At 64.6% G+C, this 57,671-nt stretch carries 42 protein-coding genes (1 of these 42 running past the window's edge); 23 read left to right on the top strand and 19 right to left on the bottom strand.

The window, feature by feature from the left end:
- The 4 genes from phhA to ACQKPE_RS02125 form a co-directional block, all read left to right on the top strand.
- Positions 1–773, top strand: partial view of a phenylalanine 4-monooxygenase gene (gene phhA / locus ACQKPE_RS02140; RefSeq protein WP_427663115.1) — the 3' portion only. It extends 13 nt beyond the left edge of the window; only the last 773 of its 786 coding nucleotides appear in the window; its start codon lies off the left edge, out of view; its stop codon occupies positions 771–773.
- Positions 774–812: 39 nt separating this feature from the next.
- The gene (locus ACQKPE_RS02135; RefSeq protein ID WP_427663114.1) at positions 813–1,169 is read left to right on the top strand and encodes a 4a-hydroxytetrahydrobiopterin dehydratase; all 357 of its coding nucleotides are present in this window, start codon (positions 813–815) and stop codon (positions 1,167–1,169) included.
- A 271-nt stretch (positions 1,170–1,440) separates the two neighbouring features.
- Positions 1,441–1,569: a hypothetical protein gene (locus ACQKPE_RS02130; RefSeq protein WP_427663113.1), complete on the top strand. Its 129-nt coding sequence runs from the start codon at positions 1,441–1,443 to the stop codon at positions 1,567–1,569.
- A gap of 153 nt (positions 1,570–1,722) precedes the next feature.
- Positions 1,723–5,901 (top strand): deaminase domain-containing protein, encoded by a 4,179-nt coding sequence (locus ACQKPE_RS02125; protein WP_427663112.1) that lies wholly within the window; start codon positions 1,723–1,725, stop codon positions 5,899–5,901.
- A 45-nt stretch (positions 5,902–5,946) separates the two neighbouring features.
- On the opposite strand, the gene ydiJ is transcribed toward ACQKPE_RS02125, so the two are convergent.
- Positions 5,947–8,967, bottom strand: coding sequence for a D-2-hydroxyglutarate dehydrogenase YdiJ (gene ydiJ / locus ACQKPE_RS02120; protein ID WP_427663111.1), 3,021 nt, complete (start codon positions 8,965–8,967; stop codon positions 5,947–5,949).
- Between the two features lie 151 nt (positions 8,968–9,118).
- On the opposite strand from ydiJ, the gene ACQKPE_RS02115 reads away from it, so the two are divergent.
- Positions 9,119–10,003, top strand: coding sequence for a LysR substrate-binding domain-containing protein (locus tag ACQKPE_RS02115; RefSeq protein WP_427663110.1), 885 nt, complete (start codon positions 9,119–9,121; stop codon positions 10,001–10,003).
- Between the two features lie 65 nt (positions 10,004–10,068).
- Here ACQKPE_RS02115 and ACQKPE_RS02110 read toward each other — a convergent pair whose 3' ends face one another.
- The 6 genes from ACQKPE_RS02110 to ACQKPE_RS02085 all read right to left on the bottom strand — a co-directional run bounded on the left by ACQKPE_RS02110 (position 10,069) and on the right by ACQKPE_RS02085 (position 16,457).
- Positions 10,069–11,490, bottom strand: coding sequence for an amino acid permease (locus ACQKPE_RS02110; RefSeq protein ID WP_427663109.1), 1,422 nt, complete (start codon positions 11,488–11,490; stop codon positions 10,069–10,071).
- A gap of 656 nt (positions 11,491–12,146) precedes the next feature.
- Complete coding sequence (gene rluB / locus ACQKPE_RS02105; protein WP_427663108.1) at positions 12,147–13,214, bottom strand: 23S rRNA pseudouridine(2605) synthase RluB; 1,068 nt, start codon at positions 13,212–13,214, stop codon at positions 12,147–12,149.
- A 121-nt stretch (positions 13,215–13,335) separates the two neighbouring features.
- Entirely contained in the window at positions 13,336–14,106 is a 771-nt protein-coding gene (gene scpB / locus ACQKPE_RS02100; RefSeq protein ID WP_427663107.1) for an SMC-Scp complex subunit ScpB, read from the bottom strand.
- A 23-nt stretch (positions 14,107–14,129) separates the two neighbouring features.
- Positions 14,130–14,828, bottom strand: a complete 699-nt coding sequence (locus ACQKPE_RS02095; RefSeq protein ID WP_427663153.1) for a segregation and condensation protein A — start codon at positions 14,826–14,828, stop codon at positions 14,130–14,132.
- A gap of 125 nt (positions 14,829–14,953) precedes the next feature.
- Positions 14,954–15,583, bottom strand: a complete 630-nt coding sequence (locus ACQKPE_RS02090; RefSeq protein ID WP_427663106.1) for an L-threonylcarbamoyladenylate synthase — start codon at positions 15,581–15,583, stop codon at positions 14,954–14,956.
- 13 nt (positions 15,584–15,596) lie between these two features.
- Positions 15,597–16,457, bottom strand: a complete 861-nt coding sequence (locus ACQKPE_RS02085) for a PHP domain-containing protein (protein WP_427663105.1) — start codon at positions 16,455–16,457, stop codon at positions 15,597–15,599.
- 68 nt (positions 16,458–16,525) lie between these two features.
- Here ACQKPE_RS02085 and ACQKPE_RS02080 point away from each other — a divergent pair, with 68 nt between their 5' ends.
- The 6 genes from ACQKPE_RS02080 to ACQKPE_RS02055 all read left to right on the top strand — a co-directional run bounded on the left by ACQKPE_RS02080 (position 16,526) and on the right by ACQKPE_RS02055 (position 20,550).
- Positions 16,526–17,122, top strand: coding sequence for a septation protein A (locus ACQKPE_RS02080; protein ID WP_427663104.1), 597 nt, complete (start codon positions 16,526–16,528; stop codon positions 17,120–17,122).
- A gap of 1 nt (position 17,123) precedes the next feature.
- A complete protein-coding gene (locus ACQKPE_RS02075; RefSeq protein WP_427663103.1) occupies positions 17,124–17,423 on the top strand; it encodes a YciI family protein in 300 nt (99 codons plus the stop codon).
- 126 nt (positions 17,424–17,549) lie between these two features.
- Positions 17,550–17,921 carry a translation initiation factor 2 gene (locus ACQKPE_RS02070; RefSeq protein ID WP_427663152.1) on the top strand — a complete coding sequence of 124 codons (372 nt, stop codon included), beginning with the start codon at positions 17,550–17,552 and terminating at the stop codon, positions 17,919–17,921.
- Positions 17,922–17,928: 7 nt separating this feature from the next.
- Positions 17,929–18,606 (top strand): response regulator transcription factor, encoded by a 678-nt coding sequence (locus ACQKPE_RS02065; RefSeq protein ID WP_427663102.1) that lies wholly within the window; start codon positions 17,929–17,931, stop codon positions 18,604–18,606.
- 126 nt (positions 18,607–18,732) lie between these two features.
- Positions 18,733–19,149 carry a Spy/CpxP family protein refolding chaperone gene (locus ACQKPE_RS02060; protein WP_427663101.1) on the top strand — a complete coding sequence of 139 codons (417 nt, stop codon included), beginning with the start codon at positions 18,733–18,735 and terminating at the stop codon, positions 19,147–19,149.
- A gap of 54 nt (positions 19,150–19,203) precedes the next feature.
- Positions 19,204–20,550, top strand: a complete 1,347-nt coding sequence (locus tag ACQKPE_RS02055; protein WP_427663100.1) for an ATP-binding protein — start codon at positions 19,204–19,206, stop codon at positions 20,548–20,550.
- A 12-nt stretch (positions 20,551–20,562) separates the two neighbouring features.
- On the opposite strand, the gene ACQKPE_RS02050 is transcribed toward ACQKPE_RS02055, so the two are convergent.
- Positions 20,563–21,120: a nitroreductase family protein gene (locus ACQKPE_RS02050; RefSeq protein WP_427663099.1), complete on the bottom strand. Its 558-nt coding sequence runs from the start codon at positions 21,118–21,120 to the stop codon at positions 20,563–20,565.
- Positions 21,121–21,264: 144 nt separating this feature from the next.
- On the opposite strand from ACQKPE_RS02050, the gene ACQKPE_RS02045 reads away from it, so the two are divergent.
- Complete coding sequence (locus tag ACQKPE_RS02045; protein ID WP_427663098.1) at positions 21,265–22,719, top strand: TrkH family potassium uptake protein; 1,455 nt, start codon at positions 21,265–21,267, stop codon at positions 22,717–22,719.
- Here the strand turns inward: ACQKPE_RS02045 and ACQKPE_RS02040 are convergent.
- Complete coding sequence (locus ACQKPE_RS02040) at positions 22,676–23,731, bottom strand: AraC family transcriptional regulator (protein ID WP_427663097.1); 1,056 nt, start codon at positions 23,729–23,731, stop codon at positions 22,676–22,678. The two genes, ACQKPE_RS02045 and ACQKPE_RS02040, sit on opposite strands and share 44 nt — an antisense overlap.
- A 154-nt stretch (positions 23,732–23,885) precedes the next feature.
- On the opposite strand from ACQKPE_RS02040, the gene ACQKPE_RS02035 reads away from it, so the two are divergent.
- Complete coding sequence (locus ACQKPE_RS02035; RefSeq protein ID WP_427663096.1) at positions 23,886–24,197, top strand: Mpo1-like protein; 312 nt, start codon at positions 23,886–23,888, stop codon at positions 24,195–24,197.
- A 34-nt stretch (positions 24,198–24,231) separates the two neighbouring features.
- Here the strand turns inward: ACQKPE_RS02035 and ACQKPE_RS02030 are convergent, their stop codons facing one another.
- A complete protein-coding gene (locus tag ACQKPE_RS02030) occupies positions 24,232–25,044 on the bottom strand; it encodes a UDP-2,3-diacylglucosamine diphosphatase (RefSeq protein WP_427663095.1) in 813 nt (270 codons plus the stop codon).
- A gap of 125 nt (positions 25,045–25,169) precedes the next feature.
- On the opposite strand from ACQKPE_RS02030, the gene ACQKPE_RS02025 reads away from it, so the two are divergent.
- Both ACQKPE_RS02025 and ACQKPE_RS02020 read left to right on the top strand, forming a co-directional pair.
- Complete coding sequence (locus ACQKPE_RS02025; RefSeq protein WP_427663151.1) at positions 25,170–25,934, top strand: AraC family transcriptional regulator; 765 nt, start codon at positions 25,170–25,172, stop codon at positions 25,932–25,934.
- Between the two features lie 132 nt (positions 25,935–26,066).
- Positions 26,067–26,918, top strand: coding sequence for a DMT family transporter (locus ACQKPE_RS02020; RefSeq protein ID WP_427663150.1), 852 nt, complete (start codon positions 26,067–26,069; stop codon positions 26,916–26,918).
- A 15-nt stretch (positions 26,919–26,933) separates the two neighbouring features.
- Here ACQKPE_RS02020 and ACQKPE_RS02015 read toward each other — a convergent pair whose 3' ends face one another.
- Complete coding sequence (locus tag ACQKPE_RS02015; protein ID WP_427663094.1) at positions 26,934–27,215, bottom strand: SelT/SelW/SelH family protein; 282 nt, start codon at positions 27,213–27,215, stop codon at positions 26,934–26,936.
- A gap of 69 nt (positions 27,216–27,284) precedes the next feature.
- Between ACQKPE_RS02015 and ACQKPE_RS02010 the strand changes: the two genes are divergently transcribed.
- Positions 27,285–29,471, top strand: a complete 2,187-nt coding sequence (locus ACQKPE_RS02010) for a patatin-like phospholipase family protein (RefSeq protein WP_427663093.1) — start codon at positions 27,285–27,287, stop codon at positions 29,469–29,471.
- A 66-nt stretch (positions 29,472–29,537) separates the two neighbouring features.
- On the opposite strand, the gene ACQKPE_RS02005 is transcribed toward ACQKPE_RS02010, so the two are convergent.
- Together ACQKPE_RS02005 and recQ are read right to left on the bottom strand one after the other, a co-directional pair.
- Positions 29,538–29,975: a MarR family transcriptional regulator gene (locus tag ACQKPE_RS02005; RefSeq protein WP_427663092.1), complete on the bottom strand. Its 438-nt coding sequence runs from the start codon at positions 29,973–29,975 to the stop codon at positions 29,538–29,540.
- A gap of 112 nt (positions 29,976–30,087) precedes the next feature.
- Complete coding sequence (recQ, locus tag ACQKPE_RS02000; RefSeq protein ID WP_427663091.1) at positions 30,088–32,235, bottom strand: DNA helicase RecQ; 2,148 nt, start codon at positions 32,233–32,235, stop codon at positions 30,088–30,090.
- Positions 32,236–32,481: 246 nt separating this feature from the next.
- Between recQ and ACQKPE_RS01995 the strand changes: the two genes are divergently transcribed.
- Together ACQKPE_RS01995 and ACQKPE_RS01990 are read left to right on the top strand one after the other, a co-directional pair.
- The gene (locus ACQKPE_RS01995) at positions 32,482–33,069 is read left to right on the top strand and encodes a YecA family protein (protein ID WP_427663090.1); all 588 of its coding nucleotides are present in this window, start codon (positions 32,482–32,484) and stop codon (positions 33,067–33,069) included.
- Positions 33,070–33,077: 8 nt separating this feature from the next.
- Positions 33,078–33,440 (top strand): YbaN family protein, encoded by a 363-nt coding sequence (locus ACQKPE_RS01990; protein ID WP_427663089.1) that lies wholly within the window; start codon positions 33,078–33,080, stop codon positions 33,438–33,440.
- A gap of 57 nt (positions 33,441–33,497) precedes the next feature.
- Here the strand turns inward: ACQKPE_RS01990 and ACQKPE_RS01985 are convergent, their stop codons facing one another.
- Positions 33,498–41,348: a retention module-containing protein gene (locus ACQKPE_RS01985; RefSeq protein WP_427663088.1), complete on the bottom strand. Its 7,851-nt coding sequence runs from the start codon at positions 41,346–41,348 to the stop codon at positions 33,498–33,500.
- Positions 41,349–41,770: 422 nt separating this feature from the next.
- On the opposite strand from ACQKPE_RS01985, the gene ACQKPE_RS01980 reads away from it, so the two are divergent.
- From ACQKPE_RS01980 to ACQKPE_RS01970, 3 genes are all read left to right on the top strand, one after another.
- Positions 41,771–43,144: a TolC family outer membrane protein gene (locus tag ACQKPE_RS01980; protein WP_427663087.1), complete on the top strand. Its 1,374-nt coding sequence runs from the start codon at positions 41,771–41,773 to the stop codon at positions 43,142–43,144.
- Positions 43,145–43,369: 225 nt separating this feature from the next.
- The gene (locus ACQKPE_RS01975) at positions 43,370–45,514 is read left to right on the top strand and encodes a type I secretion system permease/ATPase (RefSeq protein WP_427663086.1); all 2,145 of its coding nucleotides are present in this window, start codon (positions 43,370–43,372) and stop codon (positions 45,512–45,514) included.
- A gap of 121 nt (positions 45,515–45,635) precedes the next feature.
- On the top strand, positions 45,636–46,991 hold the full coding sequence (locus tag ACQKPE_RS01970; RefSeq protein ID WP_427663085.1) for an HlyD family type I secretion periplasmic adaptor subunit: 1,356 nt from the start codon (positions 45,636–45,638) through the stop codon (positions 46,989–46,991).
- Between the two features lie 43 nt (positions 46,992–47,034).
- Here the strand turns inward: ACQKPE_RS01970 and ACQKPE_RS01965 are convergent, their stop codons facing one another.
- From ACQKPE_RS01965 to ACQKPE_RS01950, 4 genes are all read right to left on the bottom strand, one after another.
- Complete coding sequence (locus ACQKPE_RS01965) at positions 47,035–51,366, bottom strand: NEL-type E3 ubiquitin ligase domain-containing protein (RefSeq protein WP_427663084.1); 4,332 nt, start codon at positions 51,364–51,366, stop codon at positions 47,035–47,037.
- A gap of 64 nt (positions 51,367–51,430) precedes the next feature.
- Positions 51,431–52,036 (bottom strand): tRNA-uridine aminocarboxypropyltransferase, encoded by a 606-nt coding sequence (locus ACQKPE_RS01960; RefSeq protein ID WP_427663083.1) that lies wholly within the window; start codon positions 52,034–52,036, stop codon positions 51,431–51,433.
- Positions 52,037–52,112: 76 nt separating this feature from the next.
- Positions 52,113–53,678: a methyl-accepting chemotaxis protein gene (locus ACQKPE_RS01955; RefSeq protein WP_427663082.1), complete on the bottom strand. Its 1,566-nt coding sequence runs from the start codon at positions 53,676–53,678 to the stop codon at positions 52,113–52,115.
- Between the two features lie 169 nt (positions 53,679–53,847).
- On the bottom strand, positions 53,848–54,741 hold the full coding sequence (locus tag ACQKPE_RS01950) for a LysR family transcriptional regulator (protein WP_427663081.1): 894 nt from the start codon (positions 54,739–54,741) through the stop codon (positions 53,848–53,850).
- Between the two features lie 212 nt (positions 54,742–54,953).
- Here ACQKPE_RS01950 and speB point away from each other — a divergent pair, with 212 nt between their 5' ends.
- On the top strand, positions 54,954–55,904 hold the full coding sequence (gene speB, locus ACQKPE_RS01945) for an agmatinase (RefSeq protein WP_427663080.1): 951 nt from the start codon (positions 54,954–54,956) through the stop codon (positions 55,902–55,904).
- A gap of 144 nt (positions 55,905–56,048) precedes the next feature.
- Positions 56,049–57,428: a sodium:solute symporter gene (locus ACQKPE_RS01940; protein ID WP_427663079.1), complete on the top strand. Its 1,380-nt coding sequence runs from the start codon at positions 56,049–56,051 to the stop codon at positions 57,426–57,428.
- Between the two features lie 62 nt (positions 57,429–57,490).
- Here ACQKPE_RS01940 and ACQKPE_RS01935 read toward each other — a convergent pair whose 3' ends face one another.
- Positions 57,491–57,619, bottom strand: coding sequence for a PA1414 family protein (locus ACQKPE_RS01935; protein ID WP_256815133.1), 129 nt, complete (start codon positions 57,617–57,619; stop codon positions 57,491–57,493).
- Positions 57,620–57,671 lie beyond the last annotated feature (52 nt).

Here is a 57,671-nt window from a genome sequence, read left to right as displayed (position 1 = left end):
ACTACGTGGCCCGTGAGCCCGATGCGCAAGGTTTTATCGACTACCCGCAGCAAGAGCATGCGGTGTGGAACACCCTGATCACCCGTCAGCTGAAAGTGATCGAAGGCCGGGCCTGCCAGGAGTATCTCGACGGTATCGAGCAGCTCAAGCTGCCCCACGACCGCATCCCGCAACTGGGCGAGATCAACAAGGTGCTGGGCGCCACCACCGGCTGGCAAGTTGCTCGCGTGCCGGCACTGATCCCCTTCCAGACCTTCTTCGAACTGCTGGCCAGCAAGCGCTTCCCGGTCGCCACTTTCATCCGCACCCCGGAGGAACTGGACTACCTGCAAGAGCCCGATATCTTTCACGAGATCTTCGGCCACTGCCCGCTGCTGACCAACCCATGGTTCGCCGAATTCACCCACACCTATGGCAAGCTGGGCCTGGCGGCGACCAAGGAAGAACGCGTGTACCTGGCGCGCCTGTACTGGATGACCATCGAGTTCGGCCTGATGGACACCCCACAGGGGCAGCGGATCTACGGCGGCGGCATCCTCTCTTCGCCGAAGGAAACCGTCTATTGCCTGTCCGGCGAACCTGAGCACCAGGCCTTCGACCCGATCGAGGCCATGCGCACGCCGTACCGCATCGACATCTTGCAGCCGTTGTATTTCGTACTGCCTGACCTCAAGCGTCTGTTCGATCTGGCCCATGAGGACATCATGGCCATGGTCCGCCAGGCCACGCAGTTGGGCCTGCACGCCCCGAAATTTCCACCCAAGGCGGCCTGAGCCGCCTTGCCGACAACAACTCGAACCGGAAAAACCCCCATGAATGCCTTGAACCAAGCCCATTGCGAAGCGTGCCGCGCCGACGCGCCGAAGGTGACCGACGAAGAACTGGCCGAGCTGATTCGCGAAATCCCCGATTGGGGCATCGAAGTACGCGACGGCCACATGGAGCTGGAGCGCGTATTCCTGTTCAAGAACTTCAAGCACGCCCTGGCCTTCACCAATGCCGTGGGCGAGATCGCCGAAGCCGAAGGCCATCACCCGGGCTTGCTGACCGAGTGGGGCAAGGTCACCGTGACCTGGTGGAGCCACTCGATCAAGGGCCTGCACCGCAACGATTTCATCATGTGCGCACGCACCGACGAGGTGGCCAAGACGGCCGACGGGCGTAAGTAATCCACTGACACGTCGCGTCGCCTTTTTCGCGGGCAAGCCCGCTCCTACAGATTATGCGCTGCCCTTGAGAACGGCGCGGTCCCTGTAGAAGCGGGCTTGCCCGCGAAGCATTCACCGCTGCTGCCTGTTCGATATCCGCCCGCAAAAACCGACAAACGCGGCGGAAAAATCACAAACTGTCATCCAGACTGCTGTATCCTGCCCCAGCTTTTCGAAGCCACCGAATGCGCCTAGCGCTGCCCTTTTACTCTCACTTGCGAGGAACGACGAGATGCATGAAATCCCGAATCTTCCCTTCCCAAGCCTGAAACCCGAAGAGCAAACCGTTGCCGCCCACGCCGCCGAGCCGGCACCTGCCCAGCAGGATGGTGACGATCAAACCAGCGCCGACCAGGAATAACCGCGCACACCAATGACAGTGTGAAAACGGCTGACCTGCGGGCTACCCCCGTCATCACGTTTTCACACCGCCCTGCCCCAGGTCGTATCACGCTACCCCCATTACCACGCTGCCTGCGCCCATCGTGCGACTCCCTTCAGAGGAGTACGCGCCATGCCATCACTTGCCCCCCTCATCGAAGCCATCACTTGGCAAGACATCGTGCTGGAAAGTGACGTTTCCGGCCCCCACGACCTGCCGACCTCGCTCAGCCTGCACTTCGACCGGGCCTTCGACCTGGACGACCGATTTCCCCAGCAGCTTCAGGACCACCAACTGCGCCAGAGGGTGCAACAGGCGCTGCAGAGCGAGAAAGCGACACGCTACCTGAATACCTTTCTAAAACGCCCAGCAGACGCCGCGATCAGCCCCCATGAGTGCGCCTTGTTCTTCAGGACCCTGGTGACACAGGCAACCCCGCGAGAATTGCCCGCCCCTCCCACCGCCACCGGCTACCAAGCCTGCAGCCTGGCCCAGACGCTCTGGGCAGGACGCCACAGCCTCAAGCACCGCGACGCATTCCTCATGGCCAGCCTGCTGCTGTACAACGAACTGCCCAGTGAAGCGGCACCTGCCCTTGCCCCGGCAACAGCGTTGCAGCTTGAGGGCTACCTCGACCTCGACGCCCTGTTGACCCACCTGCTGCCCCTACCCGCAGGCACCAGTCGCACCGAACACCTGTTCGCAACGCTCGATGCACACCTTTACTTCCATGGGTTGCGCTACCGAGCGCCGACACCCCGCGAACGCAAGGCCGGCCACCAGCCCAACGAATACGGCAAGGTCGCCCTGCCCGGCACCGCATTGAACGCCCCAGCCGCACAAGTACTGGATGCCTTGCTGCAATCGCAGTCGTTCATTGAGTGGGCCGAACGCCTGGCAAACGCCGCCCAACTGCCCGCGCAGGTCAACCGCCGCGACCTGGCCGAGCAGGCCATGGTTGATCGGCTGTATCCACTGCACACGCGACGCGCAGGTTTTGTGCTGGACTTCCAACTGTTCAGCGAGGAAAACCGCGATCTGCCCTTTGCCGACATTCGTCGGGACCTGGTCAATAGCCTGCAGGCCAGCCTGGATTGCCGCCCAGCCCCGGCCGAGCTGGCCGCTGAACTGCTGCTGCGCCGGTTCGCCCCCGAGCTGTTGCTGGACGACGTGCCCGGCGACATCCCTTACCAACCAGACCTGAACTGGGCCAACCTGCGCCAGGGCGTCCTGCTGCTGCGCGTTGCGCAACGCCCCCTGGAATATGAACAGGCCGACCAGGTGTGCGCCGTGGCACAGCCGGATGCCAGCAGCGCCAGCGAAGCCCTGTGCGACACGCTGACCCAATGGGGCCCCTTGCTGGGCCACATCGACAGCCTACCGCCCTGGTCGGCGAAGCAATGGCAAAGCATCTACGATCACTACCTCAACGCCTGGGACCTGGAGCAACTGCAACAGCGTCCCGACCGCATGGCCGAGGCATACCGTTTGCTGGAAGCCGCCAATATCGACCCCGGCGGGCGCAACGTCGATGGTCAGCTGCATCTGGAGGCCTACATCGATGAAGCTGCGGCCTATGCGAACAAGGGCCTGCCGAATGTCACGCAGTGGTTCGACGACGCTTTCGAGCAATGGCTGGAGTCGGCGGCAACGCTGCACGAACAGATGCTGCAACGGCTATTGTCGCAACTGCCCGCAACCTGCCTGGAGGCACTGGGCAAAGGCCCCTGGACATGCCAGGCCGCCACCTGGCCGCGCTATCGACTGGCAGGCCCGGTGCCACCTTACGACGACAGCCCCGAAGCCCACTGGCAGTGGGAGGTCGGCACCGCAGGAATGCGCGTGATACTGCCGGGCGAGCAGCACACGACACTGTTGGAACTGTTCCCGCAGACCCTGCAATGGCGCGAATGGGACATTCCCGCGAGCGCGCTCAAGCACCCCGACCTGGCGTTGGAGCCCCGCTACGAGGACTACAACGCAGGTGCACCCGCCTGGGAGGTCGAGCGCTTCGGCTGCCGTCTGGTCGAGATTGGCCGGTCACCCACACAGCAACTGCTGCAAGCCTTGAAGCGTACCTACGCCCAATCCGTGGCCCTGGCCAACCGTGCAACCCTGCGTGCGCTGTGCAAGGGCTCTACGCGCTACGAAGCGTTCCTGGCCGAGAAACGCAATACCAGCAACTGGAGCTACGCCTGGAACCTGATCAAGAACACCGTGCCCGGCGCAGCGTGCATCGCCCCTCAAGGCGCACAGGATGCCGCTTCGTGCCTCCTCGACGCACTGCTGGGTGTGGGCAAGGCCGCCTCCGCCCTTCGCCGCGCCACCAGCCCGCTGGCTCGCCTGTACGGCACCAACCGAAACGCCGCCCACAGCGCACGCCTGGGCCTGGTGACCGCAGCCAAGCGCTGGTCCGAACTGCCAACACTGCCCAGCGCGGTCTATGCCCGTCAAATTGGCCCCAGGCGCTGGCGCAGCCTGCCCGAGCTACCGGGCCAGGCGTCCTGGCCGCAAACCTTCAAAATCGACCAGCCACCGCCGCCCGGCCTGACACCTGGCCAGTTCACCCGCGACCCCGCCACGCCAGCGCTACGCCCCCTGACATGGGAGGGGCATCCACCCCCCATCGTGATTGCTCGAAATGACGACGCCATCGACACACTGATCAACGGTGAAGCCTACCGCTATCACACCAACGAGCCCGGCAACCTGCTGCGGCGTATCGATACCGAAGCACTGCTGTCTGCACCCGCCCCGACCCTGCAGAACGCGCCCTATCGCAACGAGGGCGGGCACTACATTGCATTGAACTTCGCACCCGCAGCCAACGAAACGCACACGCCGCTGTTCGGCCAGCAGATCAGCCATGCCTTCCAGACCCTGCGAATCGAACCGGCGCCCATGCGCCTGCATGACAGCCTGCACCCCAGCGACCGCTGGACGCAGGTCATGGTGCTTCAGGGTAAAGTGGCCAGGCACACAGGGCAGCCCAGCAAACCACTGCTGGCGCTCAAACCGCAGGAAGCACAGGTTCAGCTGGGCGTCATCACCCCTGCGGTATACCACCGAAGCATCACGGCAGACCCCCTGGCAGAGTTCTGGTTCGGCTTGCCCGAATCGCTAACCCCCTCGCAAGTACAGCTGATCGCACGTGTCTGTCCCCCCATACGCCTCGGCGGGCTGGCCAGGACCGTGCCTGACCGGCGCACCCTGCGCGCGGCGATCATCGACTGGCAGGGCCATGACTGGATAGTCGTCGAGGCGGACACAGGCGTGTTCTATGCCGCGCAATGGACACTTTCGAGCTGGCAGGTCCACCAATTGAAAGCGCTAAGCGCCGGTACGCTGAGGCCGGGCGACTCGCCCGTGCCCCCAGCGGGTAACCGCCTGATCTTGTCGCGAGTGCGCGAAGACAAGGTGATCGCGCGCTACCTCGATGTCAGCGAAACCTACCGCATCGTCGCGACCCGGCCAAACCTGCAACGTGATATCGACAACCTGACCGCACTGCTGCGCGACTGGCTGGACCATGGCCGTACCACAGCCGCGCGGGAACCCGACCTGTTCAAGACGCTACTTGACGCCGCCGAGGCGCGCATGCTGCCCGAATACGCCAGGAACATCCTGACCAACCCGAGCGCCCAGGACGCACTGACCGGCGTTGCCAGAATCAGCCTGGCGGGCCTGAACCGGGAGATCATTCCCGCCTCCCGTCCGCTCAGGCAGGCTGCGGCGAGCGAGCAGCAACACGTGGCCGAGATGCTCAACCGCTTGCTGCCCGCCACCGGCAGCCCAGCACCGTTCACACCGATGAGTGCCGCCCAATTGCTCAGCGAAACGGGCGCCCGGCAACTGCGCCAGCACCTCCCCGGCGCCAACCTGGCATTCGCCACGGCCACCCTGGACGATGACAGTCGCCGGGTCTATTTCTCGCTGTCCGGCGGCGGCAAACACCGTCGGTTGGTGATCGACACACCCTCGCCGACCTCACACCCAAACACGTCCTACATCGATGCGCGCCAGCGCATGGAAGGCCAGGACCCATCACCGCGTTTTACCGAACTGCCTACCCTGCGACGTCCCGACAACCTGAACATCACCGAGCACCATCGCCACCTGGACGCCGAGCGCCTGATCGCCACCGTGCTCAACGACGACTTGCTGGCCGAGCGCGACCGCGTGCGCAGCATCGAGGTGTTCACTCTGTTCAGCGCCTGTCGGTCCTGCGGCGGCTATGTGCTGCCACGCCTACGCCTGGACTATGGCAAGTCGTCCTTCAGCGTCAGTTGGCTGCTGGACTACAAGGAGTAAGTAACTGGCTGTGGGCGGGGTCGCCGAGGCGAACCCCGCTCGCAATCAACGCTGGGCGTACTGCAACACCACTTCCAGCGGGTGGCGCATCTGTCGCTCGGTCATGCGCTTGACCTGGCTGCGGCACGAATAACCTGTCGCCAACGGCTCCCCTTCCTTATCCAGCTGGGTCGCCCAGGACTGCTCGAAAATGGTTTTCGACGTCGCCTGGTTACGCGCCTCGTGGCCATAGGTGCCCGACATCCCACAGCACCCCGTGGCCTCGGTGACCAGCTTCAGACCCAGGCGCGCGAACACCTGCTCCCACTGCTTGGTACTGGCCGGTACGTTGGTCTTCTCGGTGCAGTGGGCCATCAGGCGGAAGCTGCTGGCCTGGGCGGCGTTCTGCTCGGGCAGTACGTCCATCAGCCATTCCTGCGGCAGCAGCACCTTCGGGCAACCTTCCAGCCCCTCGACCTTCGGGTATTCCTGGCGGTACACCAGGGTCATGGCCGGGTCCAGCCCCACCAACGGCACGCCGCAGTCGGCCAGGGCCTTGAGCTGGGTGGCGTTGCGGATCGCCGCCTTGGCGAAGGCGCCGAGGAAGCCCTGCACGTGCAGCGGCTTGCCATTGGCGCTGTACGGCGCCAGGAACACCCGGTGGCCGAGGCGGTGCGCCAGCTCGATGAACGACGCCAGCAGCGGCGTCTCGAAGTAACGGGTGAAGGCGTCCTGCACCAGCACGATACTGCGCTCGCGCTGGGCTGGGGTCAGTTCACGCAGGGCCGGCACGCTGGCCACGGACACCCGGCAGCGGGTCAGGGTGGACTGGAAGTTGAAGCGGCTGATCAGCGGGCTGTCGACCATGCCGACCTTGTCCGCCAGCAGCCGGCTCACCCACTTCGAGCCCATCACCGCGTTGTACAAGCCCGGCGCATGGGCCAGGTAGGGGATGCTGAATTCCAGCGAGCCGATCAGGTAGTCGCGCAGCGGACGCTGGTAGCGGCCGTGGTACAGCTCGAGGAAGCGCGAACGGAAGTCCGGCACATTGACCTTGATCGGGCATTGCCCGGCGCACGACTTGCACGCCAGGCAACCGGCCATGGCGTCGTACACCTCATGGGAGAAATCAGCCTGACCTTGCTCGCGTGCGCGGTTGTTGCGCAGGCGCGCCGGCAGGCCCTTGAGCCACGACACCCGGTTGCGCGCCGCCGCCAGCACGTCGATGTCCGCCGCGCCTTGCAGGCGCAACCACTCGCGAATCAGCGAGGCGCGGCCCTTGGGCGAATGCTGGCGTTCGCGGGTGGCTTTCCACGAGGGGCACATGGCGTCGTTGGGGTCGTAGTTGTAGCAGGCACCATTGCCGTTGCAGTGCACGGCACTGGCGAAGCTCTGCCACACCCGCTCGTCGATACTGCGGTCGAGGTCGCCACGCAGGGTCACGCCATCGACCGGGGTCAGGCCCTCGGCGCTGTCCGGCGGGGTGCAGATCTTGCCGGGGTTGAGCTGGTTGTGCGGGTCGAACGCGCCCTTCAGGCGTTGCAGTGCCGGGTACAGCTCGCCGAAGTACTCGGGCACGTACTCCGAACGCAGGCCCTTGCCGTGCTCGCCCCACAACAGGCCGCCGTAGCGCTGGGTCAGCGCCGCCACGGCGTCGGAAATCGGCTTGACCAGCGCGGCCTGGGCCGGGTCTTTCATGTCCAGCGCCGGGCGTACGTGCAGCACGCCGGCATCGACATGGCCGAACATGCCATAGGCCAGGCCATGGCTGTCGAGCAACGCGCGGAACTCGGCGATGTAGTCGGCCAGTCGCTCCGGCGGCACGGCGGTGTCTTCGACGAACGGCTGCGGCCGCACTTCGCCCTCGACGTTACCCAGCAGGCCCACCGAACGTTTACGCATGGTATAGACGCGGGTCACCGCCTCAGCGCCCTCGGCCAGGGTGTGGCCCAGGCGCTCGACGCTGGCGTCGCGTTGCAGGTGGGCGATGAACGCCTCGACCCGGGCATTGACCTCGGTCGGCTCGTCGCCGCAGAACTCCACCAGGTTGATACCCAGGGTCGGGCGCTCGGGGTCGGCGGGGAAGTATTCGGCCACGCTGTGCCAGACGATGTCTTTCATCGCCAGCATCAGCACCTTGGAGTCGACGGTCTCGATCGACAGCGGCTTGAGCGCCATCAGCGCATTGGCATCGCGCAGGGCGTCCATGAAGCTTGCGTAGCGTACGTTCACCAGTACCGCGTACTTCGGAATAGGCAGCACGTTGAGCTTGGCTTCCACCACATAGCCCAGCGAGCCCTCGGCACCGCACAGCACGCTGTTGAGGTTGAAACGGCCCTGCTCGTCGCGCAGGTGCGCCAGGTCGTAGCCGGTCAGGCAGCGGTTGAGCCTGGGGAAGGTACTTTCGATCAGCTCGGCCTGGGTTTCCTGGATCTGCCGGGCGGTGCGGTACACCTCGCCGACACGGCCAGGCGCCGCGCAGGCCTGCTCCAGCGTGGCATCGTCGATCGACAGGCTGTGCAGGCGCTCGCCGCCCAACAGCACGCTGTGCAGTTCGAGCACGTGGTCGCGGGTCTTGCCATAGGTGCAGCTGCCCTGGCCGCTGGCATCGGTGTTGATCATGCCGCCGACCGTGGCGCGGTTGGAGGTGGACAGCTCGGGGGCGAAGAACAGCCCATGGCGCTTGAGCGCGGCGTTGAGCTGGTCCTTGACCACGCCGGCCTGAACCCGCACCCAGCGCTGCTCGACGTTGATCTCGAGGATGTTGTTCATGTGCCGCGACAGGTCGACGACGATGCCATCGGTCAGCGACTGGCCGTTGGTGCCGGTGCCGCCGCCACGGGGTGTCAGGCGCACCTGGCGAAAGCGTTCCTCGCCCATCAGGGTAGCGACCCGCGCCACATCGTCGGCGTCCAACGGGAACACCGCGGCCTGGGGCAGGCACTGGTAGATCGAGTTGTCGGTGGCCAGCACCGTGCGGGTGCCGTAGTCGGCGCTGATCTGGCCACGAAAGCCGCTAGTGCGCAGGGCTTCGAGGAATTGCGGGTAGTCGGCGGCGAGCGCGTCGGTTTGCAGCTGGGCGATCATCGAAGGATGGCCTCTTGGTATGGGGCTGATCACGGAAAACCTGTCTGGCTGGCATGAGTCTGCTCAGGCCAGATGACGAATATGCCAATGTTCCTGTAGTTTCCAGCCCAGGGCAAACGGATAATCCTGCCGCTATCGATGACTTTTATGAATGAATTACCGCCATCTGACTCCCTCTATGTCGTTGCTGCTGGCCTTCGAGGCCGCCGCCCGGCATGAAAGCTACACCCGCGCCGCCGCCGAGCTGTCACTGACCCAGAGCGCGGTGAGCCGCCAAGTGCAGGCGCTGGAGCAACAGCTGGGGCTGACGCTGTTCCGCCGCGAGGGCCGGCAGGTGCAGTTGACCGATGTCGGGCGCCTGTACCAGCGTGAGCTCAGCGAAGCGCTCGGGCGCATCCGCAGCGCCACCTTGCAAGCGCTGGCCTATCAATCCGGGGTCGGCACCTTGCGCCTGGCGACCTTGCCGACTTTCGGCTCGAAATGGCTGCTACCGCGCCTGCACGCGTTCTACGGCGCACACCCAGGCATGCTGGTGCACATTCATTCGCGTATCGAAGCGATAAACTTCGACACCAGCGAGATCGATGCGGCCATCGGCGTTGCCAGCCATGACCTGCCAGGGCTGATCTGCCACCGGCTGCATGCCGAGGAGCTGGTGGTGATCCTGCCACCACAGGCGAGCGCCGAGGCACACGGCTGGAGCCCGGCACATATCAGCGAGCAGGTGCTGCTCAACGTGGCCAACAACCCCCATGCCTGGGGCGAATGGTTTTCCCACCATGCCCTGCCCCACCGGGCCATGCGCCTGGGACCGAGCTTCGAGCTGACTTCGCACTTGATCCAGGCGGTGCGCGCCGGCATCGGCATCGGCCTGGTGCCGCGCATTCTGGTGGAGGAAGAGTTGGCCAAGGGCGAACTGTTCAGCCCTGGAGCGCCGTTCGCCAGCCAGCGTAGCTACTACCTTATCTACCCGCCGCGCAACGAGGCGCTGCCTTCGTTGCGGGCCTTTCGTGGGTGGTTGCTGGAACAGATCTGATTGCAGGCAATAAAAAACCCGATGCCAGTCACCCGGCACCGGGTTTCACATTTCCAGCCAAAGGCCTACTTGGCCACGGACTGCGCCACCGCGCCAGTCTGCGCCTGGCGCTTGGTCTTGATGACATAGAACAGGTACATCACCACCAACCACACCGGAATCGCATAGACCGAAACCTGAATGCCCGGAATCTGCAACATGATGCCCAGAATCAGCACCACGAAGGCCATGCACAGGTAGTTGCCGTAGGGGTACCACAGGGCCTTGAACAGGGGCTTCTGGCCCGTGCGGTCAAGGTGTTGGCGGAACTTCAGGTGCGAATAGCTGATCATCGCCCAGTTGATCACCAGCGCGGCCACCACCAGCGACATCAGCAGTTCCAGCGCATGCTGCGGCATGAAGTAGTTCAGCAGCACGGCCACCAGGGTGAACGCTGCCGAAGCCAGGATCGCCCGCACCGGCACGCCACGCTTGTCGATCTTGCCCAGGCCCGCCGGGGCATCACCCTGCTCGGCCATGCCGTAGAGCATGCGTGCGTTGCAGTAGGTGCCGCTGTTGTACACAGACAGCGCAGCGGTCAGCACCACGAAGTTCAGCAGGTGGGCGGCCACATCGCTGCCCAGCAGGGAGAACACCTGGACGAACGGGCTGCTGCCATAGCTACCGCCAGAGGCATCGATGCTGGCGACCAGGTTGTCCCATGGGGTCAGCGACAACAGCACCACCAGCGCACCGATGTAGAAGATCAGGATGCGGTAGATGACCTGGTTGATCGCCTTGGGAATCACCGTCTTGGGCTTGTCGGCCTCGGCTGCGGTAAAACCGAGCATCTCCAGGCCGCCGAACGAGAACATGATGATCGCCAGGGCCATCACCAGGCCGCCCACGCCATTGGGGAAGAAGCCGCCGTGCTCCCACAGGTTGGTCACCGAAGCGTCGGGGCCGCCACTGCCGCTGGTCAGCAGGTAGGCGCCCAGGGCGATCATGCCGACGATGGCGGCCACCTTGATGATCGCGAACCAGAACTCAGCCTCGCCGAACACTTTCACGTTCATCAGGTTGATGCCGTTGATGAGCAGGAAGAACGCCGCAGCGGTCACCCAGGTCGGGATCTCCGGCCACCAGTAGTGGACATACTTGCCGACCGCCGAAAGCTCCGACATGCCCACCAGGATATACAGCACCCAGCAGTTCCAGCCCGACAGAAAGCCTGCAAAACCGCCCCAGTACTTGTGGGCGAAGTGGCTGAAGGAACCGGCCACCGGCTCTTCGACGATCATTTCGCCGAGCTGGCGCATGATCATGAAGGCGATGAAGCCGCAAATGGCGTAGCCGAGGATCATCGACGGGCCAGCGGACTTCATCACGCCGGCCGAGCCCAGGAACAGCCCGGTACCGATGGCACCACCCAGCGCAATCAACTGGATATGGCGGTTTTTCAGGCCACGCTTGAGTTCGCCCGACTGCTGCGAATTGTGTCCACTCATGAACGAAGTCACCTGTTTGTTTTTATCTGCGACGGAATCGGACCCACCGCGCTCGTGGCGCAGCGGAATGGGCAAGGTGGTTACCTTGGTTTCTCGGGCCGGGGTGTTGCGCCAGGCTCAGGTGCCGGGCAAAACCGCAAGGCGTTGGCGAGAGTGCGTTGTACGCAAGGGGGTCACAGATAAAACGCGGCGCATTGTATACCCCTGCAAGCGCGCAGGGGTCAACGCGCGCGTCATTTTCTGATGAAAAAACGCAGCGGTCCCGAGGAAAAGGCCTTCAAGGGCAAGGTGATCGGCGTGCATGGCGCCTCCATTTGTTGTTGTGATGCCTGGCTCTCCGGCCTGGCTGTTTGCACACGGCAATGGCGCTATCTCAGCGCTTGGCGAAGCGCCGGGCAAGGCAGTGAACGGCCCGGGAAGAGACGCGGCACGCCGACATTGGCAAGTTTTGTTTACAAATGGACGAAAAACCGAAGACAACAGGGAAAACAGGCCAAAGCCGTAAAGAAATACTTACGCAGTGGTTCGAGAGGTTTCCAGTGTCATGGAAAATTTCTTTCAGATCATTCACTTGAAATGGTTTTCCAACGCCCGGCTGTACTGCGGCCACAAAAAAGCCAGCCCGAAGGCTGGCTCTTTCATTACAGCTGTGCCGATCAGCCGCGCGGCTTCCCGCGACCACGACCCGCCGGCTTGTCAGCACCCGGCTTGGCAGGACGCTTGCGCATCTCGCTCGGACGCTCGGCAACCGCACTGCCGCGGCTCCCCTTGCGCGCTGGCGCATCCTCACGGGCAGGCCGCGCTGGACGCTCGGCAGCCGCTTCCGGGCCCGCTGGGCGCAGGGTGCGAACGCGCTCGCCACGGCCCAGCGGACGCGTCGACTTGCGCTGCATGCGCTCGAGCTTGTCCTTGGCCTTGAGGTTCATCTCCGGCAGCGCCACCGGCTGCAAGCCGACTTCAGCCGAGAGAATGTCGATCTCACCCTGGCTCATTTCGCGCCAGCGGCCCATGGGCAAGTCGGAATTGAGGAACACCGGGCCAAAGCGCACGCGCTTCAGACGGCTGACCACCACCCCCTGGGACTCCCACAGGCGACGGACTTCGCGGTTGCGACCTTCCATCACCACGCAGTGGTACCAGTGGTTGAAGCCTTCGCCGCCTGGTGCCTTCTGGATGTCGGTGAACTTGGCCGGGCCGTCTTCGAGCATCACGCCCGCCTTCAGGCGCTCGATCATCTCGTCGTCGACCTCACCACGCACACGCACCGCATATTCGCGGTCCATCTCGTAGGACGGGTGCATCAGGCGGTTGGCCAGCTCACCATCGGTGGTGAACAGCAACAGGCCGGTGGTGTTGATGTCCAGGCGGCCAATGTTGATCCAGCGGCCTTCCTTAGGACGTGGCAGGCGGTCGAACACGGTCGGGCGCCCTTCCGGGTCGTCACGGGTGCAGATCTCGCCATCGGGCTTGTTGTACATGATCACGCGGCGGGTCGCCTCGGCGGCTTCCACGCGCTTGATCAGCTTGCCGTCGACAGCGATGGCATCGTGCAGGTCGACGCGCTGGCCCAAAGTGGCCTCGACGCCGTTGACCTTGATACGGCCCTGGCTGATCCAGGCCTCGACATCGCGGCGCGAACCTACGCCGATGCGGGCGAGCACCTTTTGCAGCTTTTCGCCGGACGGCGGGGTTGGCTGGGTTTCTTGCAGGTCTTTGTCACTCATCTGGGCACCTCCCGGTGTAGTAGCAGTGAAAGCGGTTTGGCGAGCGAATGCGCCAAGGGGCGCGAATCATACGTGGTTTGCCAACACAGTGCACGGCTTTGCGCCAGGCGGTCGGAATGTTTCAAGGTTCCAGCTTGCTCTCGGCCTCCTGCGCTTGAACCTCCTCGCGCAGGTCGTCGAAATCGGTCTTGAGCCCTTCTTCCATGGCATCCAACTCCACCAGCAGGCTGCGAAAGCTGGTTTCCTCCTTCGGTGCCGCGTCTGCACCCTCGTCTTCGTCCAGCAAGCTGGCATCGGCCAGGGCCTGCAAGTGCGCGGGCACCGGCGCGTCGTCCGGGTCGAGCAGCGGTGCGGGTTCCAGTTCGCGCAATTCGGCCAGCGGCGGCAGCGCGTCGAGGCTCTTGAGGTTGAAATGGTCGAGAAAGGCCTTGGTGGTGGCGAACATCGCGGGTTTGCCGGGCACCTCGCGGTAGCCGACGACGCGGATCCACTCACGCTCCATCAGGGTCTTGATGATGTTGCTGTTCACCGCCACGCCGCGCACATCCTCGATCTCGCCACGGGTGATGGGCTGGCGGTAGGCGATCAGCGCCATGGTTTCCAGCAACGCGCGGGAATAGCGCTGCGGCCGCTCCTCCCACAGGCGTCCGACCCAGGGCGCGTAGGTTTCGCGAATCTGCAGGCGGTAGCCGCTGGCAACTTCCTTGAGCTCGAAGGCCCGGCCATTGCAGGACTTGGCCAGCACCTCGAGCGCTTTCTTGAACACCGTCGGCGCAGGGCGCTCGGCTTCCTCGAACAGCTCGTAGAGACGCTCGAGCGACTGCGGCTTGCCCGAGGCGAGCAGGAAGGCTTCGATCAGCGACGCCAGGTCGCGGGGTTCATTGAGGTTCATGGCGGAAGGCTTGTGCTCTTGCTTCATTCTGCCCGGGCGCGGACATGGATCGGGGCGAAAGGCTCATTCTGCACCAGTTCGATGAGCGATTCCTTCACCAGTTCGAGAATCGCCATAAAGGTGACCACGACGCCAAGCTTGCCCTCATCAACGGTGAACAGCTCGACAAAGGGCACGAAGGCCCCGCCCTTGAGGCGTTCCAGCACCTCGCTCATGCGCTCGCGGGTCGACAAGGCCTCGCGGGTGACCTGGTGGCTCTCGAACAGGTCGTTACGCCGCATCACCTCGGCCATCGACACCAGCAGCTCTTCCAGGCTGACCTCGGGCAGCAGCTTGCGCACTTTGGCCTGCGGAGCCTCCAGGCGCGGCACCACGACGTCGCGGCCCACCCGTGGCAGCTCGTCGATGCCCTCGGCGGCGGCTTTGAAGCGTTCGTACTCCTGCAAGCGGCGAATCAGCTCGGCACGCGGGTCGCCTTCTTCTTCCTCGATTTCACTGGCGCGCGGCAGCAGCATGCGCGACTTGATCTCGGCCAGCATCGCGGCCATCACCAGGTATTCGGCGGCCAATTCAAGGCGTACCGACTTCATCAGTTCGACGTAGCTCATGTACTGGCGGGTGATCTCTGCCACCGGGATGTCGAGAATGTCGACGTTCTGCTTGCGGATCAGGTACAGCAGCAGGTCAAGCGGGCCTTCGAAGGCTTCGAGGAAGACTTCCAGGGCGTCCGGCGGGATGTACAGGTCTACCGGCAGCTCGGTCACGGCCTCGCCATAGACCAGCGCCAGTTGCAGTTGCTGGGGCGTCTCGAGCAGGTCGACTGGCGCTTGGGCCACTTCCACCTGGCTCACGCGTTGGCCAGGAACGGCGTCGGGTCGCCGCAGCCTTCGCGGATAAGCTCCGGCTCGTCGCCCGCCAGGCTGATGACGGTCGAGGCCTTCAGGTTGCCGAAGCCGCCGTCGATGATCAGGTCGACGTGGTGTTCCAGGCGCTGGCGGATCTCGTAGGGGTCGGTCATTGGCTCGTCATCGCCCGGCAGAATCAGGCTCACGCTCATCAACGGCTCGCCCAGCTCTTCCAGCAGGGCCTGGGCGATGGGGTTGGACGGTACGCGCAGGCCAATGGTACGGCGCTTTTCGTGCATCAGCAGGCGCGGCACCTCGCGGGTGGCGTTGAGGATGAAGGTGTAGGGGCCGGGAATGTGCGCCTTGAGCAGGCGGAAGGTCGCCGTGTCGATCTTGGCGAACAGGCCCATCTGCGACAAGTCGCAACACAACAGGGTGAAGTTGTGGTTCTTGTCCAACTGGCGCAAGCGGCGCACCCGCTCGACCGCGCCCTTGTCACCGATCTGGCAGCCCATCGCATAGGCCGAGTCGGTCGGGTAGACCACCACCCCACCCTTGCGGATGATCTCCACGGCTTGCTTGATCAGGCGCGCCTGCGGGTTTTCCGCATGAATCTGGAAAAATTGGCTCACGTAGTCTTCCTGTTCATACCGCCATAGGCTGTTCATGCTTGAATCGATGCCACAGGGGTGGCAGGTCCTCGGGCAATGGCCGATAGGCACCGATCTCGCCCCAGGTGCCGGGGCCGTGGAAGTCACTGCCAGCGCTTGCCAGCAGGCCGAACTCACGGGTGAGGATGGACATGGTGCCCACCTGCTCGGGCGGCATCATGCCGTTGACCACTTCAAGCGCCTGCCCACCTGCCTGAATATAGTCGGCGATCAGCCTTCTGCGCTTGCTGCGCGTCAGTTCGTAGTGCATCGGGTGGGCAAGGCTGACCCAAGCATTGGAGTCGCGCAACGTCGCTACAGTTTCCTCGAGGCTCGGCCAATGCAGCTTGACGTCGCCCAGCTTGCCGGCGCCTAGCCACTTGCGAAACGCCTCGCCGCGGTCCTTGACGTAACCTGCGCGCACCAGGAACTCGGCAAAATGCGGCCGCGCCGGAGCGTTGCCGCTGTCGCCCAGCTCCTGTTGCACTGCCCGCGCGCCTTCCAGGGCGCCGGGCATGCCCTTGGTCGCCAGGCGCTTGGCGATGTCCTCGGCACGCAGCCAGCGCCCGCGGTGCAGGGCCTCGATGGCGGCGAGCAGCGGCGGCGCATCCAGCGGGAAATTGTAGCCCAGCACATGGATGGTCGCGCCGCCCCAGGTGCACGACAATTCCACCCCGCTGACCCAGCGCATGCCCAGCTGCGCGCAGGCCTGACGGGCCTCGGGCAGGCCTTCGAGGGTGTCGTGGTCGGTCAGCGCCAGGGTCTGCACGCCATGCTCGTGGGCCCGGGCGACCAGTACAGAGGGCGCCAGGGCGCCGTCGGAGGCCGTGCTGTGGCAGTGCAGGTCAACATTCATGGGAGCAGCGCTTTCGCAGGATTAGATGTTTGTTATTATGCCGCCACATCCCGCTTCTGGCTGCCACCGTGAAACAATTCATCGATTTCATTCCGCTGCTGTTGTTCTTCATCGTCTACAAACTCGACCCACGCCCGGTCGAAATTGCTGGCCACGGCTTCGAATTCGGCGGCATCTACAGCGCCACGGCCATGCTGATCATCAGCTCGCTGGTGGTGTATGGGCTGCTGTTCCTGCGCCATCGCCGCCTGGAAAAGGGCCAGTTGCTGACCCTGGTGGCCTGCCTGGTGTTCGGTGGCCTGACCCTGGCCTTCCACAGCGAAACCTTCCTCAAGTGGAAGGCACCGGTGGTCAACTGGCTGTTCGCCCTGGGCTTCGCTGCCAGCCACTTCATCGGTGACCGGGTGCTGGTCAAGCGCATCATGGGCCACGCCCTGACCCTGCCCGACGCCATCTGGACCCGCCTGAACCTGGCGTGGATCGTGTTCTTCCTGGTGTGCGGCGCGGCCAACCTGTTCGTCGCCTTCACCTTCCAGGACTTCTGGGTCGACTTCAAAGTGTTCGGCAGCCTCGGCATGACCGTGGTGTTCCTGGTCGCCCAGGGCCTGTACCTGTCGCGCCACCTGCACGACGCCGATTCCACCACCCCCGAGACCAAGGACTGACATGCTCTACGCCATCATCGCCAGCGACGTCGAAAACTCCCTGGAAAAACGTCTGGCCGCCCGCCCGGCCCACATCGAGCGCCTGCAACAGCTCAAGGCCGAAGGCCGCGTGGTGCTGGCCGGCCCGCACCCGGCCATCGACAGCAACGACCCAGGCGCTGCGGGCTTTACCGGCAGCCTGATCGTCGCCGAGTTCGACTCGCTGGCAGCCGCCCAAGCCTGGGCCGAGGCTGACCCGTACATCGCGGCAGGCGTGTACGCCAATGTCGTGGTCAAGCCGTTCAAGCAAGTCCTGCCCTGATACCGACATAACCTCTTCGCAGGCCAGGCCTGCGAAGAGGTTATGCACGCCCCTCATCAATTCCGACCAATGGCCGACAACCTTCTGAATCGATAAGAATCAGGAGTTCCAATGCGTCAAGGTCCGATGTCCCTGCTGCTTTGCCTACTGTTGCTGGCCCCACAGGCCTTCGCCGAACAGCCGTTGTCGCTGGAGGCCGGAGCACGTATCACCGAATTGCAGCAACGCCTGGAGGAAAGCGAGAAGCAGCGCAGCGTTCTGACCCAACAGCTGCAAAATGCCGACAGCGAACGGGAAAGCGCCCAGCTCACCCGCCTGCGCCAGGAAAACCAGCGCCTGAAGCTTTCGCTCAAGGAAATGCAGGCCAGCGCCCCGCAACCGCTGCTGACCGAGCAGCAGCTGTGGTTCGTGATTGGCTCGGCGGTTGCACTGTTTTGCGTAGTCTGCGGTATCTTAGCCAGCGGTGGACACAGAAGACGCCGGCAATGGTTGAATTGAGTGAGACATGAGCGAGCTGTTACTGATTGATGATGACCAGGAGTTGTGTGAGCTGCTGGGCAGTTGGCTGACCCAAGAGGGCTTTTCGGTACGCGCCTGCCACGATGGCCAGAGCGCGCGCCATGCCCTCGAGAGCCACGCCCCGGCCGCCGTGGTGCTGGACGTGATGCTGCCCGACGGCAGCGGCCTGGAACTGCTCAAGCAACTGCGCAACGACCACGCGGAGCTGCCGGTGCTGATGCTGTCGGCCCGTGGCGAGCCGCTGGACCGCATCCTCGGCCTGGAACTGGGTGCCGACGACTACCTGGCCAAGCCCTGCGACCCCCGCGAACTCACCGCCCGCCTGCGCGCGGTGCTGCGCCGCAGCCACCCGGCGGCCACCAGCACCCAGGTCGAGATCGGCGACCTCACCTTCAGCCCGGTGCGCGGGGTGGTCAACATCGACCAGCGCGAAATGACCCTGACCCTTTCCGAAAGCCGTATCCTCGAAGCCTTGCTACGCCAACCGGGCGAGCCCCTGGACAAGCAGGAGCTGGCCCAGGCCAGCCTGGGCCGCAAGCTGACCCTGTACGACCGCAGCCTGGACATGCACGTCAGCAACCTGCGCAAGAAGATCGGCCCGCACCCGGACGGCCGCCCACGCATCGTCGCGCTGCGTAGCCGGGGCTACTACTACAGCCTCTGAATGCTGCAAGCTTCGCGCTTGCAGCTGGCCTTTACCGAGCCTTTACCCTCCCCTGACCGCCCTTGACCTTGATCTCCCTAGACTGGGCTCATCCGGTAACCACCGGCCCATGAAAGGAGAGACACCATGCGCAAGACCCTTATCGCCCTGATGTTCGCCGCCGCCCTGCCGACCGTGGCCCTGGCCATGCCCGAAGGCGGCCCGCGCCACGACGGCCCACATCATCGCGGTGGCGCGCCTTACGCCCAGCTGGACCTGACCCGCGACCAGCGCCAGCAGATCGGCAAGCTGATGGGCGAGCAGATGAAACAGCGCCGCGACATCACCGAGCGCTACATGGCCAAGCTGCCAGCGGCCGAGCAGAAGGCCATGCAGGACGAGATCAAGGCCGGCCACGACAAGACCCAAGGTCAGATCCGCGCGCTGCTCAAGCCTGAGCAACAGAAGCAGTTCGACGAGCTGCAAAAGGAACGCGCCGCTCGCAAGGCCGAGTGGAAGGAGTTCCAGGCCTGGAAAGCTGAAAAAGCCAGCAAGGCCCAGTAAGCTGTCACACTGATGCCCGGCCCGCGCCCCAACGCGGGCCGGGCTTTATCGTTCATGGAGGTACTCCCCTTGCGTTCACTGTTCTGGCGTATCCTGGCCAGTTTCTGGCTGGCCATCGCCTTGGTCGCCGGCCTGTCGGTATTGCTGGGCCACGCGCTGAATCAAGACGCCTGGATCCTCAGTCGCCACCCCGGCCTCAACACCTTGGCCAGCCGCTGGGTACAGCACTACGAACAACAAGGCCAGGAGGCGGCGCAGCAGTTCCTGGAGCGGCGCAAGCAGCGCTACAAGGTCGACGTGCAGGTGCTCGACGACAGCGGCGATGCCGTGGTGCCGGGCACCTTCCCGCGTCGCGCCGCCGCCTTCGAGGCGCGCCAGCACAACGACGAGCGCCGCCTGCCCTGGCGTCGCCTGACCGAGGAATACACCAGCCCCGCCAGCGGCGAAACCTACCTGTTGATCTACCGCATCCCCCGCCCGGAGCTGGCAGCCTGGCACCGCGACAGCCTGCTGTGGCCACTGAGCGCCATCGGCATCGCGCTGGTGGTGCTGACCCTGTTCAGCCTGCTGGTGACCTTGTCCATCACCCGCCCGCTCAGCCGCCTGCGCGGTGCGGTGTACGACCTGGGCCAGACCAGCTACCAGCAGAACAGCCTGGCGCAACTGGCGGCCCGGCGCGACGAATTCGGCGTGCTGGCCAACGACTTCAACAAGATGGGCGCACGCCTGCAAAGCCTGATCGGCAGCCAGCGCCAGTTGCTGCGCGATGTCTCCCACGAACTGCGCTCGCCACTGGCGCGCCTGCGCATCGCCCTGGCCCTGGCCGAACGCGCCGAACCCGAGCAACGCCAGGCCCTGTGGCCACGCCTGACCCGCGAATGCGACCGCCTGGAAGACCTGATCAGCGAGATTCTCACCCTGGCGCGGGTAGACGCCGAGCAGGCCCACACCGAGCCGGTAGACCTCAACGCCTTGCTGGGCAGCGTGCGCAAGGACGCCCAGCTCAGTGCGCCGGAGCAGGAAATTCGCCTGGAGGCCGAGCCGGGCCTCACCCTGCAAGGCTGGCCGACACTGCTGGAGCGCGCCGTCGACAACCTGCTGCGCAATGCCCTGCGCTTCAGCCCCAGCGGAAAACCGATCGAAATCCACGCACAGCGCGACGAGGCAAATATCGTGTTGAGCGTGCGTGATCACGGCCCTGGCGTGGCGGCAGAGCATCTGGCGCAACTGGGCGAGCCATTCTTCCGCGCCCCTGGGCAGGAAGCGCCGGGGCATGGCCTGGGCCTGGCCATTGCACGCAAGGCTGCGGAGCGTCACGGCGGCAGCCTGGTGCTGGAGAATCATCCACAAGGCGGCTTCGTGGCCCGGCTGGAACTGCCGCTGGCCGAGCCCGCCGCCTGAGGCAATGGGGCGTTATGCGCCCCAGGCGCTGACGTAGTCTTCAGTCGCCAACACCGGCGCCTGGCGCGGCTCGCTGATGGGCGTGCCGACATACAGGTAGCCGATCAACTCTTCGTTCTCGGCCAGTCCCAAGCCCTTGTGCACATGGGCATCAAAGGCCATGTCGCCAGTGCGCCACACCGCGCCCACACCCTGGGCGTGGGCGGCGATGAGAATGCCGTGGGCCGCGCAGCCTGCGGCCAGGCGCTGTTCGGACTTCGGCACCTTGAAGTGGTCCTGCAGGCAGGCGATCACCACGATCAGCAACGGCGCCCGCAGCGGCATGGCGCGGGCCTTGTCCAGGGCGGCCTGGCTGGCATCGCCCTTGGCCTGCACGGCTTCGGCGAACAGCTCACCCAGTTGCTCGCGCCCCTGGCCTTCGATGGTCAGGAAGCGCCATGGCCGCAGCTGGCCGTGGTCCGGCGCGCGCAACGCAGCCTGGAACAGCGCCTCACGCTGGGCGGCATTGGGCGCGGGGTCGGTCAGGCGTGCCACGGAAACACGGTTGAGCAATGCGTCGAGAGCCTCCATCGGCTACCCTCCTGGCAGAAGAAATGTGGCGCCATTCTCAAGCCGCACTCGGCAAGCTGCAAGCGACAAGGCGCGCTTATCACTTGCAGCTTGCCGGCCGCGCCTTAAAATGGCGCCCTTCCATTGCGAGTCAGAGCAGATCACATGGCGTTGCCGACCTTAAGGATCCTGGGTTTCATCATCGGCATCTTCCTGATTACCCTGGCGGTGAGCATGGCCGTGCCCATGGCCACCCTGGTGATCTTCGAACGCACCGCAGACCTGCCGTCATTCCTCTGGTCGAGCCTCATCACCTTCCTCGCCGGCCTGGCCCTGGTCATCCCCGGCCGCCCCGAGCACGTGCACCTGCGCCCACGGGACATGTACCTGCTGACCGTCAGCAGCTGGGTGATCGTCTGCGTGTTCGCCGCCCTGCCCTTCCTGCTGACCCAGCACATCAGCTACACCGACGCCTTCTTCGAAAGCATGTCGGGCATCACCGCCACCGGCGCCACGGTGCTCAGCGGGCTGGACAACATGTCGCCGGGCATCCTCATGTGGCGCTCGATGCTGCACTGGCTGGGTGGTATCGGCTTCATCGGCATGGCCGTGGCGATCCTGCCGCTGCTGCGCATCGGTGGCATGCGCCTGTTCCAGACCGAGTCCTCGGACCGCTCCGAGAAAGTGATGCCGCGCTCGCACATGGTCGCCAAGTTCATCGTGCTGGTGTACGTGGGTATCACCGTGCTGGGCAGCCTGGCCTTCTGGTGGGCGGGCATGGGGCCGTTCGATGCGATCAACCACGCCATGTCGGCCATCTCGACTGGCGGCTTCTCGACCTCCGACCTGTCGCTGGCCAAGTGGGACATCCCGGCCGTGCACTGGGTGGCGGTGGTGGTGATGATTCTTGGCAGCCTGCCGTTCACCCTGTACGTGGCGACCCTGCGTGGCCATCGCCGGGCGTTGATCAAAGACCAGCAGGTGCAGGGGCTGCTGATTCTTCTGGTGAGCACCTGGGTAGTGCTGGGCACGTGGTACTGGGCGACCACTGAGCTGCACTGGCTCGACGCCCTGCGCCACGTGGCACTGAACGTCACCTCGATCGTCACCACCACCGGTTTCGCCCTGGGCGACTACAGCTTGTGGGGCAACTTCTCGCTGATGCTGTTCTTCTACCTGGGCTTCATCGGCGGCTGCTCGGGCTCGACGGCCGGCGGCATCAAGATCTTCCGCTTCCAGGTGGCGTATATCCTGCTCAAGGCCAACCTCAACCAGCTCATCCACCCACGCGCGGTGATCAAGCAGAAATACAACGGCCACCGCCTCGATGAAGAGATCGTGCGCTCGATTCTGACCTTCTCGTTCCTGTTCGCCGCCACCATCTGCGTCATCGCCTTGCTGCTGTCACTGCTGGGCGTCGACTGGATGACCGCGCTGACCGGCGCTGCCGGCACGGTTTCCGGGGTTGGCCCCGGGCTGGGCGAGGTGATCGGCCCGGCAGGTAACTACGCCACCCTGCCGGACGCGGCCAAGTGGATTCTCTCCGTCGGCATGCTGCTCGGGCGCCTGGAGATCGTCACGGTGCTGGTGTTGTGCATGCCTGCGTTCTGGCGTCACTGAGCGCCGTGCTTTCGAGCCGCGCGCGGTACTCGCTGGGCGTTGCATCGAACCAGCGGCGAAACGCCCGGTAGAAGTTGCTCGGGTCGGCAAAGCCCAGCAAGTACGCGGTTTCCAGCAGGGTCATGCCGGGTTGTGCCAGGTACTGCTCGGCCAACTCCCGGCGGGTGTCGTCCAACAGCGCCTGGAAGCTGGTGCCTTCTTCTTGCAGGCGGCGCTGCAAAGTGCGCTGGGACAGGTGCAGGGCCTGGGCGACCGCTTCGCGCTTGGGCTCGCCCTGGGGCAGGATGCGGCACAGCGTCTGGCGCACCCGGTGGGTGACACGGCTTTCCGAGAAGCGCGCCAGATATTCCCCGGCGAAACGGTCGTGCAGCAACGCCATGGCCTCGTTGGCGGTGGGCAGCGGCGCTTCCATGTCGGCGCGTTCGAGAATCAGCGAATCGTGTTGGGCGCCGAATACCAGGGGCGCACGGAATGCGCTCTTGTAGGGCTCGATATCCTTGGGTTGCGGGCCTTGGATCAGCACACGCCGTGGCTGCAACGGCCGCCCACTGAGCCAACTGCACAATGCCAGGGCGCACGCCAGGGATGCCTCGGCACTGTGCCGGGTGGGGGTCAGGTGGTCACCTAGCACCGTCAGCGTCAAGGCATAGCCTTCCGCGCCCAGGCGGAAACTCAGGTCGGAACTCTCGGCAATGATGCGCTGGTAGCGCACCAGGCGCTCGAAGCCTTCGGCCAGGGTGCGGCTAGACATCAGCGCATACCCCACCACATGGAAGGAGGCTGGGCGCACGACGCGCGCCATGTTCAAGCCAATGGCCTCGTTGCCCGACAGCTCTACCGCCAACTGCCAGAGCCGGGTCATGGAATCCTGGGTGAAGCGTGCGTCGGGGTCGTCGAGGGCGGAAAAATCCAGCCCTAGCTGCCTGAACATGGCCCGGCAATCGAGCCCTTCCAGCTCGAGCGCCTTCACGATCCCTGATGCCCAGCTGGCTGACGTGGTTCTTTCACTCATGACAGGCTTCTTGTGCAGACCGCTCCAGCGGTGAACCCCAAGGATACTCAATTGGCGCTTATTGTCACTGGTCGGCTTTCCCTCTGACTCTAGACTCGAAACAGGCTCCACGCCGTGTATCCTGAACAAAAACGCACCTACGGGAGCACAGCCTATGAACAGTACCGTGCAGTTTCGCAGTTTTGCCGAGTTCTACCCCTATTACCTGGGCGAGCACGCCAACCCGACCTGCAGACGCCTGCACTTCGTCGGCACCGCCCTGGTGATCGCCCTGCTGGCATACACCATCGCCAGTGGCAAGTGGTTGCTGCTGCTGCTGGTACCGCTCTTCGGGTATGGTTTTGCCTGGGTCGGGCATTTCTTCTTCGAGAAGAACCGGCCGGCCACCTTCAGCCACCCGCTCTATAGCCTGATCGGCGATTTCGCGATGTTCCGCGACATTTTGCTGGGCAGGGTCAGCCTCTGACACTTGCGGGGCCGTGGAAACGGCCCCGTTCGTCTTATGCCAGCTCGCCCGGCGCCGCCACCTTGGCGCTCTCCCTGGCTTGCGCATCGGCCAGGCGGTACAGCTCGATGCTGCCGTCCCAGTGCTCGATCAGCGCGGTGCAGGATTCTACCCAGTCGCCACAGTTGAGGTAGTCCACCTCCCCCACCTTGCGAATCTCGGCATGGTGGATATGCCCGCAGACCACGCCGTGGAAGCCGCGCCGCGTGCATTCATGGGCGATGGCGTTCTCGAAGTCGCTGATGAAATTCACGGCCCCCTTGACCTTGTGCTTGAGGTACGCCGACAGCGACCAGTAGCCGTAGCCATAGCGGGCCCGCCAATGGTTCAACCAGCGGTTGAGCACCAGGGTGAACTCGTAGGCGCGATCGCCGAGGAACGCCAACCAGCGGTGGTAGCGGGTGATCACGTCGAACTGATCGCCATGCACCACCAGCAAGCGCCTGCCGTCGGCGGTCAGGTGCTCGGCCTCATCCACCAGGTGGATGTTACCCAGGATCAGCTTCGAGTAACGACGCAGGAACTCATCATGGTTGCCGGTGACGTAGACCACTTCGGTGCCGCGCTTGCTCATGGTCAGCAGGCGGCGGATCACGTTGGTATGCGCCTGGGGCCAATAGATACCGCTGCGCAGCTTCCAGCCGTCGATGATATCGCCGACCAGGTACACCCGGTCGGCCTGGTAGCCCTTGAGGAACTGCGACAGGTGCTCGGCCTGGCAATCCCGGGTGCCCAGGTGCACATCGGAGATCCACAAGGTACGCACGCGTTGCTTGCGTGACGGGCGGGCGAGTTCGGCGTGGGTCATGGGCAGGCTCCGGCGCTGTTTGCTGGAGACTGGCAGTTACACATTACAAGTTGGTGGCAGGTTCGTGACGAGTGATCTGTAGCCCGCGGGTGTACACTGCCGCCCTGCCCTTCGAGGACGCCAGCATGAGCGCCGGCCCGATGCTCTCCGTACGCCGCTACCACGACGAACTGCTCGCCCACAGCCACGACTACCCGCAGTTGGTATTCGGCCTGAACGGCCGCCTGGAGTTCGAGGTGCAGGGCCACAGCGGGTGCATCGCCCGTCAGGCGGTGATGGTGGTGCCGGCGGGCAATCACCACCTGTGCGCCAGCCAGGCCGGCAGCGACTGCCTGGTGCTGGATGTGCCCGACCTGCCCTGGCTGTACCAGCAATTGGGCGAGCACACCGACGCCAGCCGACGCTTGCTCGAGCGCCCCGGCGCACTGGCCCTCGGGCAGCACCATCAGCAACTGGTCGACTGGCTGGCCGCCAGCCCCACCCACGACCCACTGGTCGCGCGCCAGGGTGCCCTTCTGCTGCTGGCCAGCCTCAGCAGCGCTGGCGCGCCGGTGGTGGCGAGCAGGCGCCTGCCCTATGCAGCGTTCGATGCACATATCGAGCGTCATGCCGCACACCCGTTGCAGGTGGCCGACCTGGCGCGCCTGGCAGGGCTATCGGTAGCCCGCCTGCATGCGCGTTTCGTCGAAGAAAGTGGGATCACGCCCATGGACTACATTCGCCAGCAGCGGATGCTCAAGGCCCGTCAGTTGCTGCGCGAAACAGTACTGCCGATTGGCGAGGTGGCGGAGCGGGTGGGCTATGGTTCGCAAAGTGCGTTCGCGGCGGCGGTGTCAAGGGCGTTCGGCTGTTCGCCACGGGCGTTGCGGCGAGAGGCTGGCGACAATTGAGGCGAGGCTGGCGACAGAACCCACGCGACTGACCTCGTACACTGGGCGCAATGCTTCCTCGTCAGAGCCAGCCTCCATGATCGTTTAACAAGGACCACCACGAACCACCGCACCGCCCTCGGCGCCCTGCACATCGGCGCGTTGTTCTTCGGCCTCACCGGGGTCTTCGGCAAACTCGCCGCCAGCGCAACGCCCTCGGTCATCGTCTTCGGCCGGGCGATCTTCGCCGTGCTCGCCCTGGCCCTCTTCGCCAGCCTCGCGCGCCAAGGCTGGCAGGCGCTTCAAGGCCAGGACCTACGCCGCCTGCTGCTCGGCGGGGTGCTGCTGGCCGGGCACTGGGTGAGCTTCTTCATTGCGGTCAAGGTCGGGGGCGTGGCCATCGCTACCCTGGGTTTCGCCAGCTTCCCGGCGTTCACCGTGATCCTCGAGGGCCTACTGTTCCGCGAACGCATCCGCCGCAACGAAGCCCTGCTGGTGCTGCTGGTCAGCATCGGCCTGGTGCTGGTCACGCCCTCGTTCGACCTGGCCAGCGAGGCCACCGGCGGGCTGCTCTGGGCGTTACTGTCGGGGCTGCTGTTCTCGCTTCTGTCGCTGACCAACCGCGCAGGTTCCGGGCGCGTCGGCGCCGTGCAGGCCGCGTTGTGCCAGAACCTGGTGGTCGCCGTTTGCCTGCTGCCCTTCGCCCTGCCGGGCCTCGGCCAGGTGACACCCCTGGATTGGCTGTGGATCGCCCTGCTCGGGGTGTTCTGCACGGGCGTGGCGCACAGCCTGTTCGTCGCCAGCCTGGCGGTGATCAAGGCGCGCACGGCGGCGGTGGTGTTTGGCATGGAACCGGTCTATGGCATCGCCATGGCCTGGGTGGTGTTCGCCGAAACGCCGACCCTGCGCATGCTGGTCGGGGGTGCATTGATCATCTTTGCCATCGTGCTGTCCAGCCGACTGAGCGCAGGCCAAGCGCCCAAGGCCGTGGCGCAGAGCGCCTGACGCAGCGGCGCCGACTCAACGATCGTTGTGGCCAAGGTCGCGCTGCGGGTCGATCTGGTCGCGTACCCGCTGCTTGAGCACCTTGGCTTCAGGGAAGCCTCCGTCGGCCTTGCGCTCCCAGATTTGCACGCCATTGCAGGTGATGCGGAACACCCCACCGGTGCCTGGCTCCAGTGCGACCCGCCCCAGGTCGTCGGCAAAGGTGCTGAGCAGCTCCTGGGCCAGCCAGGCGGCGCGCAGCAGCCATTGGCACTGGGTGCAATAGTTGATGACGATTTCGGGCTTGGCATTGGCCATGGGCGAACCTCTCTTGTGTGGATGAGCCGCTTATACTAGCGGCCTTTGCCCACCGCTTTGAGACTCACGATGCATCGTCTGCTGTTACTCCTGTTGCTGGCGCTCACCTCGATCACCACCCTCGCCACCGAGGCAGCGCGCCCCAAGGTAGGCCTGGTGCTGTCTGGCGGCGCGGCCAGGGGCCTGGCACATATCGGCGTGCTCAAGGCCCTGGAGGAACAGGGCGTGCGCATCGATGCCATCGCCGGCACCAGCATGGGCGCGGTGGTCGGTGGGCTGTATGCCTCTGGCTACAGTATCGAGGAGCTGGAAAAGCTGGCCCTGACCCTCGACTGGCAACAGGCGCTGTCCGATGCACCACCACGCAAGGACGTGCCCTTCCGGCGCAAGCAAGACGACCGTGACTTTCTGGTGAAACAGAAGCTGAGCTTTCGCGACGACGGCAGCCTCGGCCTGCCACTGGGGGTGATCCAGGGCCAGAACCTGGCGCTGCTGCTGGAAAGCACCCTGGCCCACACCGCCGATACCCGCGACTTCGACAAGCTGCCCATCCCCTTCCGGGCCGTGGCCACCGACATCGCCAGTGGCGAGAAGGTGGTGTTCCGTCGCGGCCACCTGCCCCAGGTGATTCGCGCCAGCATGTCTATTCCTGCGGTGTTCGCCCCGGTTGAGCTGGATGGCCGCCTACTGGTGGACGGCGGCATGGTCGACAACATTCCCCTGGACGTAGTACGCGAAATGGGCGTGGACCTTGCGATCGTCGTCGACATCGGCACCCCGCTGCGCGGCCGCAAGGACATGGCCACGGTGGTGGACGTGCTCAACCAGTCGATCACCCTGATGACCCGGCGCAATTCCGAGGAACAACTGGCCAGCCTGCGCCGCGAGGACATCCTGGTGCAGCCCGCCCTGGCAGCCTTCGGCGTTACCGACTTCGGCCGCGCCCAGGACATGATCGACGCTGGCTACCGCGCCGCCCGCGCCCTCGATGGCCGCCTGGCGCTGCTGCGCCAGCCCGAGGGCGACAGCAGCCTGGCGGTCGCCCGCTCGCCGACGCAACGCACGCCGGTGATCACCGCGATCAAGGTGGAGAACGACTCCAAGGTCAGCGACGACGTCATCCGCTACTACATCCGCCAGCCGATCGGCGCGCCCCTGGAGCTCGACCGCCTGCAGACCGACATGGGCACGCTGTACGGCCTGGACTACTTCGACCGGGTGCAGTACCGCGTGGTGCACAAGGGTGACGACAACACCCTGGTCATCAACGCCCGCGGCAAGCGCGGCGGCACCGACTACCTGCGCCTGGGCCTGAACCTATCTGACGATTTGCGCGGCGACAGCGCTTTCAACCTCGGCGCCAGCTACCGGGTCAATGGCATCAACCGCCTGGGCGGCGAATGGCTGACCCGCGCGCAAATCGGCGACGAACAGCGGCTCTACAGCGAGTTCTATCAACCGCTCGACGTAGGCTCGCGCTACTTCGTCGCGCCCTACCTGGACCTCGGTTCGCAAAACATCGAGGCCACCCTGGACAACGACCCGATCGCCGAATACCGCCTGGAACGCTACGGTTTCGGCCTCAATCTGGGCCGGCAGATCGGCACCTACGGCGAGGTACGCCTGGGCGTCGGCAAGGCCTGGGGCGAAGCCGAGGTGCGCATCGGCGACCAGGACCTGCCCAAGGTCAGTTTCAATGAAGGCTTCTACGAGCTGAAGTACTCGTTCGACACCTTCGACAACGTGTACTTCCCCCACAGCGGCGAAGACATCGGCCTGACCCTGCGTAAATACGACCGCTCGCTGGACTCGGACACCGACTACCGGCAATGGCAGTTCCACTTGGACAAGGCCCTGAGCAGCGGGCCGAACACCTGGGTACTGGGCGGGCGCTACGGGCGCACGCTGGATGAGACCGAAGTGGTCACCTCAAGCTTCGTGCTGGGCGGCGCACGGCAGCTTTCGGGCTTCCGGCAAGACTCGCTGTCGGGCCAGAACATGAGCCTGCTGCGCATGGTCTACTACCGCCGCCTCACGCCCCGGGCCTACATGCCACTGGACTTCCCACTGTACCTGGGCGCTTCGCTGGAGCGTGGGCGGGCATGGAACAACGACAATGAATTCGACAGCGGCTACATCAATGCGGCGAGTATTTTCCTGGGAATGGATACGCCGCTGGGGCCGTTGAACATCAGCTATGGCTTCAACAGCGAAGACCAGAAGGCGGTGTACCTGAACCTGGGCAATACGTTCTGAGGAACATGAAAAAAGCGGATCGCCAATGACGGCAGATCCGCTTTTCCTCATGGTTTGAAGCTGCTGTCAGGACTTCTCGAGGTTGGCGAGAATCCTCGCATGCACCCGCATGCACACTTCCATGTCGGCTTCGTCGATACCGCTGAACAGCTCGGCGCGCAGGGCGTTGGCGATGGTTTCGATCTGGTCGATCAGAGGCTTTGCCGGTGGGCAGAGGAGGATCTTCTTGGCCCGGCGGTCTTCCAGCACCGCCTGGCGGCGTACGAGCCCCTGGCCTTCCAGGCTGTCTAGCAAGCGTGCCAGGGTCGGCCCCTCGACGCCCACGCTCTGCGCCAATTCGCGCTGGGTTGGCGCTTCTTCGAAGCGGGCCAGGTGCAACAACACCAGCCAGCGGGCCTGGGACAGGTTGAGCCCAGCCAGGCGCCGGTCCAGTTCAGCACGCCAGCCGCGAGACATCTGGGCCAACTGCATGCCGAAACGGTGTTGGTTGTCGGTAAGGGGCATAAGCAACTCGATCGATAGAACTAATTATTAGTCAGCTAATCATGCCCCGGACGATCAGGCAAGGTTCGGGCACTCGAGAGTGTTCGATAATCGTCAAAAAGAATGACAAAGATCAGAGCTCGAACTCCGCTGCCAGCGCCGCACGCACGCAGTACAGCACGCCTTCTGGTACCCGCGACCCAAACTGTGGCGCGATGGCCGACACCGGCGGCAGCTCGCCTTCGCCATCGAGGAAGGCATCCTGAATTTCCATCATCAGCGCTTCGGGCAAGTCCAGCGCCTGGTCCAGGCTCAGCTCTTGGCGGCCAATGGCTTCGGCCAGCAGGCTATAGACATTCTTCTCGCTGCACGCCAGCTGCCCGGCGATCTGCACCGGGGTCATGCCCGCACGAGCCAGGCTGACCAGCTCGTGGCGCAGGTCGAGCACCACCTTCGGCGCCTCTTCGGTACCGCCTGCGCCGTTGAGCACTTCGAGGAAGGCCTGGCCGTAGCGCTCCAGCTTGCGCGCCCCCACACCACTGACCTGGGCCATGTCACTAAGGCTGGTGGGCTGGCTGCGCAGCATTTCCAGCAAGGTGGAATCGGGGAAGATGACGTAGGGCGGCACGCTGTGCTCCTCTGCCAACTTGCGTCTGAGGGTACGCAGCGCCTCCCACAGTTCGCGCTCCTCGGCACGCACCAGCTGGCTCGCCGGGCTGCCGCCACTGCTGCTGGAGGCTTTGGCGGTGGTCTGCGGCTTGAGGTCGCGGCGCAACTGCAAGGTCACCTCGCCACGCAGCAAGGGCCGGCAGCTGTCCGACAGGCGCAGGCCGCCGTAGCCTTCCAGGTCGATGTCCACCAAACCGCGTGCCACCAACTGGCGGAACAGCGAACGCCACTCATGTTCGCCCAGGGTCTTGCCGACCCCGAACACCGAAAGCTTCTCGTGGCCGAAGCTGCGTACTTTCTCGTTGTCCTTGCCTACCAGCACGTCTACCAAGTGGCCAACGCCGTAGCGCTGGCCGGTGCGGAACACTGCCGACAACGCTTGGCGCGCAGGTTCGGTGGCATCCCAGGTCTGCACCTTGTCGATGCAGTTGTCGCAGTGCCCACAGGGTTGCTCCAGCACCTCGTCGAAATACGCCAGCAGCGACTGGCGGCGGCAGCGGGTTTCCTCGCACTGGGCCAGCATGGCATCGAGCTTGTGCTGCTCGACGCGCTTGTGGCTCTCGTCGCCTTCGGAGTTCTGCAACATCTGCTTGAGCATCACCATATCCTGCAGGCCGTAGGCCATCCAGGCATCCGACGGCAGGCCGTCACGGCCGGCGCGGCCGGTTTCCTGGTAATAGGCCTCCATCGACTTGGGCAGGTCGAGGTGGGCGACGAAGCGCACGTTGGGCTTGTCGATGCCCATGCCGAAGGCGATGGTCGCGACCATGATCAGCCCTTCCTCGTTGAGGAAGCGGTGCTGGTTGGCCGAGCGGGTCTCGGCAGCCAGGCCGGCATGGTAAGGCAGCGCCGGGAAGCCTTGTTCGCAGAGAAAGGCTGCGGTTTCGTCGACTTTCTTGCGTGACAGGCAATAAACGATACCGGCGTTGCCACGCCGCTCGCCGAGGAACGCCATCAACTGCTTGCGCGGCGACTCCTTGGGCACGATGCGGTAGAAGATGTTCGGCCGGTCGAAGCTCGACAGGAAGCGCTCGGCGCCTTGCAGGTGCAGGCGCTGGACGATTTCCTCGCGGGTACGCATGTCGGCAGTGGCGGTCAGGGCAATGCGCGGCACCTGGGGGAACAGCTCGGCCAACTGGCCCAGTTGCAGGTATTCGGGGCGGAAGTCGTGGCCCCATTGCGACACGCAGTGGGCCTCGTCGATGGCGAACAGGGCGATGTCGAGGGTGCGCAGGAAGTCCAGCATGCGCGGCTGCACCAGGCGTTCCGGCGCCAGGTAGAGCATCTTCACCTCACCCCTGCGCAGGCGCCCGGCCAGCTCGCGCTGCTGCTCGGCGCTCAGGGTGGAGTTCAGCGCAGCGGCCGCCACACCCAACTCGTCGAGGGTGGCGACCTGGTCGTCCATCAGCGCGATCAGCGGCGAAACCACCACCGTCAGGCCTGGGCGCAACAGCCCGGGCACCTGGAAGCACAGCGACTTGCCTCCACCGGTGGGCATCAATACCAGCGCATCGCCCCCGTTGGCCACGCATTCGATGATCGCCGCCTGGCGTCCCCGGAAGCTGTCGTAGCCAAAAATGTCCTTGAGGACGCGCTGAGCCTGTTCGAGCATGTGCCACTCCAAAATCGCCGTTCCATCCTGGATACAGGCTGGACGATAAATCCGCCGCTCACACCGCGAATGCGTAAGCGGTTTTTGCCGGGCAGGCAAACGCCGCTGCCGGGGCATGAAAAGTCGCGGAGTATACCCCACTGCCCAGGGCTGCGGCAGGCTGCGGTGACAGACGTTCCCTTTGCCCCGCCAGGGCTGCAAGGTGCTAGAATCCACTATCGTTTATTCCCCCAAGGTAGCCCTGTAATGTCCTTCGCCGAGCAACTGACCCGCCTGCAAGCCTTCCTCGACGCCGACGAGCTGCACGAAGAAGCGCTGGACTATGTCGCCGCCCACGGCTACCTGACTGCACTGTCGATCAGCGCCGAGGACATTCCCGAGCGCGAATGGATCGACGCGCTGTTCGCGGAAGAGCCCCACTACGCCAGCGAGGCCCAGCGCACCGAGATCGAAGCGACCCTGGTGGCGCTCAAGGCGCACATTGGCCGCCAGCTGGCCAGCGACGACGAATTCGAGCTGCCCTGCGACCTGGACCTGACCGACGAGCCGGACGATTCCGACCTGCGCGGCTGGTGCATCGGCTTCATGGAAGGGGTATTCCTGCGTGAAGAGGCGTGGTTCGAGAACGCCGAGGAAGAGGTCAGCGAGATGCTGCTGCCGATCATGGTCGGCTCGGGCCTGTTCGACGAGCAGCCAGAGTTCGCCGACATCGCCAGCAACGCCAACCTGCAGGACGACATGGTCGTGCAGATCCCTGAAGCGCTGACGGCCCTGTTCCTGCTGCTGCACGCCCCGGACGAGAAACCTGCCCTGCTCAAGCCACGCCACCACTGAGTGCCGTGGTGCGCTACCTGCTGCTGGCCGCTGGCTGGCTCAGCGTTGCGCTGGGGGTGCTGGGGATCTTCCTGCCGGTTCTGCCGACCACCCCATTCCTGCTGCTAGCCGCGGCGTGCTTCGCCCGAAGCTCGCCGCGTTTTCATGCCTGGCTGGTCAACCACCCCAGGCTCGGACCCTGGATTCGTGACTACCTCGATGGCGAAGGGATACCGCTCAAGGCCAAGGTCTACGCCATCGGCCTGATGTGGGTGAGCATCAGCGTGTCGTGCTACCTGGTGCCGCTGTTCTGGGCACGGGTGTTCATGCTCACCAGTGCGGTGCTGGTGACGCTGTATATCCTCAAGCAGAAGACGTTGCAGCGGCCTTAAGCTGACGCGGTGTATGGCACCGGCGCAGCCCGTGCCATCCGCCGCAGTGATGCCCCCTTACACCGTATCCACCTTCAACGAATGGTCATTGAGCATGCCGTTGATGATGGTCGCGGTGTCCTGCCCCGCCGCGATCAACCCGCCCGCCCCCGCTGTGACGCCGTAGTGCTGGGCCAGGTCGATGCCGGCCAGGTCGATGGTCTGGGTAGGCGCGGCACCGGCGACGCTGCTGACTTCGATGGTCGAAACCACATTCACCCCGGAACCACTGACCTTGAAGTGCAGGTAGTCATCCAGCGAGCTGGCACTGGCCGTCTCACCCTGCAACAGTTGCGACAGATCGAGGCGGTCGCTACCTGGCTGGAAATCGGTGACCGTGTCATGCCCAACATCGCCTTTCTGCCATACGAAGGTGTCGTTGCCCGCACCTCCGGTCAGGGTGTCGTTGCCCAGCCCACCGATCAGCGTGTCGTTGCCACCGCCCCCCTTGAGGATGTCGTTACCCAGGCCGCCGTTGAGGACATTGTCGCCGCCATCGCCGATCAGCGTGTCGTTGTAGTCCGAGCCGATCAGGTTCTCGATGCCGGTCAGGGTGTCGACGCCAGCCCCTACGGTATTCTGCGCCCCGACATGACTCAGGTCGACGATGACCCCGGCCGTTGCCCCGGCGTAGCTGGCCGTGTCGATACCCGCCCCGCCATCGAGCAGGTCGTCGCCCGGCCCTCCGATCAACAGGTCGTCACCATTGCCACCGTACAGCTTGTCGTTGCCCTCCCCACCCACCAGCACATCGTTGCCATCGCCCGCCACCAAGGTGTCGTTGCCGGCACCGGCCAGCAGTACATCATCGCCCGAGGTGCCATTGAGCGTGCTGCCGGCCTGGTAGGTGATATCCACCGCACCGGTGGCGCTGCCGCCGTGGTTGTCGCTGACCGTGTAGCTGCTGTGGTAGACCTCGTTCTGCGCGTTGCTGTAGTCGATGACCATGCTCAGCTTGTAGTTTTCGGCTGCCTTGCTGTTGCCGATGGCGTTCTCGCTGTTGACCACATGGATGCTGTACACCCCGTCACGGCTGGCGGTGAAGCTGCCGCCATCGGCGATCGGCTGGTAGCCGCCGTCTGCACCTTTCCACTCCAGCATCAGGTTGCCGGCCGGGCGGTCGTGGTCCAGGGTCAGGGTCTCGCCTTTGCGTAGCGTGACGGTCAGGGTGTCCGCATCGTTGGCGTTACCATTGGTGATCGACCCGAGGTAACCGGCGATCACCAGGGCAGCCGTCATCGACCCCGACAACGCCGTGAAGTCGCCACGTGCCAGGTCCTTGAGCTGGTTCTCGGGCTTGTTGGCGGTGCCTTCGAATTTGAGGGTCTGCGCCTGGGTACCAGGGGTGAAGCCTGCGCCTTTGTCGGCGAAGCCGGTGTTGAAGGTGATTGGCGCCGCGATCAGGCGGTCATGGTCCGGGTCGCTGTCGTTGGCCAGCAAGGCCTCGGCCGGCACGGTCAGGCTGGCGCCGCTGATATTGGTGATGATGTGGTCGGCCCCGGCAACCGGTGCGCTGTTGGTATTGACCTTCACCACCAGGCTGGCGCTGCTGGTATCGCCGTCGTTGTCGCTGACGGTGAAGCCGAATTTCTCCACCTGCTGGCTGCCGTTGTCCTTTGGCGGCGTGTAGGTGAACTCGCCGTTGTCCATGTCCACCAGCAACGTGCCACCCAAAGCGGTCTTCACCGACAAGGTGTTGCCAGTGGTGTCGAAGGTGGCCTTGTCCGGGCCACCGGCTACCGAGTAGCCACCCTGCCCGCCATTGGCTTTCGGGTCGAAGGTGTAGGTAGTGCCATCGACCAGCAGCGCCTTGATGAAGCCGCCATCGGCGCCGAAGTGGCCGCCATCCATCAGGCTGCCGGTGATCGGCGCGCCCTGCACGGTGCCCGAGAGCACGGCGTTGAGCTGGCTGAGGTCAGTGACCACCACCGCGTTGGTGTCGGTATGGCTGCTGCCATCGTAGGCCAGTGGGTTGAGGTTAGGCTGGTTGACCCCAGTGCCCAGGCCGATCGCGTAGGACTTGATGCCATTGTTGTCGAGGAAAGTTTCCCAGGCCGCTTCGCGGGTCGCCGTCATCGAGTGGCCACTGGTGGGCGCGCCATCGGAGAAGAAGTAGCTGACGTTCTGCGCGCCGTCGAGCTTGCCGCTGGTGCTGAACGCCTCCTGCGCCTTGGTGGCCGCCGAGTCGTAGTAGGTGGAGCCGCCCGCACTCAAGCCGGCAACGATGGCCTTGGCATCGACGATCGACACCCACTGCGCGCTCTTGACCGTGGCACCGGTGGCGAAGGTAACGATCTGCACCTTGATGTCGCCCATCTCGTCGTACTTGTCCAGCAGTGCGCCGATGGCCTGCTTGGCTAGGTCCAGGCGACTCAGGCCAGACACGCCGGAGGCATCGTTCATGCTGCCGGACACGTCGATCACCAACAGGATGTTGGAGTCCACCTGGCCTGGGGTGATGCTGCGCTCGGCGCACACCGCCTTGGGCACGTCGTCGACGATATTGATGGCGATGGTGCTGGTGACGCTGTTGCCCAGTGTGTCGGTGGCCTTGTAGGTGAAGTACTCGACCACGGTGTTGGCGCCATCGTTGGCACCGCCCGGCGTTTTCGGCGCCGAGGTGAGCGTGTAGGTGTAGGAGCCGTCGGCGTTGACCTGGATCTGCCCGAACTGACCTACAGCGTTGCCCACTAGGCTGTAGGTCAGCGCACCGGTGCCGCCGCTGACCGAGCCGACCAGGCTGCCAGATGCAGTCTCGGCGGGCGAGCTAGGGTCGCTGCCGATGACCGTGCCTGCTGCCAGGTCATTGCCATCCTTGCTCAGGTCCAGGGCTTTTTCGTAGACCTTCACGTCGCTGTCTTCACAGGCGACCAGCTTGCTGTCCTGCACGTTGATGGTGAGGGTGGTGGTGCTCTGGTCGCCATCGGCATCGCGAATGGTGTAGACGAACACGTCTTGCGCACCCGCCGACGCCACGCTGTTGGGGTTGGCGTGATAGGTCGCGTTGCCCTGGGCGTCGAGGGTCAGGTAGCCATACTGACCTGCCACCTGGGTGCCGAGCTGGCCGCTTGCGGACGTAGAGGTGTCGGAACCTGCGCGCACGCCCACCACGTACTTGCCATCGGCGATTACATCGGCACCGACCACGTCGTTGAGCAGTACGTTGCCGCTTACCGAGCCGCCTTCAGTCACGTTGGCTACGTCGCAATGGGCCTTGGGCACATCGTCGACGATGCTGATGACGATGGTGCTGGTAGTGGTGTTGCCCAGCGAATCCTTCACTTGGTAGGTGAACGATTCAGTCAGGGTGTTCGGCCCGTCGTTGGCCGGGGTCGGAGACTTCGGCGCGGAGGTGAGCGTGTAAGTGTAGGAGCCATCGGCATTGAGCTGAATCTGCCCGTACTGGCCAGCGGTGCTGCCCACCAGGCTGTAGGTCAGCGCCCCTACCCCACCGGTGACCGATCCGACCAGGCTGCCGGACGCAGTTTCCTTGGTCGAGCTTGGGTCGCTACCCGTCACCGTCCCTGCCGCAAGGTCGTTGCCGTCCTTGTTCAGGTCCAGGGCTTTTTCGTACACCTTCACGTCATCGTCTTCACAAGCGACCAGCTTGCTGTCCTGCACATTGATGGTGATGGTGGTGGTGCTTTCGTCACCGTCGGCATCGCGGATGGTGTAGACGAACACGTCGCTGGCCCCAGCCGGCGCCACGCTGTTGGGGTTCGCGTGGTAGGTGGCATTGCCTTGGGCGTCGAGGGTCAGGTAGCCGTACTGGCCCATCACCTGGCTGCCGAGCTGGCCGCTCGCGGAGGTGGAGGTGTCAGAACCTGCGCGCACACCGACCACATACTTGCCGTCGGCAGGCACATCGGCGCCGATCACATCGTTAAGCAGCACGTTGCCGCTCACCGCCCCACCTTCGGTCACGTTGGCCTCGTCGCAGTGCGCCTTGGGCACATCGTCGACGATGGTGATGGTGATCGTGCTGGTCGTGGAGTTACCCAGCGAGTCCTTCACCTGGTAGGTAAAGGTTTCGGTCATGGTGTTCGGCCCGTCGTTGGCCGGGGTCGACGATTGCGGCGGGGAGGTCAGCGTGTAGGTGTAGGAACCGTCGGCATTGAGCTGGATCTGCCCATACTGCCCAGTTGCAGTGCCTACCAAGGTGAAGGTGAGCGCACCGATACCGCCACTGACGCCGCCTGCCAGCGAACCGCTGGCGGTTTCGCCGGTGGAGCCCGGCTGGCTGCCATTGACCGTGCCCGGCGCCAGGTCGTTGCCGTCCTGCACCAGGTCCAGGGCTTTCTCATACACCGTTACCCCAGCGCCCGGCGCCACGACCAACGAGCAGTCGTGGATATCGATGGTGATGGTGGTGGTGCTTTCGTCGCCATCGGCATCGCGAATGGTATAGACGAACACATCGGTGGCCCCGGCCGGTGCCACGCTGTTGGGGTTGGAATGGTAGGTGGCGTTGCCTTGGGCATCGAGGGTCAGGTAGCCGTACTGGCCTGTCACCTGGGCTCCAAGCTGGCCGCTCGCCGAAGTCGAGGTGTCGGAGCCTGCACGCACGCCCACCACGTACTTGCCATCGGCCGGCACGTCGGCGCCGATCACATCGTTGACCAGCACGTTGCCACTGACTGTGCCGCCCTCGAAGACATTGGCGAAGTCACTGTAGGCCTTGGGCACATCGTCGACGATGGTGATGGTGATGGTGCTGGTGGTCGAATTGCCGAGCGAATCCTTCACCTCGTAGGTGAAGGTTTCGGTGACGGTGTTCGGGCCATCGTTGGCCGGGTTCGGCGACTGCGGTGGTGTGGTCAGGGTATAGGTGTAGGTCCCGTCGGCATTGACCTGAATTTGCCCGTACTGGCCGTTGGCATTGCCGACCAGGCTGTAGGTCAATGCACCGACACCACCACTGGCGGAACCGACCAGCGAGCCGGAGGCAGTTTCACCGGTCGAGCCTGGCTGGCTGCCGTTGACCGTGCCGGGGGCCAGGTCGTTGCCATCCTTGACCAGGTCCAGGGCCTTTTCGTACACCGTGACCTCGCTGTCGGGGCCGGCGATCAGCGAGCAGTCCCTGACGTCGATGGTGATGGTGGTGGTGCTTTCGTCGCCATCGGTATCGCGGATGGTATAGACGAACACATCGGTGGCACCCGCAGGCGCCACGGCGTTCGGGTTGGCTTGGTAGACAGCATTGCCTGCTGCATCGATGGTCAGGGTGCCGTACTGGCCGACGATCGCCGTGTTGAGGTTGCCGATGGCCGAGGTGGAGGTATCGGAGCCTGCCCGCGCGCCCACCACCACGTTACTGGTACCGGCCTGATCGGCGCCAAGCTGGTCGTTGCCCAGCACGTTGCCGCTGACGGTGCCGCCTTCGACCACGCTGGCCGAGTCGGCCTCGGCCTTGGGCACGTCATCGACGATATTCACGTCCAGGCTGCCGCTGGCGCTGCTGCCGTCGGTGTCCTGGGCGACCACCGTGAAGCTTTCGGTCAGGCCATTGGTACCGTTGCCATTGGGGTGGGTCTCGTTATCGAGCAAGGTGTAGCTGTAGCTCACCACACCGGTTGCCGGGTTGTAGCCGGTGATGGTCAGGGTATTGCCCAGCGCAGTGGTAACCGACTGTGGGAAGCCCACCGCCACACCGCCGTTGACCACGGTGATGCCGCCCACGGTCAGGGTTTGCAGGCCATCTGGCGCAGTGACGGTGAAGGTGCCGCTCTGGGTCAGCGCAGCGCTATTGGGGGCACTGCCATCGCTGAGGTTTTTTTCATAGACGGTCAGCTCACCGCCGTTCACGTCCAGGCCACCGAGGGTGACCGGGTCGTTCAGGTTGGTGATGTTCAGGGTCAGGGTCGCGGTACTGCTGTCGCCATCGGCATCGTTCAGGGTGTAGGTAAAGTTCTCCACCCCATTGCCACCGCCCTTAAGACCGATGAAGTCCGGGTCGCTGGTGTTGAGCGTGTAGGTGTAGGAGCCGTCGGCGGCCAGCACCAGGGTGCCGTAGGTACCGACGAAGGTGCCGGCCACCACCGGGCCGCTGGGAATACGGTCGGCGCCCTGCACGTCGTTGGTCAGTACGTTACCGGTCAGTTCGGTGTGCTGCTCGGTGGCGGTAGTGGCGTTGCTATCGTCGATGGCCTGGGGCACATCATCGACGATATTCACATCCAGGCTGCCCGTCGCGCTGCTGCCGTCGGTGTCCTGGGCAACCACCGTGAAGCTTTCGGACACGCTGTTATTGCCGTTGCCGGTCGGGTGGCCTTCGTTGTCGAGCAAGCTGTAGCTGTAGCTCACCACGCCGGTTGCCGGGTTGTAGCCGGTGATGGTCAGGGTGTTGCCCAACAGGGTGGTGGTCGATTGCGGGAAGCCCACGGCCACGCCACCGCTGACCACGGTGATGCCACCAACGCTCAGGGTTTGCAGGCCATCTGGCGCGGTAACGGTGAAGGTGCCGCTCTGGGTCAGCGCAGCGCTATCGGGGGCACTGCCATCGCTGAGGTTTTTTTCATAGACGGTCAGCTCACCGCCGTTCACGTCCAGGCCGCCAAGGGTGACCGGGTCGTTCAGGTTGGTGATGTTCAGGGTCAGGGTCGCGGTACTGCTGTCGCCATCGGCATCGTTCAGGGTGTAGGTAAAGTTCTCCAACCCATTGCCACCGCCCTTAAGGCCGATGAAGTCCGGGTCGTTGGTGTTGAGCGTGTAGGTGTAGGAGCCGTCGGCGGCCAGCACCAGGGTGCCGTAGGTGCCGACGAAGGTGCCGGCCACCACCGGGCCGCTGGGAATACGGTCGGCGCCCTGCACGTCGTTGGTCAGCACGTTGCCGGTCAGGACGGTTTGCTGTTCGGTGGCGACACTGGCGTTGCTGTCGTCGATGGCCCTGGGCACGTCATCGCGGATGATCACATCCAGCGTACCGCTGGCCACATCGCCATCGGTATCGCTGACCAGCACCGGGAACTGCTCGCCGAGTTCGTTGGTACCCGCGCCATTGGGGTGCTGCTCTGCACCGGTGAGGGTATAGCTGTAGCTGACCACACCGGTCGCCGAGTTGTAGCCGGTGATGGTCAGGGTGTTGCCCAGCGCGGTGGTGATGGACTGACCGACGCCGGTCACTACGCCTGCGGTCACCACATTGATGCCGCCAACGCTAAGGTTGAACACGCCATCCGGCGCAACCACGGTGAAACTGCCCTGTTGGGTCAATGCCGCGGGGTTGCTGGCCGAACCCTGGGGCAGGTTGGCTTCATCGAGGGTCAGTTCGGATGGGCTGAGGTCCAGGCCCAACAGGCTGACGGGGTTGTCTGGCGGCGGCGTGACCGGCGGCAGGCCAACCGGGTCGGCATTGTTGTCGGCATCCAGGGTGCCGATGTATTCATTGGCCAGTTCCGGAATGCCATTGAAGCCGGCGGTAGGGAAACCAACGGTGGGGTCGACCCGCGCTGCCACCTCGCTCAGCATCACGAAGCTATGGCCACCGCCCAACGCGCCCGGCGCGCCTGTGCCGTTCGGGCCGGCAGCGGGTGCCTCGGCCTCTTCGGTCGGGTCGGCACCTGCGGCAATGGCTTGTTGCAAGCGCTCTACGTCACTCAGTTGCGCATCGCTGGGCACGTTGTCGGTGGTGTGCACCTCGGGCGCCTGGTTGGCTAGCAGGCCCTCGGTCATCTCCAGGCTGCTGCCGCGCCCAAGGGTGAGCTCGGCACCATTTTGCAAGCGCACCGCGACCGCGCCCGTGGCGCCGGTTTCCAGTTGCTCGCCTGCGAACAGGCGGTCGCCCTCCACGAGCAAGCGACGTTGACCGTCGTCACCCACCGCGAATACCTGGCCAACCACCTTGCTGACCACACCGACCAATTTAGCCATGAGCGTACGCCTCCCCTGCCGATTAGGCTTTCGCAGTCGTGGACGGGTGGGGAATGCAAGGAACAACTTCGATACGAGCGGTAATGGGAGTTGGCCACCATCTTAATGCCAATTTTTTGTCGCCATTTTTCGCCGTTATCGTCCTCTCCTGTGTCCTTAGCTGCAAAAAATCTTGAACTTTATGCGATGCCCGGAACTCGCGTACTACAGCTTGATTACCGGGCCACCTGATAAGAACAATGTCCCGGAATTCTTAGACCGCATAAGTTTTTTTTCGCATAGATATTATGAAAAAATCTTCTTAGCTCGGCCGTTAAATGTTCTTAGCTCTGTTGTTACAAACCTGAAACGGTTTGAACCTCATTTTTCGTCACTTTTTTGACGATAGCAGGATAAATTTCGAGACCAGGGAGATGTACCCCATGCGCGTTCTAACCCCCATTACCAGTGCGATTTTGTTGGCCATGGCCTTCGGGCAGGCCCAGGCGATGTCGATCAATGAGGCCGTCCAGAACGCCGTGGACCAACACCCTGAAATCAGCGCCAGCCGAAACAGCAGGCTGTCCGCCGATGAAGACGTGAAGTTCGCCCGTGGCGGCTACTACCCCACGGTCGACCTGATCGCCGGCTACGGCCGCCAGCGTTCGGATAACCTCAACACCCGGGGCTTCAACGCCGACGGCACGCGCAACCACAACAAGGAAACCTTGAGCTACACCACGTCCGAGCTGCGTCTGCGGCAGATGCTGTTCGACGGCTTCAACACCCCCAATGAAGTAGGCCGCACCCAGGCCGTGGCCACCTCGCGCGCCTACTACACCCAGGCCACCGCCGAAACCGTGGCCCTGCGGGCTATCGAGGTGTACCTGGAAGTGCTCAAGCGCCGCGAGCTGGTGACCCTGGCCCGCAACAACCTGCAAGCGCACTTGCGGGTCAACGACCAGATCGGCCTGCGCAGCGAGCGCGGCGTGGGCAGTACCGCCGACCTCGACCAGTCCCGCGCACGTCGGGCCCTGGCGGAAAACAACATGGACACCGCCGAGGTCGACCTGGCCGACGCCGAGGCCAACTTCTACAGCGTGATCGGGCGCATGCCCGACGAGCTGGAAACCCCGGTGAGCATCAAGGCCGAAGTGCCCGCCAACCTGCAGGACGCCCGCCAGGGCCTGCTGGAGAACAACCCCTATTTGAAATCGGCCCAGGCCGACATCCAGGCCGCCGAGCAGCAGTACGAAGTGGCCAAGTCGCCGTTCTACCCACGCCTGGACGCGGTGCTGGCCACCGGTGCCAACAACAACCTCGGCGGCGAGCGCGGGCACAGTAACAACGACTGGCAAGCCGGTGTCGAGCTCAGCTACAACCTGTTCCGCGGCGGCAGCGACAAGGCCCGCCTGCAATCGGATGCGCACAAGATCAACCAGGCCATGGACATCCGCAACAACGCCCTGCGCGAGCTGAACGAAAACCTCAGCCTGGCCTGGAACGCCATGAACAACGCCCGCAAGCAGACCCCGACCGCGCGTGAATACGCCGAAACCACCCAGCGCGTACGCGGCGCCTACCAGGACCAGTTCGGCCTGGGCCAACGTACCCTGCTCGACGTGCTCGACAGCGAGAACGAGCTGTACAATGCCAACCGCCGCTACACCGAGGTGCGCTACACCGAGGAGTACTCGATGTACCGCGTGCTGGCGACCATGGGCGAGCTGCTGAGCAAGCAGCGCATCTCGCTGCCACCGGAAGCCATTGCGAAAACCGAAGTACGCAACGAAGCCCGGTTGCCCGACATGCGCTAGGGTTTGTACGAAAAGTCGCCGAGCGGCGATTCTGCAAGGCGAAAACAGGCGAGGAACGGCCGGGGTCGCGCCCGACTTGACTGGTTGTCAATGAGCATTCCGACCGGGCTGGCGCACCAGCCTGTTTTCAACGCAGCAGAATCGTCGCGCAGGCACTTTTCGTACAAAGCCCAGCGCAAGACTGGCAGTACCAGTTCCCGTCCACTGCGACAGGAGTAGGCCATCGTGACCAACCTGCAAAGCGCGTCGCCGCGCCTGGAAGTCGATGATCCGTTGCTCGATGGCCTGTTGATCCTGTGCAAGGTGCACGGCTGCCCCGCCAGCCGTGCCAGCCTGTGCAGCGGCCTGCCCCTGGCCGAGCAACGCCTGGGCCTGAACCTGCTGCCGCGGGCCGCGGCCCGGGCCGGGTTGCAGGCGCGGGTGCTGCAACGCCCGCTGGCAGATATTTCCCCGCTGAACCTGCCGGTGCTGCTGATTCTCAACGACGGCCGCAGCGCCGTGCTGCAACGCTGGAGCGAAGATGGCCGGGCGCTGATATTGCCCTGCGAGGCTGAAGGTGGCGAGCAATGGGTAGAACGCCCGGCGCTGGAGCAGGCCTACAGCGGCCAGGCCCTGTTCGCTCGCCCTCGGCACACGCTCGAAGACCTGCGCACACCTCTGCTACCCCGGGTCGAGGCGTGGTTCCGCGACACCCTGCGCCACTCGCGCAAGCTGTACGGCGATGCCTTGCTGGCCAGCCTGCTGATCAACCTGCTGGGCCTGATGGTGCCGCTGTTCGTCATGCAGACCTACGACCGGGTGGTGCCCAACCAGGCGCTGTCGACCTTGTGGGTGCTGGTGATCGGCCTGTTCATCGGCACCGCGTTCGAGATGATCTTGCGCATGGTGCGCGCCCACTTGCTGGACCAGGCCGGCAAGAAGACCGACCTGATCCTTTCCGCCACCCTGTTCGAGCGCATCACCGGCATGGCCATGAAAGCCCGCCCGGCCAGCGTCGGCGGCTTCGCCCAGAGCATCCACGACTTCCAGGGCCTGCGTGAATTCCTCACCGCCGTGACGCTGACCAGCATCATCGACCTGCCCTTCGTGGCCCTGATGCTGCTGGTGATCGGCCTGCTCGGCGGCTGGCTGGTGGTGATCCCGCTGGTGGCCTTCCCGCTGGCAGTGGGCGTGGCGCTGTTCATCCAGGTGCGCCTGCGCGACACCGTGCAGAAAAGCCTCAGCCTGGGCGCAGTGCGCCAGGCGCTGCTGATCGAGACCCTCGGCGGGCTGGAAACCCTCAAGGCCTGCAACGCCGAGAGCGAACGCCAGTACCAGTGGGAGCACACCAACGGCGCCATCGCCCGCCTCGACGCCCACGCCCGCAACCTCTCGGCCCTGGCCAGCAACGGCACATTGTTCATCCAGCAGTTCTGCGGCATGGCCACTATCGTCGCCGGGGTGTATTCGATCATCGCCGGCAGCCTCAGCGTGGGCGCCCTGGTGGCCTGCTACATGCTCGGCAGCCGGGTGCTGGCGCCGCTCGGGCAGATCGCCGGGCTGATCACCCGCTACCAGCAGGCGCAGCTGACCATGCGCAGCACCGATGCACTGATGTCACTGCCCCAGGAGCGCCAAAGCCAGCAGCAGGGCCTGGAGCACACCGCGCTGCACGGCGGGGTGACCATCAGCCACGTCACCTTCCGCTACCCCGCGCAAACCAACGCGGCGCTGAATGACGTCAACCTCACCATCAAGCCGGGCGAACGTATCGGCATCATCGGCCGCAGCGGTTCGGGCAAGAGCACCTTGGCGCGCCTGCTGATGGGCTTCCACCACCCGGACGAAGGCCAGGTGCTGCTGGACAACCTCGACCTGCGCCAACTGGACATCGCCGACCTGCGTACCCAGCTGGGCTATGTCGCCCACGACCTGCCGCTGCTGGCTGGCAGCCTGCGCGACAACCTCACCCTGGGCGCCCGCCACGTCAGTGATGCACGCATGCTGGAAATGGCCGAGCTGACCAATGCCATCGAACTGGCCCGCCAGCACCCGCAAGGTTTCGACCGGCCCCTGGGTGAGCGCGGCATGCTGCTCTCCGGCGGCCAGCGCCAGGCCGTGCTGCTGGCCCGCGCGCTGCTGCTGGAGCCGCCGATCCTGATTCTCGACGAGCCCACCAGCCACATGGACAACAGCAGCGAAGAGCAACTGCGCCAGCGCCTGGCGGCCTGGGTACCGGGCAAGACCCTGCTGCTGGTGACCCACCGCAGTTCGATGCTCAGCCTGGTGGACCGGCTGGTGGTGCTGGACAACGGCAAGATCGTCGCCGACGGGCCGAAGGATGCGGTCGTCGATGCGCTGCGCAAGGGCCGTATCGGCGCGGCGTTGTAGTTCATCACAAGAACGCAGCGGTCCCTGTAGGAGCGGGTTTACCCGCGAAACAGACACCGCAGTGGATGGCACGGGCTGTGCCCGTGTTCGCGGGTAAACCCGCTCCCACAGGAGGTAGACCATGACCACGAGCCACAGCGTGCGCAGCCACCTCCCCGGCACCGACAAGCGTGCCGAACGCGACTACATGCCGGAGCTGGCCGGCGCCACCCTGGACGACTCGTCGCGCCTGTCGCGACTGACCGTATGGCTGGCCGGGGCGCTGATCCTGGTAGCGTTGGTATGGGCCCACTTCGCGGTACTGGACGAAGTCACGGTCGGCGAAGGCAAGGCCATTCCTTCGAGCAAGGTGCAGGTGGTGCAGAACCTCGAAGGCGGCATCGTCACCGAAATCTTCGTGCGCGAGGGGCAGATGGTCGACAAGGGCGCCACCCTGCTGCGCCTGGACGACACCCGCTTCAAGTCGAACAAGGGCGAGAGCGAGGCCGACCGCTACGCGCTGACAGCGCAGGTCGAGCGCCTGTCGGCCGAGGCCGAGGGACGCCCGTTCGAGCTCTCGCAGGAAGTGCGCGCCAAGGCCCCGCAGGTGGCCGAGGATGAAATCGCCCTGTACGGCTCGCGCCAGCGGCGCCTGGCCAGCGAGAAGCAGACCCTCAACGAACAACTGCGCCAGAAGACCCAGGAGCTGGCCGAGTTCCGCTCCAAGGTCGAGCAGTACCGCTCGGCCCTAGCCCTGCTGCAACAGGAACTGAACATGTCTTCACCGCTGGTGGGCACCGGGGCTATTTCGCCGGTGGAGATCCTGCGCCTCAAGCAACGCACCGTCGAAGCCCGCGGCCAGCTCAATGCCACCAGCCTGGCCATCCCCCGCGCCGAGGCAGCGGTGGCGGAAATTCGCAGCAAGATCCAGGAATCCGACGCGAGCTTTCGCTCGGACGCCGCCAAGGAGCTCAACGACAAACGCACGGAGCTGTCGAAGATCACCGCCACCAGCATCGCCATCGACGACCGGGTCAACCGCACCACGGTGGTGTCGCCGGTGCACGGCATCATCAAGCTGCTCAAGGTCAACACCATCGGCGGCGTGGTGCAGCCGGGCAGCGACCTGGTGGAGATAGTGCCGATCGAGGACAACCTGCTGATCGAGGCCAAGGTGCGGCCCCAGGACGTGGCCTTCCTGCACCCGGGGCAGGTGGCGATGGTCAAGTTCAGTGCCTACGACTACACCATCTACGGTGGCCTGAAGGCCAAGCTTGAATTGATCGGGGCCGACACCGTCACCGACGACAAGGGCAATGCGTTCTATTTGATCCAGGTACGCACCGAGAAGAATCACCTGGGTGGGGATAACAAACCGCTGCTGATCATTCCGGGGATGACTGCGACGGTAGATATCATCACCGGGCAGAAGAGTGTGCTGGATTACCTGCTCAAGCCGGTGCTCAAGGCCCGGACCGAGGCGCTGCGCGAACGCTGAACGCCCCAGCCATCTTGTCTGCTGGTGGCCGGGCCCTGTGCTGTTATGGCAAGAAACGTGTGTAGGCCTCCCGAGTCAGGCTGCGCATCAGCTCGAGTTCGGCGGCGCGCTGCTCCACCATCAGGGCGTCAACGGCCGCCATGTACACCTGCTCGGTGCTGGCTTGCGGATCCAGCGCCTCTAGGCGCTCATGGAAAGGCGCATCCATGGCCTGGAAGCGCTCGCGATAGTTCTCACGCAGATACGTTTGCCAAAAGTCCCTGCTCACCAGCGACAGGCTCAAGCTGTTGTTGTTCTCCTGAGCCAGCACCGTGACCCTGGCATCGCGCAGGTCCCCGCGCCCCACGTGGCTGACGTTGCCGAAATTCATGTATTCGGGCTGCTCCGGCAGCCCCAGGCTCTTGGCCAGCCCGACACGAAAACCCAGGTAGATTTCCACGTCATCGACCTCGTCGATGGGGCTCATCCTCCTGAGCGTGTCGACATAGGACGCTGCTATTCGGTCCACTTGGTCGAGGCGGAACAGAGACCGACCCAACTCCAGCAATGCGCGCTCAGCCCCAGCCCCCGTAAGGCCCGAAGTGCTGCGCACCACCATGACCCGTACTTCAAGGGCGGCCAGCAGCAGCAGGAGCTGGTCCGAGCAGGTGCGCACGCCAGCCACCTGCTGGAACACAGCCTCGCGTACCTCGCTGTTCTGCTCGCATATCTCGATGATCGCCCAAACCCGCTGGCGCATCCGCGCCGGTTGGTTGAGGTAGTCGTCCGAACGCCCCAGGTCCCGGAAAAAACGGAAGAGGTCCAGGGCCTGTTGCCCGTGCTCGGCAGCCAGCCGATCCCACAGGGCCAGGTGCCGGCTGCGCTCAGCGGGCGTCAGGTCCGCCAGCCAGGTATCGCGCGCGGTCTCGCTGAACGCTGCGTGCTCGCCACGCGACGGGTACGGAGACAGTGATTGCAGGCGAGCCCTGCTGTCGTCCGACAAGGGATTGTCGTGCAATACGAAGCGTCCCAAACGCGAGCGATGGGTTTGTATCAGCACTTCGCTGACCACATGGATACGGTTGTCCCGTAGGTCGATGGCGTCGAGAGAGGGATGCTCGAGCAACCCGACAGGCACACCGCTCAACCCGGTATTGCGCAACGAGACCGTGCGCAGGGCGCGGGCAGCGGTCAGGTCCGGCACCATGCCGACCGGGTTGCCACTCAGGTCGAGCCACTGCAGGCTCGTCAGTGCCGACAACCTGCCGTTGCCCTCGACATCCAGAACGAGCTGGTTGTCCGCCAGGTTCAGGTGGGTCAGCTGAGTAAGCTGCTCGATGCCCTCGGGCACGGTCACCAGCGTATTGCCGCTAAGGTCGAGTCGGCGCAAGCCGGAAAACCGCTCGATGAACGCCCGTTCCAGGGTGGCCAGCTTCAGGTTGCGCAGCGTCAGGTGACTCAGATGGCCGAACTGGACATGCTCGGGCAGGGTCGGCAACTCACCGACGACCTCGCCATCGACGATCAGCTGGTAGTTGCCAGCCGCATCGCTCGACTTGCGCCGCCAGGTGCGGCGCAGGTACTTGGCCAGTCGACGACGCTGGAGCCGCTGCAACAGGCCATCGCCCTCGCGGCACCACTGCTCCAGTGTCGCGCGCAATGACGATAGCTGACGCTCCAGGTCGACAAGGTGCTGCCAGGGCGACAAGCCCGCCGACACCTGCTGCTCGAGATAATCGCCGATCTGCCCTTCGCTGAGGGTCGGGAACAGTCGACGCATTCCCCTGGTGAGGCTGGCGACCGCCCCTTGCCCACGCCCGCTCAAGGGATAGCCCAGGCGCCCATCTCCCAGCCGCACCGGAGGGCGCAGGCCACGCGCCGGGGCAAGCATACCGATCAAGCTGGCGGCCTGCTCGCGGTCGGCATTGATCCTGCGCAACACGGCAGTGGTCAGTTGCTTGGCGGTGGGCTGGACGACACCCAGTTGCAGCTTCTGTGACAGCTCCATATGCCACAGCAACGCCTGCGCCAGGCTGTCCTCTGGCGTACTGCCAACTACCGCCTGCCCGGCCGCGTCGATGGCCTGATGGCCTTGGGCAGTGCAGACGATACGTCGCACCTGCGTCGCCTCGTCCGCTCCCTGACGCGCCAGCACCACCCCATCGGCCGCGCCGTCGCGCAGTTCCACCCTCACCTCCTGACGCCAGGGCATCAGTTGGTCGGCCATGCGTAGCATCAAAAGGCGCGTATCGGTGTTGACCGCTTGGGCCTGCAACAGCCCGGCACAGGCCCGGTCCAGGCGTGCATCGCGCAGTGCCCAACGGGCCTGCTCGGCCAGCGGCAGGGGGACTTTCGAAGAGGCCAGCATCCGCGCATGTTGCGCGCCGCTGGCCAGCGCATGGATCGCCTTGGCGCTGCGCCGGCTCAGGTTGGGAAAGTCACGCTGCAACAGTCTCGGCCCCGCCTCTTCGGCCTGCTGTCGACCGGCGATGCGCAACTCGACCGCCTCGGCATCCAGGGCTGGCTCGGCCACATGCAGGCGATGGCGATCCAGTGCGTCGATCAGCCTGGCCGGCGCTGGCGCGCCTTCCAGATGCAGCCGACGCAGGCGGTCGGCATCGATACCGGTGGTCTGGGTCAGTGCCCGGGCCTCGACATCACTGACATCGGCCAGTGCGCTGCCTAGCCGCGCCAGCAACAGACGCTCATCCTGCCAGTCGCCAGGCTGATCGAGATCGTGATGCCAGCCGCCCGTGCCGTTATCGCGCAGCACGGGCGAATAAGCGCCTTCCCTGATCGGGTGGACGATTCGCCACTCGCCCTCGCCCACGGCAGGCTCGACCTTGAAGCTGCCAGCGTGCAGCTTCAGTGCGTGTTGTTCGACGTGACTCTGCACCTGACCGATCGCCGCCTCCACCTCGCGACTGCGGTAGGCATCCAGGGACGCGTTGCACAGCCGCAGGCGGTCGTCGACCAGCACCGGCAACAGCCCGTCGACAAAGTCCACGCGCTGCGCCAAGCGCGCCACAGCCGCCGTGGCTGCGGCAGTGCCCGCGCCCACCACCACGCTCGCCGCCACGGCGAACACGTGCCCGAGCGCCGCCTCGCGGTCGCCCAACTGCCAATCCTGGTAACCCTCGTACACCTCGCGGGCGACCTGCACCGCGCTGACGCCAAGCATCGCCAGGCCAAGCCCGGGGACGAACAACGAGGCCAGCGTCAGCAGGTCGAGCCCGGCGCTTTCATATTCGTGCAGGCGCGCCTCCCGGGTCGCCCGGTCTTCGTCCTCGGTAGGCACTGCCAGCACCCGGGCATCGTCGATGATTCGATCGGTCTGGGCTCGGCGCAGGTAAGGCAGCAGTTCGCCCTCGATGGGCAGGTCACGTCCGTCCAGCACCACCGCGACCGTCCCTGGCTCAGCCAGCAACGCGCTCAAGGCATGGGTGAAGGCGGGACGGTCGCGCTCGCTGACGAACCGGGCGAAGAACGCCGGATAGCCCGGCTCACGCATACGTCGACCGAGCACCGCGTACAGTGCCGCCCACGAGGCATGGCGCCCGAGCGCACCCTCTGGGTCGCCCGGTATCCAGGCGACCACGCCTTCCAACGGCGCATCGCTACTGGCATCGCGGCGGATTTCCAGGGTGACCGGGCCAATCATGCGCTTGCCCAGCAGGTACAGCTGCCGGGGACGCACCGACACTGCATAAGCCGGCACGATGGCCGTGGCACTGACCACCGGCAACAGTTGCAGGAAGGTACGTTCGTCGATCGCTTGGCTGAGCGCACCCAGGCGCAACTGGGCCTCGAAATTCGAGCGCAGGATTTCCTCGAGCCCTTTCTCCAGTGCCCGGGCTACCTGTGGGTCGGTAGGTGCCAAATGGCTCTTGAGGTAGGTCTGGTACTGCCCACCCAGATCGAGTGTGCGGCACAGCGCAATGAACTGCCCTGGAGCAAGCGCCAAGGTGGCGCCATTGTCGTCGAACAGACGCGAGTCGGACTGCAAGGCCGTGTCGTCCTCTTCGCTGGCGGCAAAATTGTGCAATGCGCCAACCAGCAGGCCCTGCTCCGATTCGTGGCGGATCCAGCTCAACGGCCCTACGGGCAGGACCAGCGGGTCGAGCTCACGCCACACCCGTAGCATCCGGCACTTGCGCACATCGAGCAGCTCCCCGGTCGCCTCTTGCATGGCCTTGACCAGCAGCGGTTCGGCAAAGGCGTCCAGGGAAACGACCGCGCCGCGCAAGGTCTCCAGCTGGGTTTGCGCCCGTTGCTGGGTCAGCAGCGCCTGGTGCAGTGCGTTCAGGCGATCGACGCTGGCGTTTTTCATCCAGTGAGGAAGCTGCTCGGCAATGAACGCATCGACCGAATCGCGGGCAATAGCGGAAGAGGTCATGGTCTGTTCCTTCGGTTTTAGGGGAACCGGAGAACACCACAGCCATCCGCTTCAGCGGAGTTACTTAACGCTCACCGTCGCCATGGTTACGTTCGAAGGTTGCGCTGCCCATGGCCCGTATCTGTCCCTCGATAAGCGCCTCGAAGGGTTGCAGCAAGGCATCGAAGCAGGTGGGTTGCTCGAGGATGTTCAAGGCCTGTACCACTGCCTCCAGCGTAGAAAGCGCGCCAGGCTCGGGCGCCTTGCGCAGGCGATAACGCGATGCTGCGACCGCCTCCAGGGTCACCCTGGGCAGCGCCTCGAGCAATGGGTTCAGGTACAGCAGCTTGCGTGCCTTGCGCCAGGTGCCGTCGGGCACGATCAGCAGCAGCGGCCTGTCATCGCACGATCCGTAAGCCACCAAGGGCTGCGCCTGCTCACCTGGGAAAAGCAACGTCGCGCGATACCCCGAGGTGTCCAGCAGAGCAGGCAAGTCATCGAACACCTCGCCCACACGCAACTCGGCATTGACCAGCCCCAAGGCGGCCAGGCGGGCAGTGTTCAAGGCGTGGGAAGATTCGCTCGGGTGTTGCAGCACGACCACGCGGGTACGGCTGTCGAGGCGCGGAATCAGCGGGCAAAGGCAGTGGTCCAGCGGGCGCTGGCAGCGCTCGCAGCGGGGTCTGGGCATCGGTATCTCCTTACCGGGCGCAGTGTGCCACAGCCTCAGGTAAAAGCCCCCACGTCCCTGTGGGGAAAATACGACGTCAGCGGTTGAAGCGTTCGGCCAGGCTGTGCAGGTATTCGGCCATGCGTTCCAGGTCCTGGCTGATCTCGGCGCCCTGCTGGGCCTGCCCGGCGCTCTGGTCGCACAACTGGGCGATGCGCACGATCTGCTGGTTGATGTCCTCGGCCACGTGGCTTTGCTGCTCGGAAGCCGTGGCCATCTGCTGGCTCATGCCAGTGATGCGGCTCACTGCCTGGACGATGCCGCACAGCGCCGACTGCACCGCCTCGACACTGTGTACGCTGTCGCGGGAGATCTGCTCGCCCCGGCTGGCGCTGCTGACCGCCCGCTCGGCGCCGGCACGCAACGAGGCAATGATTTGATGGATTTCCTCGGTGGAGGAGCGGGTGCGCTGGGCCAGCGAACGCACCTCGTCGGCCACCACCGCGAACCCCCGCCCCTGCTCGCCCGCCCGTGCAGCCTCGATGGCGGCGTTGAGCGCCAGCAGGTTGGTCTGCTCGGCGATAGAGGTGATCACATCCACCACGCTGCCGATCGACTGGGTCTGCTCGGCCAGGGCATTCACCGCCTGGCCGATATCGCCCACCGCCTCGCTCATGCTGCCCATGGCCTTGAGGCTCTGCTCGGCCAGCTCGCTGCCCTGCTGCGCCAGCTGGTCGCAGTCGCTGGCGGCGTGGGCGGTGCTCTGCACGTTGTGGGTGACCTGCTGGATGGTCGCCGCCATTTGCGCGATGGCGGTGGCCGACTGGTCGGTTTCGCTGCGCTGGCGGTCGAGCATCTGCGCCTGGGAGTCGGACAGCTCGGCGGACTGCGCGGCCCGCGACTTGACCCCGACACCGGCATCTACCAGGCGGGTCAGGGCCGTCTGCAAACGCGCCTCTTCGCTGACAATGGCCAGGTCCAATTGCCCACGCAGGCCAGGGCTATCGCTGTAGGTCAGGGCCACCAGCGGGCTGGTGAAGGCCTTCGGGTGCTCCGCCAGGGTGCGGCGGATGGCGCTGTTCTGGCGTAACTCGATGAGGTACCAGGCGCCCAGCAGGCTGGCCATCAGCACCGCCAGCGCGGCATAGGCCGGCAACCACAGGTAGGCGGCGGCCGACAGCAGCCCGGCCACGACCAGCGGCCAACCTTCGCCCAGGTGATGCAGCACACGCGCCGCCCAGGGCACCGGCCGCTGCCCGGCACGTAGCCGCGCGTAGAGCGCCTCGGCGCGGCGGATCTGTTCGCGGCTGGGCACCGAGCGCACCGACTCGTAGCCGCTGATGCGGCCATTTTCGTAGACCGCCGTGACGTAGGCGCTGACCCAGTAGAAATCGCCGTTCTTCGCACGGTTCTTGACCACGCCCATCCACGGCTTGCCCTGCTTGATGGTGTCCCACATATGGCCGAACACGGACGGCGGCATGTCAGGGTGGCGCACCAGGTTGTGCGTCTGCCCCACCAACTCGTCGTAGGTGAAGCCGCTGATCGCCACGAAGGCATCGTTGCAATAGGTGATACGGCTGTTGAGGTCGGTGGTGGAGATCAGTCGCTGCTCGCTGGGGAACGTTCTTTCATGCTCGGTGACGGGCAAATTCATGCGCATCGTGGCGATCCTTGCTGTCGAGATATGAGAAATTTCAACAAAGCAAGTAAAGGTTTAGCAGAGCTTTTTCAGGCTGGTGATGAGGATTTAGTAGGAAAGTTCCCTATCTGACGGAATGTATTTACAGCGTCTGTCCACGCAATTGGACGCAATCGCCCGCTGTAACCTTTCACCCAACGTTCAACTGCGACTTGAGCAGGTCACGGAAAGTCTGGATCAAAGGCTCCCGGCTGCGCCCGCGGCGGATGATGAGCGAGAACGGCGCCTGGTAGCCGAACGTGGCAGGCGACAGCACGCGCAGGTCGCCCTTGTCGACCCAAGCCTGCGCATAGTGCTCGGGCAGGTAGCCAATGTAGGCGCCGGAAAGAATCAGGATCAGCTGCGCCTCCATGCTCTCCACCGTCGCCGCGCTGTGCTTGAAGCCGTGGCGTGCCAGCTCCGCCTGGCTCCAGTAGCCGCGCCCGACCATGCGCTGCTGGGTGATGACCTGCGCAGGGATGCGCCGCTCGCTGAACAGCGAATGGCGGCTGCTGCAATACAGCCAGTGCTGTTCGCGGTACAGCGGTTGGTAGACCAGGCCACTCATGCGCGAGGAAAACGCGCCGATGGCCAGGTCCAGTCGGTTGTCCTGCACCCCAAGCTGCAGCTCATAGGGGCTGGACACCGACAGGTGCAGGTGCACGCCCGGATGCTCCTGGCTGTAGGCACCGATGGCTTCGGCCAGCGGCAAGGCGCGGTCGCCGACCGTGGAGTCGATCACCCCCAGGTTCAAGGTGCCGCGCAGTTCACCCTTGAGCGCTGCGGCATACTGTTCGAAGCCGTCGAGCTCGGCGAACAGGCGCAAGGTCTCCTGGTGGAACAACTCACCCTTGCTGGTCAGGCTGAAACCACCACGACCGCGGTGGCACAGCACCAGGCCCAGGGCGCTCTCCAGCTGGCTCATGTAGGTGCTGATGGCCGAGGTGGACAGGTTCAGCTCGCGCTGGGCATTGGCGAAACCCTGGTGGCGCACCACGCTGACGAAGATGCGCAGCAGTTTCAGGTCGGGCATGGAAGACGCCATGGTGCAGGGGTTCCGCAGGCTGGAAATGCGCAGAGTCTAACTCGCTCGATGGCCTTTAGTTCAGAAATTCCTGAAGTAAGTATTTGTCGGTAGCGATTCTTCCCGGCCACTACCTTGCGCAGACTGCGGCGAAATGTCCCTGCTTGCCGACCGCTCACGTCGTAGCAGAGGTACTGACAAACAGAACAATCGCAAAACTGATGAGGCCCACCGTGGACAAGATTCTCCACCAACCACTGGGCGGCAACGAAATGCCGCGTTTCGGCGGCATCGCCACCATGCTCCGTCTGCCCCACCTGCCAAGCGCCGAAGGCCTGGACGCCGCCTTCATCGGCGTGCCGCTGGACATCGGCACCTCGCTGCGCTCCGGTACCCGCTTCGGCCCGCGGCAGATCCGCGCCGAGTCGGTGATGATCCGCCCCTACAACATGGCCACAGGTGCCGCGCCGTTCGACTCGCTGTCGGTGGCCGACATTGGTGACGTGGCGATCAACACCTTCAACCTGCTCGACGCCGTGCGCATCATCGAAGAAGCCTACGACGAGATCGTCGAGCACAATGTCATCCCGATGACCCTGGGCGGCGACCACACCATCACCCTGCCGATCCTGCGGGCCCTGCACAAGAAGCACGGCAAGATCGGCCTGGTGCACATCGACGCCCACGCCGACGTCAACGACCATATGTTCGGCGAGAAGATCGCCCACGGCACCACTTTCCGCCGCGCCGTGGAAGAAGGCCTGCTCGATTGCGAGCGCGTGGTGCAGATCGGCCTGCGCGCCCAGGGCTACACCGCTGACGACTTCAACTGGAGCCGTCGCCAGGGCTTTCGTGTGGTGCAGGCCGAGGAATGCTGGCACAAGTCGCTGGCGCCGCTGATGGCCGAGGTACGCGAGAAAGTCGGTGGCGGGCCTGTGTACCTGTCCTTCGACATCGATGGCATCGACCCGGCCTGGGCGCCAGGCACCGGCACCCCGGAAATCGGCGGCCTGACCACCATCCAGGCGATGGAAATCATCCGCGGTTGCCAGGGCCTGGACCTGATCGGCTGCGACCTGGTGGAGGTCTCGCCCCCCTACGACACCACTGGCAACACCTCGTTGCTGGGCGCCAACCTGTTGTTCGAGATGCTCTGCGTACTCCCAGGCGTGGTGCGCCGCTGACGCGCGTCTCGCCCCGTAGCAACCCAGGCAGGAGCCATGGGACAGGGCCATAGAGGCCCACCACTATAAGACAAAGACCGCCGGGCACGGTGAGCCCGCCCGAGCGGTCGATCTCGCCATAATAAAGATAATCGGAGACACCCCATGGCCTTGGACATCATTGTTGTAGTGCTCTATGCCGCCGCCATGCTCGCGCTTGGCTACTACGGCATGCGGCGCGCGAAAACCCACGAAGACTACCTGGTAGCCGGGCGCAACCTCGGCCCGACCCTGTACATGGGCACCATGGCCACCACCGTACTGGGCGGTGCGTCCACCGTCGGTACCGTGCGCCTGGGCTACGTGCACGGCATTTCCGGCTTCTGGCTGTGCGCCGCGCTGGGCCTGGGCATCATCGCCCTGAACCTGTTCCTCGCCAAACCCCTGCTGCGCCTGCGCATCTTCACCGTGACCCAGGTGCTGGAGCGGCGCTACAACCCCATGGCGCGCCAGGCCAGCGCGGTGATCATGCTGGCTTATGCGCTGATGATCGGCGTGGTTTCCACCTTGGCCATGGGCACCGTACTGGAAGTGTTGCTGGACGTGCCGTTCTGGATGGCGTTGCTGTTCGGTGGCGGCGTGGTGGTGGTCTACTCGACCATCGGCGGCATGTGGTCGCTGACCCTGACCGACATCGTGCAGTTCGTCATCAAGACCGTGGGCCTGATGTTCATCCTGCTGCCGGTGTGCGTCTACAAGGCCGGCGGCTGGGACACCCTGGTAGCCAAGCTGCCGGCGGCCAGCTTCCAGCTGACCACCATCGGCTGGGACACTATCATCACCTACTTCCTGATCTACTTCTTCGGCATCCTGATCGGCCAGGACATCTGGCAGCGCGTGTTCACCGCGCGTGACGAGAAGGTCTGCCAGCGTGCAGGCACCACCGCCGGGATCTACTGCGTGCTGTACGGCCTGGCCTGCGCGATGATCGGCATGGCCGCCCATGTGCTGATGCCAGACCTGGCCAACCCGAACAACGCCTTCGCCGAGATGATCAAGACCACCCTGCCCGACGGCATCCGTGGCCTGCTGATGGCCGCGGCACTGGCGGCGATGATGTCCACCGCCAGCGCCGGCCTGCTGGCAGCGTCCACCACCCTGACCGAAGACCTGCTGCCCAAGCTGCGCGGCGGCAAGCAGTCGAGCCTGGGCGTGAACCGCCTGTTCACCCTGCTCACCGGCCTTGCGGTGCTGGGCATCGCCCTGGCGGTGAATGATGTGATCGCGGCCCTGACCCTGGCCTACAACCTGCTGGTCGGTGGCATGCTGATCCCGCTGATCGGTGCGATCTTCTGGAAACGCGCGACCACCGCCGGTGCCATCGCCAGCATGTCGCTGGGCTTCGTCACCGCGCTGTTCTTCATGTTCAAGGACGGCATGGAAGCCAACTCGCCGATCTACTACAGCCTGGCGGTGGGCCTGGTGAGCTTCGTGCTGGTCAGCCTGCTGTCGCGCAAGCCAACGGCGGCGGTAAACCTGGCTTGAAATAACGCGACAACGAAAAAGGCCGCTGCATCGCACTGATGCAGCGGCCTTTTTTCATGGTTTCAGCGGCGACGCGGCTGGCGTTTGCGCTGTTCTTCGTCAGTCGGTATCGGTACCGGCTGCAATGGTGGCGGGAGCAAGCCCAGGGCGACAGCAAGGTCGTGGAGCCAGTTGTACATGCGCTTGTTCATAGTGCCCCCTTTACGGGTCAGCCTCACGGCAAATCCAAGTCTTGCGATGCTT

Source organism: Pseudomonas sp. NPDC089554 (genome assembly GCF_050280645.1).
In the GTDB taxonomy this organism is placed as follows: Bacteria; Pseudomonadota; Gammaproteobacteria; order Pseudomonadales; family Pseudomonadaceae; genus Aquipseudomonas.
Note: the sequence above shows the minus strand (reverse complement) of the source record. Positions and strands in the feature narration are given on the sequence as shown.

Bases quoted from the DNA above. Each gene is read 5' to 3' on its own strand.
- ACQKPE_RS01955 (WP_427663082.1), bottom strand. From the start codon at position 53,678: ATGCGCATGAATTTGCCCGTCACCGAGCATGAAAGAACGTTCCCCAGC.
- ACQKPE_RS01970 (WP_427663085.1), top strand. From the start codon at position 45,636: ATGACCACGAGCCACAGCGTGCGCAGCCACCTCCCCGGCACCGACAAG.
- ACQKPE_RS01935 (WP_256815133.1), bottom strand. From the start codon at position 57,619: ATGAACAAGCGCATGTACAACTGGCTCCACGACCTTGCTGTCGCCCTG.
- ACQKPE_RS02045 (WP_427663098.1), top strand. From the start codon at position 21,265: ATGGCGTTGCCGACCTTAAGGATCCTGGGTTTCATCATCGGCATCTTC.
- ACQKPE_RS01995 (WP_427663090.1), top strand. From the start codon at position 32,482: ATGTCCTTCGCCGAGCAACTGACCCGCCTGCAAGCCTTCCTCGACGCC.
- ACQKPE_RS02115 (WP_427663110.1), top strand. From the start codon at position 9,119: ATGAATTACCGCCATCTGACTCCCTCTATGTCGTTGCTGCTGGCCTTC.
- ACQKPE_RS02005 (WP_427663092.1), bottom strand. From the start codon at position 29,975: ATGCCCCTTACCGACAACCAACACCGTTTCGGCATGCAGTTGGCCCAG.
- ACQKPE_RS02125 (WP_427663112.1), top strand. From the start codon at position 1,723: ATGCCATCACTTGCCCCCCTCATCGAAGCCATCACTTGGCAAGACATC.
- ydiJ (WP_427663111.1), bottom strand. From the start codon at position 8,967: ATGATCGCCCAGCTGCAAACCGACGCGCTCGCCGCCGACTACCCGCAA.
- ACQKPE_RS02010 (WP_427663093.1), top strand. From the start codon at position 27,285: ATGCATCGTCTGCTGTTACTCCTGTTGCTGGCGCTCACCTCGATCACC.
- ACQKPE_RS02135 (WP_427663114.1), top strand. From the start codon at position 813: ATGAATGCCTTGAACCAAGCCCATTGCGAAGCGTGCCGCGCCGACGCG.
- ACQKPE_RS01950 (WP_427663081.1), bottom strand. From the start codon at position 54,741: ATGGCGTCTTCCATGCCCGACCTGAAACTGCTGCGCATCTTCGTCAGC.
- scpB (WP_427663107.1), bottom strand. From the start codon at position 14,106: ATGAACCTCAATGAACCCCGCGACCTGGCGTCGCTGATCGAAGCCTTC.
- ACQKPE_RS02035 (WP_427663096.1), top strand. From the start codon at position 23,886: ATGAACAGTACCGTGCAGTTTCGCAGTTTTGCCGAGTTCTACCCCTAT.
- ACQKPE_RS02060 (WP_427663101.1), top strand. From the start codon at position 18,733: ATGCGCAAGACCCTTATCGCCCTGATGTTCGCCGCCGCCCTGCCGACC.
- ACQKPE_RS02075 (WP_427663103.1), top strand. From the start codon at position 17,124: ATGCTCTACGCCATCATCGCCAGCGACGTCGAAAACTCCCTGGAAAAA.
- ACQKPE_RS01940 (WP_427663079.1), top strand. From the start codon at position 56,049: ATGGCCTTGGACATCATTGTTGTAGTGCTCTATGCCGCCGCCATGCTC.
- ACQKPE_RS02070 (WP_427663152.1), top strand. From the start codon at position 17,550: ATGTCCCTGCTGCTTTGCCTACTGTTGCTGGCCCCACAGGCCTTCGCC.
- ACQKPE_RS02085 (WP_427663105.1), bottom strand. From the start codon at position 16,457: ATGAATGTTGACCTGCACTGCCACAGCACGGCCTCCGACGGCGCCCTG.
- ACQKPE_RS02025 (WP_427663151.1), top strand. From the start codon at position 25,170: ATGAGCGCCGGCCCGATGCTCTCCGTACGCCGCTACCACGACGAACTG.
- ACQKPE_RS02050 (WP_427663099.1), bottom strand. From the start codon at position 21,120: ATGGAGGCTCTCGACGCATTGCTCAACCGTGTTTCCGTGGCACGCCTG.
- ACQKPE_RS02110 (WP_427663109.1), bottom strand. From the start codon at position 11,490: ATGAGTGGACACAATTCGCAGCAGTCGGGCGAACTCAAGCGTGGCCTG.
- ACQKPE_RS01965 (WP_427663084.1), bottom strand. From the start codon at position 51,366: ATGACCTCTTCCGCTATTGCCCGCGATTCGGTCGATGCGTTCATTGCC.
- ACQKPE_RS02130 (WP_427663113.1), top strand. From the start codon at position 1,441: ATGCATGAAATCCCGAATCTTCCCTTCCCAAGCCTGAAACCCGAAGAG.
- ACQKPE_RS02030 (WP_427663095.1), bottom strand. From the start codon at position 25,044: ATGACCCACGCCGAACTCGCCCGCCCGTCACGCAAGCAACGCGTGCGT.
- ACQKPE_RS02015 (WP_427663094.1), bottom strand. From the start codon at position 27,215: ATGGCCAATGCCAAGCCCGAAATCGTCATCAACTATTGCACCCAGTGC.
- rluB (WP_427663108.1), bottom strand. From the start codon at position 13,214: ATGAGTGACAAAGACCTGCAAGAAACCCAGCCAACCCCGCCGTCCGGC.
- ACQKPE_RS01980 (WP_427663087.1), top strand. From the start codon at position 41,771: ATGCGCGTTCTAACCCCCATTACCAGTGCGATTTTGTTGGCCATGGCC.
- ACQKPE_RS01985 (WP_427663088.1), bottom strand. From the start codon at position 41,348: ATGGCTAAATTGGTCGGTGTGGTCAGCAAGGTGGTTGGCCAGGTATTC.
- ACQKPE_RS02065 (WP_427663102.1), top strand. From the start codon at position 17,929: ATGAGCGAGCTGTTACTGATTGATGATGACCAGGAGTTGTGTGAGCTG.
- ACQKPE_RS02040 (WP_427663097.1), bottom strand. From the start codon at position 23,731: ATGAGTGAAAGAACCACGTCAGCCAGCTGGGCATCAGGGATCGTGAAG.
- recQ (WP_427663091.1), bottom strand. From the start codon at position 32,235: ATGCTCGAACAGGCTCAGCGCGTCCTCAAGGACATTTTTGGCTACGAC.
- ACQKPE_RS01960 (WP_427663083.1), bottom strand. From the start codon at position 52,036: ATGCCCAGACCCCGCTGCGAGCGCTGCCAGCGCCCGCTGGACCACTGC.
- ACQKPE_RS02055 (WP_427663100.1), top strand. From the start codon at position 19,204: ATGGAGGTACTCCCCTTGCGTTCACTGTTCTGGCGTATCCTGGCCAGT.